At 70.6% G+C, this 57,671-nt stretch carries 37 protein-coding genes, 1 tRNA gene and 2 pseudogenes (1 of these 40 running past the window's edge); 22 read left to right on the top strand and 18 right to left on the bottom strand.

Annotated elements, in window-relative coordinates; all coding sequences use genetic code 11:
• Positions 1 to 820, bottom strand: the 5' portion of a protein-coding gene (locus tag ACWDY5_RS32600) for a M20/M25/M40 family metallo-hydrolase (protein WP_283666034.1). 512 nt of this gene lie to the left of the window's left edge; only the first 820 of its 1,332 coding nucleotides appear in the window; the start codon lies at positions 818 to 820; the stop codon falls past the left edge of the window.
• Between the two features lie 107 nt (positions 821 to 927).
• Here ACWDY5_RS32600 and ACWDY5_RS32595 point away from each other — a divergent pair.
• The 6 genes from ACWDY5_RS32595 (at position 928) to ACWDY5_RS32570 (ending at position 4,478) form a co-directional block, all read left to right on the top strand.
• A tRNA-Leu gene (locus ACWDY5_RS32595) sits at positions 928 to 1,010 on the top strand.
• A gap of 634 nt (positions 1,011 to 1,644) precedes the next feature.
• Entirely contained in the window at positions 1,645 to 1,914 is a 270-nt protein-coding gene (locus ACWDY5_RS32590) for a helix-turn-helix domain-containing protein (RefSeq protein WP_449725980.1), read from the top strand.
• 197 nt (positions 1,915 to 2,111) lie between these two features.
• On the top strand, positions 2,112 to 2,327 hold the full coding sequence (locus ACWDY5_RS32585; RefSeq protein ID WP_449725979.1) for a hypothetical protein: 216 nt from the start codon (positions 2,112 to 2,114) through the stop codon (positions 2,325 to 2,327).
• Positions 2,328 to 2,354: 27 nt separating this feature from the next.
• Entirely contained in the window at positions 2,355 to 2,948 is a 594-nt protein-coding gene (locus ACWDY5_RS32580) for a hypothetical protein (RefSeq protein WP_449725978.1), read from the top strand.
• Positions 2,948 to 3,607, top strand: coding sequence for a tetratricopeptide repeat protein (locus ACWDY5_RS32575; RefSeq protein ID WP_449725977.1), 660 nt, complete (start codon positions 2,948 to 2,950; stop codon positions 3,605 to 3,607). Before ACWDY5_RS32580 ends, ACWDY5_RS32575 begins: the two co-directional genes overlap by 1 nt.
• 385 nt (positions 3,608 to 3,992) lie before the next feature.
• Positions 3,993 to 4,478: a hypothetical protein gene (locus ACWDY5_RS32570; RefSeq protein ID WP_449725976.1), complete on the top strand. Its 486-nt coding sequence runs from the start codon at positions 3,993 to 3,995 to the stop codon at positions 4,476 to 4,478.
• A gap of 153 nt (positions 4,479 to 4,631) precedes the next feature.
• On the opposite strand, the gene ACWDY5_RS32565 is transcribed toward ACWDY5_RS32570, so the two are convergent.
• The 6 genes from ACWDY5_RS32565 to ACWDY5_RS32540 all read right to left on the bottom strand — a co-directional run bounded on the left by ACWDY5_RS32565 (position 4,632) and on the right by ACWDY5_RS32540 (position 11,669).
• On the bottom strand, positions 4,632 to 5,816 hold the full coding sequence (locus ACWDY5_RS32565; RefSeq protein WP_449725975.1) for a cytochrome P450: 1,185 nt from the start codon (positions 5,814 to 5,816) through the stop codon (positions 4,632 to 4,634).
• Positions 5,813 to 5,992, bottom strand: a complete 180-nt coding sequence (locus ACWDY5_RS32560) for a hypothetical protein (RefSeq protein ID WP_449725974.1) — start codon at positions 5,990 to 5,992, stop codon at positions 5,813 to 5,815. Before ACWDY5_RS32560 ends, ACWDY5_RS32565 begins: the two co-directional genes overlap by 4 nt.
• 417 nt (positions 5,993 to 6,409) lie before the next feature.
• Entirely contained in the window at positions 6,410 to 9,481 is a 3,072-nt protein-coding gene (locus tag ACWDY5_RS32555; protein ID WP_449725973.1) for an amino acid adenylation domain-containing protein, read from the bottom strand.
• Between the two features lie 16 nt (positions 9,482 to 9,497).
• Entirely contained in the window at positions 9,498 to 9,938 is a 441-nt protein-coding gene (locus tag ACWDY5_RS32550) for a pyridoxamine 5'-phosphate oxidase family protein (protein ID WP_449725972.1), read from the bottom strand.
• 424 nt (positions 9,939 to 10,362) lie between these two features.
• Positions 10,363 to 10,701 carry an SH3 domain-containing protein gene (locus tag ACWDY5_RS32545; RefSeq protein WP_449725971.1) on the bottom strand — a complete coding sequence of 113 codons (339 nt, stop codon included), beginning with the start codon at positions 10,699 to 10,701 and terminating at the stop codon, positions 10,363 to 10,365.
• Positions 10,702 to 10,997: 296 nt separating this feature from the next.
• Complete coding sequence (locus tag ACWDY5_RS32540; protein WP_449725970.1) at positions 10,998 to 11,669, bottom strand: hypothetical protein; 672 nt, start codon at positions 11,667 to 11,669, stop codon at positions 10,998 to 11,000.
• Between the two features lie 523 nt (positions 11,670 to 12,192).
• Here ACWDY5_RS32540 and ACWDY5_RS32535 point away from each other — a divergent pair.
• The 3 genes from ACWDY5_RS32535 to ACWDY5_RS32525 all read left to right on the top strand — a co-directional run bounded on the left by ACWDY5_RS32535 (position 12,193) and on the right by ACWDY5_RS32525 (position 14,207).
• Positions 12,193 to 12,864, top strand: coding sequence for a hypothetical protein (locus tag ACWDY5_RS32535; RefSeq protein WP_449725969.1), 672 nt, complete (start codon positions 12,193 to 12,195; stop codon positions 12,862 to 12,864).
• Positions 12,865 to 12,989: 125 nt separating this feature from the next.
• Positions 12,990 to 13,799 carry a hypothetical protein gene (locus ACWDY5_RS32530; protein ID WP_449725968.1) on the top strand — a complete coding sequence of 270 codons (810 nt, stop codon included), beginning with the start codon at positions 12,990 to 12,992 and terminating at the stop codon, positions 13,797 to 13,799.
• 72 nt (positions 13,800 to 13,871) lie between these two features.
• Positions 13,872 to 14,207 (top strand): ArsR/SmtB family transcription factor, encoded by a 336-nt coding sequence (locus ACWDY5_RS32525; RefSeq protein WP_449725998.1) that lies wholly within the window; start codon positions 13,872 to 13,874, stop codon positions 14,205 to 14,207.
• Between the two features lie 45 nt (positions 14,208 to 14,252).
• Here the strand turns inward: ACWDY5_RS32525 and ACWDY5_RS32520 are convergent.
• Together ACWDY5_RS32520 and ACWDY5_RS32515 are read right to left on the bottom strand one after the other, a co-directional pair.
• Positions 14,253 to 14,489 (bottom strand): annotated as a pseudogene (locus ACWDY5_RS32520) (GmrSD restriction endonuclease domain-containing protein); the annotation flags it as partial.
• Positions 14,490 to 14,707: 218 nt separating this feature from the next.
• A complete protein-coding gene (locus ACWDY5_RS32515) occupies positions 14,708 to 16,123 on the bottom strand; it encodes a saccharopine dehydrogenase NADP-binding domain-containing protein (protein WP_449725967.1) in 1,416 nt (471 codons plus the stop codon).
• A 201-nt stretch (positions 16,124 to 16,324) separates the two neighbouring features.
• On the opposite strand from ACWDY5_RS32515, the gene ACWDY5_RS32510 reads away from it, so the two are divergent.
• A complete protein-coding gene (locus ACWDY5_RS32510) occupies positions 16,325 to 18,064 on the top strand; it encodes an ABC transporter ATP-binding protein (protein WP_449725966.1) in 1,740 nt (579 codons plus the stop codon).
• Between the two features lie 776 nt (positions 18,065 to 18,840).
• On the opposite strand, the gene ACWDY5_RS32505 is transcribed toward ACWDY5_RS32510, so the two are convergent.
• Positions 18,841 to 19,779 (bottom strand): tetratricopeptide repeat protein, encoded by a 939-nt coding sequence (locus ACWDY5_RS32505; protein ID WP_449725965.1) that lies wholly within the window; start codon positions 19,777 to 19,779, stop codon positions 18,841 to 18,843.
• Positions 19,780 to 20,197: 418 nt separating this feature from the next.
• Between ACWDY5_RS32505 and ACWDY5_RS32500 the strand changes: the two genes are divergently transcribed.
• Entirely contained in the window at positions 20,198 to 22,438 is a 2,241-nt protein-coding gene (locus ACWDY5_RS32500) for an RICIN domain-containing protein (RefSeq protein WP_449725964.1), read from the top strand.
• A 45-nt stretch (positions 22,439 to 22,483) separates the two neighbouring features.
• Here ACWDY5_RS32500 and ACWDY5_RS32495 read toward each other — a convergent pair whose 3' ends face one another.
• On the bottom strand, positions 22,484 to 23,701 hold the full coding sequence (locus ACWDY5_RS32495) for a helix-turn-helix domain-containing protein (RefSeq protein ID WP_449725963.1): 1,218 nt from the start codon (positions 23,699 to 23,701) through the stop codon (positions 22,484 to 22,486).
• On the opposite strand from ACWDY5_RS32495, the gene ACWDY5_RS32490 reads away from it, so the two are divergent.
• Together ACWDY5_RS32490 and ACWDY5_RS32485 are read left to right on the top strand one after the other, a co-directional pair.
• The gene (locus tag ACWDY5_RS32490) at positions 23,637 to 24,911 is read left to right on the top strand and encodes a helix-turn-helix domain-containing protein (RefSeq protein WP_449725962.1); all 1,275 of its coding nucleotides are present in this window, start codon (positions 23,637 to 23,639) and stop codon (positions 24,909 to 24,911) included. The two genes, ACWDY5_RS32495 and ACWDY5_RS32490, sit on opposite strands and share 65 nt — an antisense overlap.
• 372 nt (positions 24,912 to 25,283) lie before the next feature.
• Positions 25,284 to 25,406, top strand: coding sequence for a hypothetical protein (locus tag ACWDY5_RS32485; protein WP_449725961.1), 123 nt, complete (start codon positions 25,284 to 25,286; stop codon positions 25,404 to 25,406).
• Positions 25,407 to 25,464: 58 nt separating this feature from the next.
• On the opposite strand, the gene ACWDY5_RS32480 is transcribed toward ACWDY5_RS32485, so the two are convergent.
• Positions 25,465 to 25,974, bottom strand: a complete 510-nt coding sequence (locus ACWDY5_RS32480) for an IS3 family transposase (protein ID WP_449725997.1) — start codon at positions 25,972 to 25,974, stop codon at positions 25,465 to 25,467.
• 301 nt (positions 25,975 to 26,275) lie between these two features.
• Here ACWDY5_RS32480 and ACWDY5_RS32475 point away from each other — a divergent pair, with 301 nt between their 5' ends.
• The 7 genes and pseudogenes from ACWDY5_RS32475 (at position 26,276) to ACWDY5_RS32445 (ending at position 31,283) form a co-directional block, all read left to right on the top strand.
• Positions 26,276 to 26,854, top strand: a complete 579-nt coding sequence (locus ACWDY5_RS32475; protein WP_449725960.1) for a PadR family transcriptional regulator — start codon at positions 26,276 to 26,278, stop codon at positions 26,852 to 26,854.
• Positions 26,841 to 27,203, top strand: a pseudogene (locus ACWDY5_RS32470) (FAD-dependent monooxygenase); the annotation flags it as partial. The gene ACWDY5_RS32475 and the pseudogene ACWDY5_RS32470, both read left to right, overlap by 14 nt.
• Complete coding sequence (locus tag ACWDY5_RS32465) at positions 27,163 to 28,335, top strand: FAD-dependent monooxygenase (RefSeq protein ID WP_449725996.1); 1,173 nt, start codon at positions 27,163 to 27,165, stop codon at positions 28,333 to 28,335. The pseudogene ACWDY5_RS32470 and the gene ACWDY5_RS32465, both read left to right, overlap by 41 nt.
• Positions 28,336 to 28,702: 367 nt before the next feature.
• Positions 28,703 to 29,398 carry a hypothetical protein gene (locus tag ACWDY5_RS32460; protein WP_449725959.1) on the top strand — a complete coding sequence of 232 codons (696 nt, stop codon included), beginning with the start codon at positions 28,703 to 28,705 and terminating at the stop codon, positions 29,396 to 29,398.
• Positions 29,399 to 29,559: 161 nt separating this feature from the next.
• Entirely contained in the window at positions 29,560 to 30,009 is a 450-nt protein-coding gene (locus ACWDY5_RS32455; protein ID WP_449725958.1) for a hypothetical protein, read from the top strand.
• Complete coding sequence (locus ACWDY5_RS32450) at positions 30,000 to 30,323, top strand: hypothetical protein (protein WP_449725957.1); 324 nt, start codon at positions 30,000 to 30,002, stop codon at positions 30,321 to 30,323. The genes ACWDY5_RS32455 and ACWDY5_RS32450 overlap by 10 nt, the downstream gene beginning before the upstream one ends.
• Positions 30,324 to 31,091: 768 nt before the next feature.
• A complete protein-coding gene (locus ACWDY5_RS32445) occupies positions 31,092 to 31,283 on the top strand; it encodes a hypothetical protein (RefSeq protein WP_449725956.1) in 192 nt (63 codons plus the stop codon).
• A 13-nt stretch (positions 31,284 to 31,296) separates the two neighbouring features.
• Here the strand turns inward: ACWDY5_RS32445 and ACWDY5_RS32440 are convergent, their stop codons facing one another.
• Positions 31,297 to 34,188 carry a BTAD domain-containing putative transcriptional regulator gene (locus ACWDY5_RS32440; RefSeq protein WP_449725955.1) on the bottom strand — a complete coding sequence of 964 codons (2,892 nt, stop codon included), beginning with the start codon at positions 34,186 to 34,188 and terminating at the stop codon, positions 31,297 to 31,299.
• A 336-nt stretch (positions 34,189 to 34,524) separates the two neighbouring features.
• Here ACWDY5_RS32440 and ACWDY5_RS32435 point away from each other — a divergent pair, with 336 nt between their 5' ends.
• On the top strand, positions 34,525 to 35,460 hold the full coding sequence (locus tag ACWDY5_RS32435) for a ParB and winged helix-turn-helix domain-containing protein (protein WP_449725954.1): 936 nt from the start codon (positions 34,525 to 34,527) through the stop codon (positions 35,458 to 35,460).
• A 528-nt stretch (positions 35,461 to 35,988) separates the two neighbouring features.
• Here the strand turns inward: ACWDY5_RS32435 and ACWDY5_RS32430 are convergent.
• Positions 35,989 to 37,275: a helix-turn-helix domain-containing protein gene (locus tag ACWDY5_RS32430; RefSeq protein ID WP_449725953.1), complete on the bottom strand. Its 1,287-nt coding sequence runs from the start codon at positions 37,273 to 37,275 to the stop codon at positions 35,989 to 35,991.
• A 375-nt stretch (positions 37,276 to 37,650) separates the two neighbouring features.
• On the opposite strand from ACWDY5_RS32430, the gene ACWDY5_RS32425 reads away from it, so the two are divergent.
• Complete coding sequence (locus ACWDY5_RS32425) at positions 37,651 to 38,403, top strand: thioesterase II family protein (RefSeq protein WP_449725952.1); 753 nt, start codon at positions 37,651 to 37,653, stop codon at positions 38,401 to 38,403.
• 41 nt (positions 38,404 to 38,444) lie between these two features.
• On the opposite strand, the gene ACWDY5_RS32420 is transcribed toward ACWDY5_RS32425, so the two are convergent.
• From ACWDY5_RS32420 to ACWDY5_RS32405, 4 genes are all read right to left on the bottom strand, one after another.
• Complete coding sequence (locus tag ACWDY5_RS32420; RefSeq protein WP_449725951.1) at positions 38,445 to 38,915, bottom strand: pyridoxamine 5'-phosphate oxidase family protein; 471 nt, start codon at positions 38,913 to 38,915, stop codon at positions 38,445 to 38,447.
• Positions 38,916 to 38,953: 38 nt separating this feature from the next.
• A complete protein-coding gene (locus ACWDY5_RS32415; protein WP_449725950.1) occupies positions 38,954 to 40,231 on the bottom strand; it encodes an FAD-dependent oxidoreductase in 1,278 nt (425 codons plus the stop codon).
• Positions 40,231 to 46,155 (bottom strand): SDR family NAD(P)-dependent oxidoreductase, encoded by a 5,925-nt coding sequence (locus tag ACWDY5_RS32410; protein WP_449725949.1) that lies wholly within the window; start codon positions 46,153 to 46,155, stop codon positions 40,231 to 40,233. The genes ACWDY5_RS32415 and ACWDY5_RS32410 overlap by 1 nt, the downstream gene beginning before the upstream one ends.
• On the bottom strand, positions 46,152 to 57,671 hold an 11,520-nt coding region (locus ACWDY5_RS32405), incomplete at its 5' end, for an SDR family NAD(P)-dependent oxidoreductase (protein WP_449725948.1). The genes ACWDY5_RS32405 and ACWDY5_RS32410, both read right to left, overlap by 4 nt.

Genomic DNA, 57,671 nt, shown 5'->3' with positions numbered 1-57,671 from the left:
GGTCGTCCTCCGGGAACTCCAGTCCGGTCAGCTCGCTGATCCCGGCCAGGAACTCCCGCACCGAGTCGGTCATGACCAACGGGAACCGGTGCCGTCCCAGCCGCGCGACCGCCTCGGCCAGCTTCGTCACCGCGTTGTCCTCGTGCACCATCGACCCGTGCCCGGCCCGCGCCCGGACCCGCAACCGCATCCAGGCAATGCCCTTCTCCGCGGTCTCGATCAGATAGGCCCGGACCCCGTCCTTCACCGTGATCGAGAACCCGCCCACCTCCCCGATCGCCTCGGTGACCCCCTCGAACAAGTCAGGCTTGTGATCAACCAGCCACTGCGCCCCCTGGAGCCCACCGGCCTCCTCATCAGCGAGGAACGCGAACACGATGTCCCGCGGCGGCACCACCCCGTCCCGCTTCAACCGCCGAGCGGTGGCCAGGGTCATGGCGACCATGTCCTTCATGTCAACGGCCCCGCGCCCCCACACGTACCCGTCCTGCACCGCCCCCGAGAACGGGTGCACGGACCACTCGGAAGCATCGGCGGGCACCACATCCAGATGCCCGTGCACCAGCAACGCCCCCCGGCTGGAGTCCGCCCCCGCCAGCCGCGCGACCACATTCCCGCGCCCCCGCGCACCCGACTCGACGTAGGTGGTCTCGAACCCCACCTCGGCCAACTGCTCCGCCACGTACTCAGCGGCCGCCCGCTCCCCCACCAGCGTGTCCGGATCCCCGGTGTTGGTGCTGTCGATCCGGATCAACTCACTGGCGAGGCGCACCACCTCGTCCTCGGCGACCCGCTGACTCCCTACCCGCTGCTCGCTCACCAGGCCTTTCTATCACCGGAACGGCCACTTGACCCGCCCCAGCCATCCGATTTGGAACCGGCCCAGTTGATCAGCTAACCTTCACCTGCCTGGCGGGAGACCGCCAAGTCCGGGTGGCGGAATGGCAGACGCGCTAGCTTGAGGTGCTAGTCCCCGAAAGGGGGTGGGGGTTCAAGTCCCCCCTCGGACACAAAAATGTCGCATGCCTGCACAAGGCAGGTGTTCATGCGAGCCATGATACTGACCTGACCTGCGGAAAGTCCACCTAGTCATCTCGCTGACTACTTGGCACCATAATCGGCGTCTACGAGCCTGGCTTTAGTGCCCCTGACCATGCCGAGAAGCTGCGCGCTGTCGTCCACCTCACCCGGCTAGCCGCGGTGCAGCTTCTTCTCGCATTTCGGTGTGACTCCGGCCAGCCCCCTCTGCAGCGGGCTGCCGACCGGGGCCTGCCGAATCGCCTGCGGGCTCTCTACCGCGAGCCCGCTGCGATCACTTCCCGTGCTGTCGGTTCTGCTCCGGGTCGCCGGTGTGCACGTGTCCGGTGTTAGAACAAGTCCCGCACACCGGCCTGTTGGTCTTGGCGACGTCCTTGCCGTGCTCGTAAGCCTCGCTGGTGTGGTTGCGGCAGTCCGGGCAACGGCCCGTGGCTTCGTGTTTTCCCATGCCCCGAAGCCTCACCAGGCCCCAGCCGCGACGTCGGTGATCGGCGGCGGCCGGCGGGCGGCCGCGCTGGTCGAGGCCGGGTTACCGGATGACCGGTCCGGTAGGCTCCGGTGCTTGCACCGATGAGCCAAACCGGTCGGCGCCAAGGGGGGCAGTAGGTGGGCACGGGGAACCGGACCAGCGAGCTGGCCGCCGCGCTCCGCGAGCTCCACACCCTCTCCGGTCTCACCCGCGCCCAGCTCGCCCGGGGCATCGGCAGCAACGTGCGCCGGATCGAGGATTGGTTGCGCGGCGACCACGTCCCCAGCCACGAGGCCCTCAGCAAGCTGCTGGCCGTGCTGATCCCAGCCGCGGCGCATCGTGACCTGAGCGAGCGCGGCCCGCTGAGGCGACCGGAGTTGCTGGACAGCAGCACAACGGGCCCGTAGTGGCGGATGCGGGAAGCCGCCTCAGCCCACTCCGCCAGTCCCGCTGTCCCTGACACAGCGGCTCAGCCGTCTGGTCAGCCCGCCGGGAACTCGGTCGACGGGAGCGTGACCGGCAATCTGGTCCAGGCCCGAAGCACCGGACCGATCACCTTTCAACACCACGTACATCATCCCCCGGCCACGGCGATGCAGCAGCGGTGGATGTTCGGCACCGTGCCCCGCGCGCGGCTGCTTTCCAGCACCGCGCCATCGCCACGACCCTCGCCGAGATCACTGAACGGCACGGCACCGCGATCCTGACCGGCATCAGGTCGACGCTGTTGTGCGGGATGGGCGGGGTCGGCAAGACTCAGCTGGCCGCCGATCACGCCCATCAGCTCTGGGATGCCGGCGAGCTGGATGTGCTGATGTAGGTCAACGCCGCTTCCCGGGATGCGATCGTGGCCGCCTACGCCCGCACCGCCGAGCACCTCAACGCCACCGGCTGGCACACCGACGCTCACGACGACGAAGACGCCGCGCGCCGGTGGCTGGAATGGCTGGCCACCACCCCGAAACGCTGGCTGATCGTCCTCGACAACCTTCAGACCCCCTCAGACCTAGCTGACCTGTGGCCGCCGCACACCCGCACCAGCAGGATCGTCGTCACCACCCAGCACCGCGGCTCCGCCCTCGATGGCACCGGACGCCACCGCATCGAAGTCGACCTGTTCACCCCCGCGGAATCCCTGGCTCTAATCACCGAACGCCTCGCGCGGCGACCGCGGCAAGCAGACGGCGCCGCCGAGCTGGCCGAGGCACTCGGGCATCTGCCGGTAGCCATCGCCCAAGCCGCCGCCTACCTCACCGACCGGCCCGACCTGACCTGCACCACCTACCTCCAGCTGTGGAATGACCGCCACACCACCCTGGCTGATGTCCTGCCCGAGGCCGCTGAGTTGCCCGACGGCTACCACGCCACCGTGGCCTCCACCTGGTCGCTGTCGATCGAGCTGGCCAACCAGCAGTCACCGGCCGGGTGGCACGACCGCTGATGGAGATCGCCGCCCTGCTCGACCCCAACGGCATCCCCGCCGAGCTGTTCACCCAGCCCGCAGTGCTGGCCCACCTCACCGAGCGCACCGGGCGCGAAGTCACCGGGGCGCAGGTCGCGCGGGCATTGTCCCGATTGGACCGGCTGAGCCTGCTCACCTACGAACCCGAGGCTCCCGCCACTGCCGTCCGTGTGCACGCCCTGGTGCAACGCGCCACGCAGGAGGGCATTGGAACCAAGCGGCGAGAGGACATCGCGCGCACCGCGGCTGACGCACTGGTCGAGGCCTGGCCGGAGATCGAGCGGGATGGCGGTCTTGTGGGCGTGCTGCGGGGCAACGCGCTCGCGTTGCAGGCTGGAGCCGATGCGGCGCTGTGGCGGCCGAATGCACACATAGTGCTGTTTCGGACCGGCAGGAGCCTGGGCGAAGCTGGGCAGGTAGGTGCGGCGCTCGGCTATTTCGACCAGATTCTCCAAACCTCTCAGCAACAGATGGGCCCCGACCACCCCGATACCCTCGCAGCCCGTGGCAACCTCGCCTACTGGCGCGGCGAAGCCGGAGACACCGCCGGGGTAGAACCGGATGGCCCCGCCCTCACCCGGGGCCGGGACAGCGGGTACGAGGCCGACGTGGACCTGCGGGAAACACGACCGCACTAAGGGCATCGCACTCGTCGAACCATCGAGCTCGGCGTTGCCGGTCATAACTCCCCGAGCCACCACGAGGGTGGCACGCGGGTACGTCACCGACGGCGACGGGATGCCCGGTCTGATGACGGTGCTGGCCCAACCGGGTGTTTCCACGGTCACCCAGGTCGATGTCGCACGTGGCCGCGAGTAGGTCTGGAGCCTTCGAGCCGGCACTACTCGGCGACGAAAGGCGGGGTGGAGAGATGTGGTCGTGGATACGAGCTGGGGTCACGGCGGCGGCTGCGGTGCTGGCGGGCGCCGCGCTGCCGGTCGCTGCGCACGGCGCCGAGCGGGACGGGGTGCCGTTGCGGGAGGCGGCAACATCAACGCCTACCGGCACTATTGGGAGCTGTGCGTGCTGCTCGCGCTGCGCGACGGGCTGCGCAGCGGCGACGTGTTCGTGCCCGGCTCGCGCCGCTACTCCGACCCGGCCGCCTACCTGCTCACCCCGGCGAAATGGGCCGACCATCGTGTGGAGTTCTGCCGGCTGGTCGGCAAACCCGTCGATGCGGCGCGGGCGTTGGCCGACGCGGCCGACGAGCTGGCCGAGGCGCTGGACGGGCTGGAGCGGGTCCTGGCGGCCGGGAACGGCCCGGTGCGGCTGGACGGCGACGGCGATCTGGTGATCTCGCCGTTGTCGGCGGAGGACGTCCCGGCGGAGGCGACGGCGTTGAAGGCGGAGTTGACGGAGATGCTGCCGTTCGCGCCGATCGTGTCGCTGCTGATCGAGCCATGTCCGAAGGCCGCGGCCTCGACACCTTCTACGACCGCGCCGGCTTCACCGTCCACGACCCCGGCACCCCGCTGGACCTGTTCGTCATGTTCGGCCGCGACACCATGATCTGGCCCGGGCCCGGCGAACGTCTCTTCTCCCGACAACGCCCCCACTGAACCTCGAGCCGCCCATCAGCGCAGGTCAGGCATATCCACCCGATTTCGGCGGATACTACGGCGACCCCGGGTGTAGCCACCGGCACGGCGGCTACACCCGGCGTCACCAGTGGACGGGCAGGATCAGGGGGGACCGGGCCGGGGATTCCTCTTCCCAGTTCAGGTCCGTCTCGGGCACGGCGAGGCGCAACCGGGGGAACCGGTCCAGCAGTGCCTCCAGCGCGATCTGGAGTTCGGCGCGCGCCAAGTGGCCCCCGGCGCAGGAGTGCGCCCCGCGGCCGAGCCCGAGGTGCGGGTTCGGGTTCCGACGGGGGTCGAACCGGTCCGGGTCGGGGAACACGCTCTCGTCCAGGTTGGCCGAGGCGATCACCGGCAGCACCGTCTCCCCGCTGCGGATGGGGCAGCCTGCCAGCTCCAAGTCCTCGACGGCCTTCAGCACCACGACCCCGTTCATCACCGGGATGAACCGGAGCAGCTCCTCCACCGCGCCCGGCAACAACCCGCGGTCGGCGTTCAGCGCCCGGTACTGGTCATGGGTGAGCAGCACCACGATCGAGTTCGCCAAGTACATCGTGGTGGTCCGGTAGCCGGCCACCAGCATGGACAGCCCGAACGCGAGCACCTGCTCGCGGTCGAGCAGGCCCGCCGCCCAGTGCCGGACCATCTCGGACAGCACGTCGTCGGCGGGTTCGCGGCGCTTCCGGTCGACCAGGTCGCCCATGTAGTCCAGCAGTGCCGGGGTGCTGCTGCGCCCATCCTCCAGGGTGACCACCGCCCCGAGGGCCGAGTCCGCCAACGGCAGGAAGTAGTCCCGGTCCGCGTAGGGAATGCCGACCAGCTCGCAGACCAGTCGCAGCGGGAACGGCTCGGCATAGCCGGTTACCAGGTCGCCCGGCTGCCCTGCGGCCTCGACCTGGTCCAGCAGCTCGTCGGCCACCGCCCGGATTCGCGGCAGCAGCCTGCGGACGGCCCGGATGCCGAACGCCTCCCGGACGCACCGGCTCAGCGCCAGGTGCCGGGGGCCGTCCAGCTCCATCATCGTGACCAGGTGCGGCCCCGCAGGAGCCTCGGCGTCGTCCAGGACGACGTCCTGGATGGTCGGCCGGACCAGCCGCGGGTCGGCGAGCACGGTCCGCACGTCCTGGTACCGGGTAACGAACCACGCCTCGACCGGCGGCATCGCGACCCGGACCACCGGGCACTCGCGGCGCAGTCGCGGGAACTCGACAGGCGGCCCCATCGTGTTCGGTGGCCCCAGCGGCAGACGCGGGAGCGGGTCGACGTTCATGCCACCGACCTCGGCCGGACCGGGAGCGTCGTCAGCAGTTCGGTCTCGTGCGCCTGGCCGTCGAACGCCAACCGGTGGCCGGTCGGGGCCGGGACGGCCACCTCGCGGATCTCCCGGACAGCCCACCGGGAGCCCACGCCGAGCAGGCGCTGGGCGCCGGGCTTCCTCTCGGTCATTTCGCCCCACTCATTCCAGTTGGTCACTTCGCACCGCAGCGGACGGCCATGACGGTCCGCAGGCCCAGTCGGCTCAGAAGTGCCCACCGCCGCGGGTCGTCCGGGCACGCCCCTGGCGGCACGAACGGCACGGTTCCGGCCTCCCCACGACCCGCGCAGTGCAGGCGACGGCCTGTGCCGCACGCCGGACCAGCAGGGCGCGGTCCAGCGTCGGTCCACCGCCTCGCGGGACAGCGGTGCCCAGCCGCCCTGGTCCCACCGACAGGTCCGGCACCCCGCCTGCCCCGGGCGCCCACCTCGCGGTGTCGTTCTGGTGGAGCACGTGCACCACGCCTGCAGCTCGGCGCCTCGGCCGGCGTGGCCGGGCCCGTCGGTGATCGACGTCGTGGGCTCGTCCGTGGTGGTCCCGGGCACGTGTCAACCCCTTTCCGGTGTGGGGCGGGGCAGGTAGCCGCTGTCGAACAGGTGGCCCAGGTACTTGTCCAGCAGGGCGGTGTCGACCGGCGGGCACTCCAGGCCGCTGCCTGCCAGGGCGCGCTCCGCGTTGTCCCGGCCCAGCTCCGGGAAGGTGCCCTCGAAGTACATCTCCTTCACCGAGATGTCCGCGCTGTGGCAGCGGTCCACGCACAGCGACACGAACGGCGCGGTCGGGCTGGTGGGGTGCGCGGCGACGTGCCGGACCAGTTCGCCGACCCACTCCGGGTACGGCAGGGTGCGGATGCGGCAGCCTGCGGCGCGCATCCGGTCGAGTACGTCGGCGAACGTGGCCGGGTTCGGGTTGGTCAGGTGGTAGGTCCGGTCGGTGGTGGGGTGCCGGGTGGCGATGTGCACCACCGCGTCCGCGAGGTGGTCGACCGGCACGAAGTCCATGGGCAGCGGGATGTCCGGGGCCAGCCCGGTCTCGGCCACCATCCGGAACAGCGAGCAGATCGCGGTGTCGGTGTTGCAGACACCGTGCCGCTGGTCGCCGGTGACCTCGTAGGGCCGGTGGACCGCCACCGGCAGGCCCTGCGCGGCCGCGTCCCGCAGCGCCTGCTCGGCGACCCACTTGCTCTCCGCGTAGCCCATGCTGAGCCGCTCGGCGTGGGCCAGCGGCAGGTCCTCGGGCACGTGCCGCACACCGGCGGTGCCGGTGCCTGCCAGCACCGCGACGGTGGACAGGAAGTGCACCGGGACCCGGCGGCTGGCGGCAAGCCGCACCACCTCCCGCGTTCCGTCCACGTTGGACTCGCGCAGGGCGGGGTACGGGTACAGGAAGTTCACCTGGGCACCGGCGTGGACGACCAGGTCGAGCTGGTCGGCGAGCCGGGCGGCGTGCTCCCGCGCCAGCCCCAGGCTGGGGGCGCACAGGTCGCCGGGGAAGCACTCGATCCGGTCGGCATCCGGCGACAGGCCGTAGTGGGCCAGGTTCGCCAGCACCCGTCGGCGGGCGTGGCCTGCGTCCCGTGCCCGCACCGGGCAGTGCACCACGGCCCCGGTCCGCCGCACCAGGCTGTCCAGCAGGAACGCCCCGACGAACCCGCTGGCGCCGGTCAGCAGCACGTGCTCGGGCCGCTGCCAGCACGGCAGGCGGCCCGGCCGCGGCGGCGGCAGCGGGAACCCGAGCCGCCCCTCGGCCGCGAAGTCCACTGCGGACCCACCGGTCACGTCGTGCCCCCGGCGCAGCGCGTGCACCGCGGTGGCGAACCCGTCCAGGGTGGAGTCCTGGAGCAGGCACCGGACCAGCCTGCTGCCGTGCGCGGCGTCCAGGCCAAGCACCGTCACCGTGCGGGTGACCACCTCGGCGGCCAGCAGCGAGTCGCCGCCCAGCGCGAACAGGTCGTCGGTGGGCTGCGGCCGCACCCGCAGCACCGTCTGCCAGACCTCGGCCAGGGCGTCCCGCAGCGCCCACCGGTCAGGGGCCGCAGGCCGGGCCGGGGCCGTTGCGGCCGGGGTCCGCGCCTGCGCCACCAGCGCCTTGCGGTCCACCTTGCCGCCGGTGGCCACCGGGAGCACCGGCAGCTCCACCAGCCGACCGGGCACCGCGGCGGCAGGCAGCCACGCGGCCAGGTCCCGGCGCAGCCGGTCCAGCGGCACCGACAGGCCCGGCTCGGCCGGGGTGACGTACCCGGTCAGCTCGGCACCGGCCTGCCCGGTCAGCTCCACCACGGCCTCGCCGACCGCCGGGTCGGCGCGCAGCCGGGCCTCGACCTCGTCCAGCTCGATCCGGTGGCCGCGCACCTTGACCTGCCGGTCGCGCCTGCCGCGGTACTCCAACGCGCCGTCGGCCCGCCACTCCGCGCGGTCCCCGGTGCGGTAGATCCGCACGCCCGGCCGGGTGGGGTGCGTGCCGAACCGGCGGGCGGTCAGCTCCGGGTCGCCCAGGTAGCCCAGGGCCAGGCCGTCGCCGCCCACGGCCAGCTCGCCCTCCTCCCCCACCGCGGCCTCGCTGCCGTCCTCCCGCAGCACGTAGCAGTGCGAGTGCGCCAGCGGCCTGCCGATCGGCACGCTGGTGGCGCCTGCTGGCACATCCCGGACCACCTGCGCGGTCGACACCACGGTGTTCTCCGTGGGGCCGTAGAAGTTGACCACGGTGGTGTCCTGGCAGGCGGTCAGCACCGCGCGGGCCAGGTCGGGATCCATGGCCTCGCCGCCTGCCGATGCGAACCGCAGCGGGCGCAGCGCGGCAGGGTCTGTGCGGGCCAGGTGGTGGAACACGCTGGTGGTCAGGTAGGCGACCGTGACCCGCTCGGTGCGCAGCAGCTCGGCCAGCACGGCAGGCGCCAGCAGCTCGTCCCGGTCGACCAGCACCAGGCAGGCCCCGTTCAGCAGTGCCGACCAGATCTCGATCGTGGAGGCGTCCGACGACAGCGCGTAGCCGTGCAGAATCCGGTCCGCCGCTCCCGGCGCGAACTCGGAGCGGGCCAGCCGGACCACGCCCCGGTGCGCCACCGCCACCGCCTTGGGCCGCCCGGACGACCCGGAGGTCCCCATCACGTACGCGCACGCGGTGGCTGGCGTGGGCTCCGCCTCGGGTTCCGGCATCGGCCCCGGGTCGGTGTCGTCGAGCTGCACCCAGGCGCGCAGTCGCCGGACCCGGCTGACGCCGCCCGGCAGCAGCACCGCCGTGCGCACGTCGGCGTCCTCGGCCAGCGCGGCCAGCCGGGCAGGCGGGTCGGTGTCGTCCAGCGGCACGTAGGCCGCGCCTGCGCGCAGCACGCCCAGGAACGCCACCAGCGCGGGCAGGGACCGCCTGCCGCACACGCCGACCCGGTCACCGGGCCGGACCTGGGCCGCGCGCAGCCGGGCGGCCAGCGCCACCGACCGGTTCCGGAGGTCGCGGAAGTTCAGCCGCTGGCCGTGGTGGATCGCGGCGATCGCGTCCGGGTGGGCCGCGGCGACCGCGTCGAACAGCTCGGTGAGGCAGCTGTCCCGCGGGTACGGGGCTCCGGTGCCGTTGTCCGGGGATTGTGTCGGGACTTCGGCACGATCGAGCCGCGTGGACAGCATGGGAATCCCTCGCTGATTAGCTGAACTGCTGGGCAAAGGCCGCGAAGTCGGCGGTGCGCCAGCGCTGCGGGCGCATCCGGAAGGTGATGTCGTCGGTCAGCTGGCCGCGGTTCGCGGCCAGGTACTCCCGCGCGGTGGCCGGGTCGAGGTAGCGGTGCGCCATGGCCGACAGCTCGGCCGGGTCGACCCGGTCCTCCACCGCCGCGGGGCCCTCGACGCTGACGTACCGGTACGGTGGGTTCTCGTCCTGCACGCACAGCCCGAACCGGCCTGCGGCCCGGATCAGCGCGGCCTTCCTGGATGCGCGCGCGGTCAGCACCACCACCGGCCCGCCGGGCTCGTAGGCGTACCACACCGGCACCTGGAGCACGGCAGGCGGCTCGGGCACCGCCAGCACCCCGACCCGCGCCTCGGCCAGGAACTTCTCCCGGACGTCCCGGGACATCGCCAGCTCCATCAGCTCTCCTTGGGTGTACCGAACGAATTTCCTATTCCCTGCCTAGCACCACGAATTCCGGGTGTCAGCTCCTGCCCCACTTTCGAGCGAACCAAAACTCTGGTGAATACCATGATCATCGAAAAAAGGAATCGCCGACGCCAAAACACCCCACTTCGGTGGTGAACTTCCGCCGATCGCAACGGTTAAGACCGGGTACCGGTGTTCCGTTCGTGCCGAGTCGCGACGTGGACTTGGCTACGGTCTCGGCGGCCTTGACCGTCTGGGAGCCGATGATCACAGTCACGGCGTGGGCGCTGCGCACGTATTTACGCCCGCCTGCTGGTGTGGTCGAGCATCTGTCCGACCACACCAGGCCGCCTAGAGCAACACCTGGGGCAAGCCTGGTCGAAGTCGACCACAGCGCTGCGGTGATGTCACCGGTTCAGCACTTGACCAGGTATGCGGCTCCCGTCCACCTGATCCGGTTGTTCCACAACATGCGGAATCCAGCGGTGACCTGCACCGAGGCTTGCACCTTCTCCCCCGGCGCCAGCCGCCCGACGATCGGGGCGCTGTTGTTCGGTGCGGTACGCACGTGCAGCCAGGTTAGTGCCTTGAAGCAGGCGGTGGGCCTGGAGCCGTCCGGGGCGGGGGCACGGTCGCCGACGGTCTGGACGGCCTCAGTCGGCGCCGCGGGTGCGGCGGAGGCCTGGGCGACACCGGTCAGGGCTAGAGCGGTAATCATGCCCAGCACGGTGGTAGCGGCGGTGGTGTGTTTCATGGTCCCTCCGGTCTGCGCGAACACGGTCACCGCTCGAAGTACCGCCGTAACTGGCGTCCACGCCGCCCACATGCACCGTTCACCCCGTGGTCTGCACGAACCACCTGCCCGAGCGACGGGCATTCAGGCCGGGACACGGCGGGTCAACGGCACGGCGCGGTGTCGGAACGCAACTCAAAGTCCCGCGCGGCCGCCAGGACCTCGGCGGGCAGCGAGTACGGCCGACCGACCGGCTGGACCGGGGGCAGCGCTTCGGGGCCGGATTTCGGATTCAAGTCCGGTGGTGCACGACGGTGTCACCAGCACAGCGGCTCGACTGCGCCGGCCAGGAACTCCGAGTCGACAGGCTCGGGCCGGACGAACTCCAAGCGGCTCAGCGAGCCGAAGTCGTTGAAGCGCCCCGGCTCTGTTTGGCAGTAGGTGACCTCCGTGGTGTGGGCCAGCGCGTCGGCGAAGACCTCCATGGGTGGCATCCAGGCCCGGAACACCACCGGGCTGAGCGCGCGATGGTGCAGGACCACCGTCCCGCGCAGCCGTTCTTGATCCAGCGCGCGAGCGATCGCGGTTTCGGTGACCTCTCGGCCGGTGTCCTGCTCGGCCTGCTCGGCCTGCTTGGCCAGGCGGCGGGCATGGCGACTGGTGTCGGCAGCGCTACGGTCGGCTGCTCTGGCCAGTTGGACCGCTCTTGGGGTGCCATCCGCATGGAGGGTCCTCACCGACCAGACCGTCCACGGCTTCGCGGAGCAGATCGGCGTGTCCGGAATCATCCCGCAGCGGGGCGAGCAGTTGTTTGTCCGAGGGCGCCCCGCGGCCGTGGGTAGGCCCGGCGCGGCCACCGCCGCGAGCGTAACCCACCACCGCCGGATGCTGCTGGTTAACGTGTGGATCGGCGAGACGACACCCTCCTTTGAGGGCAGCGCTTCTTTGTGTGCCAAGAATGCCACCGCGCCGGGCCGCTGCCCGTGCACGCCAGCATGTGACCTGGATCCAGATGTTCCGGGAACCCGCACGAGCCGATCGCCGAATGAACTCCTGAGCTTGGGTGGCAGCAGTCTGTGGCAGGCTCTGCACCACAGACGGACACTGCCGATTGTACCCCTTCCTTTGCCGCTTTCCGGTAAACCGCTCGATCGAGTGGGCCTGCGGCACGTGAGGTAACTATTTGCTCTTCCTCGTGCCCGTGTGATGGTTCACCGGTATGACCGGGAAAACTTGATCCCCCATCAGCGGCAGGCAAAAGGCGCTTTGAATTCTCTAGATATCGTCCACCGCATCGTGTGATGGACTGATTCTGAGACATGTGCTGAGATTAAGTGAATGCTACAGCCGCAGCTTTCCGGGCTCGTAACCGAGATCGCTTCGGAGCCGCCCATGTGGAGCCAGGAAAACACCCGGCATTTACCTGCGGCAATAACTATGATGTCAGCGTGACGCAGCACATTAACCAATCACCACCACTGGCCGTGTTAATACGAGCGGCCAGCAGAAAGCGTGAGGAAAATGTTCAACACTTTCGACTCGTTCGCAGGGGACGCAATGCAAGCACTTTCACGATACGAGGAGGCGGGGCTACGCTATTACCAAGGTCGAGACTTGTTCTCGGATAACGAATTGCGTCGAGCCTGGATGGTCTACATGGCCGCACGACAGGCATCCGAGCCGCCGGAACCGTTGGGTCTGGTCGTGGGGGGCATCCGGGACATGGAGAATGCCCCATCGAATGACCCGGGGATCGATGGCGCCTTGAAAAAGAACTTCATGACCATGGACCGGGCGACCGCAGGAGCCAACAAGGGCAGTGGAGTGCTCAGCATGAGGAAATGGTCGGTCATGGTCAACGACTCTTGGGTACTCGGTGGAGTGCACTCCAACACGTACTTCTATCTAGCCTCGCGTCGAACGAGAGAAAATCTGTACGACACTAAACACGCAAGGATTAGAGTATTCTGCCGCGAGCTGATCGGAATAGCGTCATGCGGCTACCAATTTGAAAGTCCATATGAAAACCTCGGTGAAGTTCTAAACAAACGACACGGCACGCGCTCGTTGCTACGATTCTCGCAGTATCAGGAAATCGTGACACAGCGTGCACCCGACTGGGAGGAGCTCGCTGTCCATGAAAGCGTCGCAGCTTCTACGGGAGAATCGCCGGCAGACGATTAATCGAAGCCACTGTCAAGTACACCATACTGTCAAGATCAGCTACACGTCACCGACGTGATAGGGCCACATAGACCTGACTTATTTGGGTATTCAGCCTGGCTGAATTATCAACAGAGGAGCATGACGTGGGAATCGTATCCGCAATCAGGGATCAGATCGAAAAGATGGGCCCCGACAAGGAGCAATTGAACGAGCAGCTGACATTCCTCGTCGACATAGCGAAGACCCAGGGAAGTCTTCAAAAGTCCGAGATTGAACTGGATCTCGCTGACCAAAAGGACGTCATCGGAAGCCGTCACAGCTTCAGGAGCTCAATGCGTGTCGATGTCCACAAAGGTGCCGATGACGGCATCAATCAAGCTGTCGACACGTTCTTTGGAGGCGCCGATGGAGCCGCAAAGAAGGGAATTCACCATTTGGTGAGCACGGCCGTGAGTACTATTCTCGGCAACGCGACACTCGGACAGGTGGAGGAAAAGGGCTTTATGATAGCCCTGGAGCACAATGCCATTGTTCGCGTAAACTACGCTCTTTGGCGGTACAACTTTAGCAGTAAAAGCATCATTGCCAATTGTGAAAACGCATTTGTGTTCACCTTCTGCAAGAATATCTATGATCATACTAAGGTGAGCGTCGACGAGCTTGTGTACGACGTCAGTGAGCAGATGGGCGATGCTGGTGACGTGGTAAAAGGCTACATTAAGGAGTTGCGCGGAATTTACGACATGGTCGCTGGCAGCAACGTGCCGGCTCACGCTGTACAGCATGCCTTTTACTCCGCCGACCTGGATAGCTCAGTCAGCAAAGGGGTACTCAGCCAACCTCAAGCAGAGGCGGTCAGGGAGGCCGTTGACGCTGACTTGAAGCAGGGGAACGCGCGTGACAAGCTTTCGCGCTCATCACATCATATCGAGCCTGATTTTGAGATGATCTGAATTGTTTTCTAGGGTGGCACAAGGCACCCGAAATGATGCAGGCAGCTTATCGAAAGGCCGTCACTTCGACCGATGCGGATGTATCACGTCCAAGGTTGGGGCTCGTGCGGCAAGTTCTCAAGGGCGAGCATCGAGCGGGAGTCGCGGGCCAGCCGCCCCGGGTTGCGGCTGGCCCGGCCCTCGCAGCAGCTGACCATGTTGCGCGAGGCCGGGATGCTGACCTCGCGCCGGGACGGCAAGACGGTCTACTACCGCGCGAACCCGGCGGGCATCGGGACGGCACTGACCGAGTTGCAGGCCTACCTCACGATGAGCTGCCCGTCCGAGCAGGTTGCCGGTCGCAGCCAACCTACGGCACGGCTGCGGCGTTCGATCAGGACCGTGTCCCGCCAGCGGCCGTCCAACTGAGCGATCCGCCCGGCGGCAACCACTGTCCCGGTCCTGATCAGCTTTGGATCTGTTGACGGAGGCGGTGACCGCGATCAGCGCGCTGGAGTCGCCGACGTCGTTGGCGAAGGCCTCGCGCCTGCGTGGCGTCCACGCCGAGGCACCGGAATCCCCGGCTTCGGCAAGCGGCACCATGTGGTCGATGTCCAGCTTCGACGGTCCCTGGACGTAGAGTTCGTCGTAAGCGGAGTACCACTTCCTGCCGGTGAGTGCGCACCGCGGACCCCGCTTCGGGGCGAGCACCGCTTCCTCCAGCAGCACCTCATTGCGGATGCTGCATCCGTCTCGGTCGAGGTCGGTCCAGTTTGACCGGACAGGACAGGCGGGGTGGACCGACCCCTCGTGGACAACCGCAGCACCGGCGCACGCTAGCTGTTCCCAGCGTCAACTGCCTCGCGTCGGAAAGATTTGCGTCGGCCTGCCACTTTCGCCGGCCGAGCGGTAGGGCTCTGGCCCTGTCCTCAAGAGGCGAGGAAGTCGCCGAAATGGCAACTGCCGGTGCCCACTGTCCAGTCGGTCCGGAGGGAGGGGCAAGGGCCCAGATAGGGGTCTGCGATGGTGAGGATCTCGCGGTGGTCGAGGTCGTCGGGGACGAGCAGGCCTTGGTCGGGGTGGCGCACCAGGTGGACGATGGCGGCCAGCAGTGATGCCGCGACCTGGAGCGTGGTGGCGTTGTGCGATCCCACCAGGTCCCTGGTCTGCTCGATGCTCAGCTGGGAGCCGGTCCACCAGCCGCCCAGGTCATGAGCCAGCAGCAGGACGCCGAGCTCGTCCATTCCGCTGGTGATCTCGTCGGTGAGGACCCGCCGCCGGGGTTGCAGCGCGGACCCGGCCATGCGGCACTCGTGCAGCGAGGCGAGGGCGGCATCGCAGGGCAGGTAGGTGAAGTTCACGGTTGGCCGGTATCGCACGTGTCCGCCCTCGCGGATGGTGAGGTGTTCGCCGATGGTGACGACTTCGCTGTGTCGCAGGAGCATGCCGAGGATCGGGCCGCCGGAGGGCACCCAGGACCTGAGCCAGGTGGTCATGCCGGCTTGCGCCAGCCGAAGGTGGCCGTCCTCAAGCACGGCACCGGGTGGAACGGCCGGTTCATGGGTGCCCCAGCACAGCTCGGCGGGCGCGGTACCTTCTTCGTGCAGGCCTTCGACCGACCAGGTGTTGACGAACTCGCCGACCTGCTTGGGGTGGTGGGTGATCTGGGTGTCGCGTTCGCTGATGTGGATGGTTTTGGTGCCGGTGAGCATGGCCAGGCGGGCGTGGTCGCGGTCGGCCAGCGCCTGTTCCAGCCCCGCCCGCCGCGACGGCGTCAGCGGTGCCGGCAGCAGCTGCGGTGAGGTGGTCATGGCGGTGGCGAGGTCTTCCAGCGCGGCCTTGGTCCAGTGGCTGACCAGTCCGGGGTTGGCGCCGTGGTCGAGGATGGCGGTGGGCCCCCGGTCGGTCCACCGAGACGCGGCGGTGCGCAGCGCGCGGTGCATCGAGTACAGGGTCGGCTCCGCGTCCCGGTTCACGTTGTCGTCGGGATGATCCCAGGCGTCGGTCGAGGTGTCGACGTAGCAGACTCCGTGGTCGTGGCACCAGGTGACGATGTCGGTGGTGCCGGAACCCCACAACAGGTTGATCAGGATGTCACCCGCGCCGAGGTACGTGCTCAGGGTGGCGGCGAGGTTGTCAGGCGTGATGTGGTGCCGCACGTAACGGGCGCCGGCGGCCATGACCTGCTTGCACTGGTCGCGCTTGTCCTCGGTGTCCAGCACGGTCAACCGGTCGAACGACATGTCCAGGTGCCGCAGCAGCAGTGGTTGCAGGCACTGCGACACCGAACCGGCGCCCAGCAGCAGGACACGTCCGCTGAACCGGGCTCGACTGGAACCGGGCATTTGGTATCTCCACTCCGTCGACGAGTCCGGGCTCGTGTCTTTCCGGATAGCCCGGCCGCCATGCGGCACACCACACGACGGGGTGGCGCTGGTGCGCTATCGGGCGGTGACGAGACCCGGCCGGTTGCGCTTGTGCACGGAGGGCATCCGGGTGTCTTGGTCCAGAGGCCGCCAGGTCCGCGCGGGAACGTCGGAGGGTGCATGCAGCTGCCGAAGGCACGGTGGTCGTGGTCGACGCTGCTCGGCGGGCTCACACCGGTTCGGGGTGCGCTGGTCGTGGTCCTGGTGCTGCAGACAGGCGCGCGGGCCGCGGGGTTGGTCCAGCCCCTGATAGCTCGCGAGGTGGTCGACGGCGTCGAGGCCGGTAACGGTCTCGTCGGGCCGGTGATCGGGTTGGGCGTTGTCGCGTTGATCGGCTTGGTGCTGAACTACCTCGCCTTCTACCAGCGCGGCAAGGTGAGCGAGCGGTTCGTGTGCGACCTGCGCGAAGCCGTCACCCGGCGGCTGGTCGGCGCCCCGGTGCCGGTGATCGAGCAGTGCCCGCCCGGCGACGTGCTGTCCAGGGTCGGGGCCGACACCACATTGGTGCAGCAGACGACGGTCAAGGCGTTGGTGGACGTGGTCGTCGTGCCGCTGACGGTGATCGCCGGGGTCCTGCTGATGCTGTACGTGGATGTGTTCCTCGCGCTGCTGGTGATCGGCCTGCTCAGCACGGCAGCGCTGGTGGAGGCGCGGGTGCTGCGCCGGGTCGTCACGCGCACGGAACGCGCACAGGAGCACCTGGGGAACATGACCGGGTCGATCCAGCGCGTTCTGCGCGCGTTCCGCACGGTCAAGGCCTGCCGCGCCGAGCAGCGCGAAGTGGAGTCCTTCAGCCGTCACGCGCGGTCGGCGCGCAAGGCGGGCGTGCGGGTCGCGCGGTCCGGAGCCCTGGCCGACACGGTGGCCTACGCTTCGGTCGAACTGACGTTCCTGGTCGTCCTGGCCGTGGGCATCTTCCAGGTGGGTTCCGGTCGCCTCGGCGTCGGCGACCTGGTGGCGATCCTGCTCTACGTCGAGTACATCCAGGACCCGCTGGAGTCCCTGACCGGCTCGGCCAGCCGGCTCTCGGAAGGAATGGCGGCCCTGCGCCGGACCACCGGGTTGCTCGACCTGCCGCAGGAGCCCTCCAGCGAGACCCCCGCCAACCCGGTGCCCGTGGTGCCGGGAGCCGACCGGTCGTTGCGTCTGGAGCACGTGTGGTTCCGCTACGGCGAGCGCGACGTCTTGCGCGACGTCACCATCGAGGCACGGCCGGGCCTGACCGTGCTGGTCGGCCCGTCGGGCACCGGCAAGACCACCGTGCTCAGCCTCGCCGAGCGGTTCGTCGAACCCGACCGGGGCCGCATCCTGCTCAACGGCACCGACATCCGCACACTCCCGTTGGCAGATCTGCGCCGCCACATTGCCTACGTGGAGCAGGAAGCACCGCTGCTCGGTGACACGATCCGGCAATCCCTCACCTACGGCCTCACAGACGTCAACGAACATCGTCTGTGGCACACGCTGAGTTCCGTCGGCCTGCACGAGTGGGTCGTAGGCCTCCCGGAGGGTCTGGACACCACGACGGGAGAAGGCGGCGCCACCGTGTCCGGTGGTCAGCGCCAGCGGCTGGCTGTCGCGCGAGCACTGCTTCAGGACGCCGACGTCCTGCTGCTGGACGAGGCCACCTCCCAACTGGACCCCGCTAACGAACACACGCTGGTGCGCACACTGGTGCGCCACCACGGCGACCGCATCGTCATCGCCGTGACCCACCGCATGCCACTGGCCCAACAGGCCGATCAGGTGATCATGCTGTGTGACGGCACCGTGCACGCGGGCGGGCCGCACACCACACTGCTGCACGACCCCGCTTACCAGAGGCTCGTCGCCTCCACCACGAACACCCGCCAACGCTGACGCGAAGTCCTTACGCCGCGGGCACCCCGCACATGGCGGTCAACCTCTCGGCCGACACCCGCGTGCTGGCCGTGGAGACCGGCACCGACCCGGATTTCAGACGGCGACGTGGTGCTCATGCCGGAGCTGGACGAACTGGTCTCCGGCCGTGCTCACCGGAAGAACCTATCGGCGAGACCGAAGACCCGTGGCCCTGTGGGCATCTGAAGCTCACCGTCCGCGAGGTTGACGTGCCGGCGAACTGGTTCCCCTGCGGGTCCAAGGGGATGGTGGCCCACAGGCTCGGGATCACCCCGCGGACCGGGAATAGCTACATCGGCCATGCGACGCCACGCAGGGGTGCTTCGACGATTTTCTCGATCGGCACCAGCCGACGGCTCGGCGACTGCACGCGTTCCGCTCAAGCGATCACGTGGGCGCAGCGGTGCACGGAGACGAATGGGCCGATGCGGCGACACCAGCGCCCGTGACTTGATGATCATCGACGGCGAAAGTCGTTAGCTGCGGCGCTGGCATCAAGGAAGCTGCAGGTCAGTGAAGTACACCAGGTTGGGGATATGGTTCAACTCGCCTCGGACACTCCTTTACCCCACGGATTGTGTCGTCCCCGCGCACGCCGTGGATGACGCAGCCGGAGCCAACCAGCTTGACCTTCCGTGTGGAACAGCCAGACGCTGGTGAGGGGTCCTCAATTCGAGAGCCCCTCGCCGACAGTGCCGAGTTCGTCATGTTGGCCTGCTGCAAACCAGCCCGGTCCGATATTGACCTGCCCGGCCTCACCCGGCCAGCGAATCCCGCAACGCCTTCGCCTCCGCGAGCCGCTGGCCGTACTGGTCCGGATCCACCAGTACCAGCTGCTCGTAGAGCGCGACCGCCTGCTGTGCCACGGTGAACGCCTCCACACGCTGGCCCACCGTGGCCAGGGTGCCGGCGAGCAGCAGCGTGGTCTCCGCGAACGCGGACCGGTAGCCGGCGTCCTGCTCGGTCAGCAGCGCGTAGAGGTCGCGGGCCTCCAGCAGCGGAGCCACCGCTTCGGGATGACGGCCCACCTGACCGAGCCGGTAGGCGAGGTTCTTCAGCGCCCAGGCGAGCGCGGACTGGTCGCCCAGCTCGCGGAAGAGATCGGCGCCTTCCCGGGTGACGGTGATGGCTTCCTCGTGCGCCCCGGCCGCGGCGAGGAAAGCGCCGAGGTCGACCGAGCTGCGGGCGAGCGCGTCTCGGTAGTGGGGCTGGGTCTGGGCGAGTTGCCGGTGGATGTCGCAGGCTTCTCGTTGTGGCGCAGGGGCTTCGGCGTGCCGCCCGGCGGAGAAGAACCGGTGGGCCAGGTTGTGCAGTGCCCAGGCCAGCTGGTGCTGGTTGCCGAGTTCACGGAAGATCGCCACGGCCTCCTCGGTGACCGCGATGGCCTCCCCGTGTGTGCCCACCGGGGTCAGGAAAGCGCCCAGCAACACCGAACTGGTGCCCAGCGGTTCCCGGAACTGGGGCTGGTTCCGGGACAGGTGCCGGTAGATGTCACGGGCTTCGCGTTGCGGTCCTGGCGACTCAGCGGGCAGCCCGGCGCTGAAGTACCGGTGCGCCAGGTTGCTCAGCGCCCAGGCGAGCTGCGGCTGGTCGTCGAGTTCGCGGAAGAGCCGGATGCACTCCTTGGTGCTGTCGATGCTCTCCTCGTGCAGTTCGGCCAGCGAGTAGTACACGCCGAGCACAACCGCGCTCACCGCCCAAAGCGCCCTACCGCGATCTCCGGCAGCGGCTCGGTTGCGGCTGAACCCGCGGTGCTGAGCTCATCCGTGCTGTCGGCCAGGTGTCGGCGAGCCCGGCCGAGCTGCTTCAGGGCGGAGACCAGCTGGCGATGACCTTCCCCCGAGGCACCAGGGAACCGTGGCCCGAACCGGGCTGCCGCGGAACACTGGCACGCCGCACCGATGCCGCTGCGCACCGGGCAGCTGCCGCGCCGTACTCAGGCAGGTTGACCAGCCTTGACGATGAGGGGGATGTAGGGGCAGGCGGCGGCCATCTCGGTCGAGGCCCTCCGGAGAATGCCGGCTTGGTTTACGGCCGTGAACGCCGTGGCGCGAAACGCCCCTAGCTTCGGGTCGTTCCAGTCCTCCTCGCACGAAATCCCGAGGTGCTGCGATGATCCGAAGACCAGCCTCCGTCCGACTACTGCTCGCGCTGCTGGCGGCCTGCGTTGGCCTGCTTGCCGCGCCCGTGCCTGCCGGGGCGAGCCCACAACCGGCGCCCGATCCCGACTTCACGCTGTCGTGGGACCCGGAATGGGGCACGTTCCGAGCCGAGAACTACACCACCTTTATCCAGGACATCCGCGAGCGGCTAGGCCGCGGTGGCGCGCCGGTGGTGGTGCAGGCCGCAGGCGGTGAGCCCACGCGGATTCTGAGCATCCCAGAACCGGCGCAGGCGCCCGGTTTCCTGCGTCTGCGCATCGAGGACGAGGGCTACGCGGTGACGTTGTTCATGCGCCTGCAGAACGCCTACATCCTCGGCTACACCGCATTCGACGCCCGCACCCGCCGAACCACCTACTACCGCCTGCAGGAGGGTGAGCCGATGCCGGCGGTGCCCGAGGCGGACGAGACGGTGAGCCTCGGGTTCAACGGCAACTACGGCTCGCTGGAACGCGCGGCCGAGCGCGGCCGCCAGGACATCGCCCTCGGGCCCAACCGCCTGCACCACATCCTGCACAACCCCCGCCCGGTGCGCGAGGACGGGACGGTCAACCAGAACGAGATCGCCGGCTACTTGCTCACGCTGATCCAGATGTTCGCTGAAGCCGCTCGCTTCCGGGAGATCGAAAGCTTCATCACCACCGGCCTGGACCAGTACCTGGATGTGCACCCCTCAGGGGCGGTGGTGGACCTGGAGAACTCCTGGGACCCGCTGTCGAGCCGGGTGCGCGGCGCGGTGGACGGCAGGCTCGATCCGCCGGTGCTCATCGACGGCGTCCAGTACGGGCAGGTGGCCAATGTGGCGGCGTTGCTGGGGATCCTGGCCTATGCCTGCCACCCCTCCGGCGCGGCCAGGGCGGCCGAGCCGGAGTGCCCGGCGCCACGGTGGGCGGGCGCCGTGGTGTCCTGGGTCAACCGGGCCAGCGGGCAGTTCATGGACAACGGCGGCAGCGCCGATGACCGGGCCCCGATCGGGCAGCGGGCCGGCACAGGTAACGCCCAGCAGCAGTGGCGGTTGGAGGACGCCGGTGGCGGACTGGTCAACCTGGTCAACGCGGCCAGCGGCAAGGCCGTGGAGAACGGCAACGACTCCGGCGAGGACGTGGTGCTGTTCCAGTGGTCCAGGAACAGCGAGAACTGGCAGAAGTGGCGGGTGGAGGACGCAGGCGACGGCGCCTACCTCCTGGTCAACGATGCCAGCGGCAAGGTAGCCGACAGCCTGGGCGGAACGGGGGAAGACCCCCTGGTGCAGCGGAGCAAGTCGGGGAAGGACTCGCAGAAGTGGCTGCCCCAGTTCATCGACACCGTGCCGACCTACGCCGGTGCGGTGGCCAACCTGCTCAACATCGGCACCACGATGGCCGCCTCCACCGACGGCAGCGACCAGGACGGTGACCACCTGACCATGGACAGCTTCCAGTGGTCCTCCCGCTCGGCCTGGCGGCTGGAGAATGCCGGTGACAACTCCTACTACCTGGTCAACGCGCTCACCGGCAAGGTCGTGGAGAACGCCAAGAGCTCGGGCGAGCGCACCCGGCTGATCCAGTGGTCCAAGAACGGCAAGCCCTGGCAGAAGTGGCGGTTGCGGCAGGTCCCGAAGAAGCAGGGGTACTCGCTGGTCAACGTGGACAGCGGGAAAGTGGTGCAGGGCGTCTACGACAGCATGCACGAGGGCGCTTACCTGGTGCAGGCCAGTGCCACCGGTGAGGCCTCCCAGCTGTGGCTGCTCAGCCTGCTCTCCGGGCACCGGGCCCTGGCCGGGCGTCCGCTGACCTTCACCAACGTCGACACCGGCAAGGTCATCGACAACAACGGCGATCCGGCGGACAAGGCGCTGATCTACCAGCGGACAGCGGAACCGGGGACGAACAGGCAGCAGTGGCGGCTGGAGTACCGCGACGTGTCCCAGGCCTGGATCACCAACGTGGCCAGCGGCAAGGCGCTGGAGAACGGTAACGACTCCGATTCCGGCGCTCCGCTGATCCAGTGGAGCCGGAACGAGCAGCCGTGGCAGCAGTGGCGGCTCACCAGCTCCGGTGACCACGTGGTGTTGCAGCACGTCACCAGCAGACTGGTGGCCGCCACCTCGGAGATGGGCATGAACGCCGCGCTGACCCTGCGGGAGAGCGCCACCGGGCAGACCGGTCAGCGGTGGACGGTGGCCGTGCAGGACGACCTGCCGGTCCCGTGAGCCAACTGAGGGGGTGCGGGCCACCGCACCCCCTCAGCGCGGCGCTCACAACTGGACACCCAGGCGCAGGGCGAACTCGTGCACTGTCCCCGGTGGCAGTGCGCCCAGGGCTTCGACGGCCTTGGCGGTGGTGCCCGGCAGAGCCCCGCGCAGCAGGTGGCGCACGGCGCGGGGGGCCCGCCCCTGCGCCACCAGCGCGGCCAGTAGCACCACCTGCAGGGTGTGCTGCCACGGCGGTAGCAGCCGCACCTGGCCGAGCAGGGGCGCCGCGGCCGCGATCGCCTCGTCGTAGCGGCCCATCTCGTAGCGCAGCTTGACCTGGTCGACGGCCAGCGCGCCCGCGTCCATCCCCCGGGGCGGCCCACCCAGAGCGGTGCGGTCGGCGCACCGCTGTGCGGCCTGCTGGGCCTCCTGGAAGTGCGCGATGGCCGCCGCCTCGGCGCCGAGGTGGGCGTGGGCGTAGGCGAGCCGCTTGTGCAGACGGGCGTAGGTCAGCAGCTCCCGGCTGGTCCGCAGCCGCAACCCCTCGGCCGCGGCCGTGGTCGGTGCCAGCATCAGCGGTTCGCCACCGCAGCCGCGCAGCGCCCACGCCCGCCAGAACACCAGCTCCGCGGCGTGCACCGGGTCATCGAACTCGGCAACGGCCTGCTCGGCCCGGTGCAGTGCCAGCCCGGCCAGGTCGGGACAGCCCGCGCCAACCAGCAGCGGTACGCAGGCGGTGCGGTAGAGGTGGGCCAGCAGTCTTCGGCTGAGCCGGTCCCGCCCTGCCTGGTGGTGCAACCCGGTCAGCGCGGCCGGGAGCAGTGCCGCCGCCCGCTCGTGCGCACCGGCATCGACCAGTCCGACGATCACCGCCACCCGGCTGGCGGCCACCGGCGGGGGCGGGGCACCCGGCTGCGGGGCCGCGCCGTGCTCGATGGCCGCGCGCAGGAACGGCAGCACCGCGCGCAATTCCGGAGCCACCTCCGGCACCCGCGGCCCCGGTAGCAGATCCGCCGCGGGAGTTCCCAGCACCCGGGCGATGGCGGCCAGGTGGGTCCAGCGGTCGAGCGCGCGTTCCCCGGTTTCCACCATGGACACGAAGCCCGGGGACAGCCCGGCCAGACCGGCGAGCGCGCGCACGCTCAGACCTCGCCTCAGCCGATGCCACCGGATCCGCTTGCCCAGGTCCACACCGCACCCTAGGAGACCGCGGGTCGTGGTCGACGCTGATCGGAAAAGTGAAAAGCTGGGGCTGGACAACCGGGGCGCCGCCGCCACCATGGTGATCGTGCCCTCGATGCAGGGAACCGAACCGGTTCTGGTGGGCGGCCGGGTGCGGTCCTGCCGCCGGATGCGCGGGCTGAGCCTGCGCGAGACCGCCCTGCGCACCGGGTTGTCGGTGGCCTTCCTGTCCATGGTGGAGAACGGGCAGCGGCTGCTCGACCGCCGGGCGCACATCCTGAGCCTGGCCGCGGCGCTGGCGGTGTCCCCGGCCGAGCTGACCGGGTGGCCGGGCTGGCCGCCGGCCAGCGTGCCCATCCCGGCGCTGCTGGGTGCGCTGCGGGTGTTCCTGGTGGCCGGGCCGACCGAACCAGCGCCGCACGCCGACCGCGTGGCGCCGGCCCCAGCGGTGCGCGCGGCCGCCGCGCTGGCCGACCGCTGCGACTACGAGGCGGTGCTCGACCTCCTGCCCGGCCTGCTCACCCGGCTGCACGACCACCTCGCGGCCGAGCCGGACCGGGCACGCACCCGGCGGATGCTGGCGCAGGCCTACCTCGCGGCCGCGGTGCCGGTGCTGCTCGAACTCGGGCTGACCGATCTCGCCCGGCTCGCGCTCGAGCGCGCCTGCCCGCACCTCGACGCGCTGGACGACCCGCTGCTGCTGGCCCAGTGCGGCTACTGGCGCGCCCGGATCGAGCTGCGCTCCGGACGGACCGCGGCCGGGCACCGGGAGCTGGCGGCCGTGCACGACCTGCTTGGCGACCGCCGGATCACCGGCGCCCAGGCCCACCAACTGGCCGGCGCCGCGCACCTGCTCACCGCGTTCACCCTGGCCGGCGCCGGGGACGCCACCGGCGCGCGGCAGGGTCTGGCCACGGCCGCCCGGCACGCCACCGCGATGGGGAGGGCCACCGCGGGACTGCCCTTCGGCCCCACCCACCTGGGCACCAACCAGCTCGAGGTGCTGGCACTGCTCGGCCGCGCCGACGAGGTGTGCGCCCGGGGCCCGGCCGTGCTCGCCGCAGCCGATCCCGGACCGATGTGCCGGGCGGTGACGCACAACGTGATCGGCGTGTGCCTAAGCGCGGTGCGCGGCCGCGAACAGGAAGCCCTGCGCCACCTCCTACTCGCCGAATCCTCTGCGCCACAACGGATCCAGTGCAACGCGCACACCCGGTCGGCGGTCGCCGCGCTGCTGGCCCGCCCACCCGGCGGCCGCGGCGCGGGCCGGAGCCTGCGCGGTCTCGCCTTCCGCCTGGCGATGCCGTAGACCAGGGTCAGGCGAGCAGTGAGGTCACCCATGACTGGGAAACTCGTGTCCGCCAATGGGGAGATCCACAATCCGCGACTAGGGACCTCCTCATAACCGTTGACAACTCACTGTCTGCGTCGCGGTCAGCGAGCTTGATCGGTGTTCAATAGCCATCGATACCAGGACCTGAACAGCTTGATCACAACGTCTGCGAGTTCTCTCCTCTTAGAAGATCCCCGGGTGCGCCTCATCGTCACGAAGAAAGATCAACAGCGAACACCGATGCAGGACCCTCCATTGAGGGAATCTGCCACATTCGAAACTACGAAGGCTGCTCCAGCTCGGTGACCTCGGCTGTGCGATCTCCCGGTACGGGCCCGCCAGCGGCGCATGGCGGTGATCAGCTTCGTGCGGCGAGTTCAGGGCATGAACCTGCGCGACGACCTGTGTCAGCTCATCCACGACCACGGCACGCAGTCGGTCACGGCGCTCGAACTGAGCTTCCCCCGATAACCCGAGGCGGTTATTACCCGGCTGCGGTCGGTGCTGCCGGGATGGTAGTCGGTTCCGTCTAGGCGGTGTGCCAGGCGGTTTCGTACTCGTCAGGGCTGAGCCAGCCGAGGTCCTTCTGGATGCGCTCGGTGTTGTAGAACCCGTCGATATAGCGGAATAGCTCGTTCTCGGCCTCGTCGTGGGTGCGCCAGGACCGTCGGTAGACCAGTTCGATCTTCAGTGTGGAGAAGAAGTTCTCCATCAGGGCGTTGTCATACGAGTCGCCGACCGACCCCATCGAAGGAAGGATTCCGTTGTCCGCCAACCGTTCTGCGAATCGGAAGGCCGTGTAGGTCGACCCGCGGTCGCTGTGGTGGATCAGCTGCCCGTCGCGTACGTCGCGGGACCAGATCGCGTATTCCAGGGCGCCGAGCACGAGGTCGGTGTCGCAGCGGTCGGAGGTTTTCCAGCCCACGATCCGGTTGGAGAACGCGTCGCGCACGGCCGCGAGCCAGGCAGACCTCCAGGCTGTCTCAGTCCGCGAACCAGGGCTGGAACACCGGGGGGGATCGCGGACACCAGGAGCCAGCAGGTCGACGCCACCATCGGCCGGTCCCAGGGCGTCACCCCGGTCAAAGTCTGTCTACATCGGACTCAACCTCGGCAGGGCAGCTGCGCTCCGCGAATTCCAACAGCGCCGCGTCAACCAGCGCCTCCCTGGCCGCGGACTGCCTCGTCCGCCGCCCGCCTCACGGCAGTCATCCATGCATGTCCGTGTGCAAGCTGCCGATTGACTTAGTCATGGAACGACTAGTAAGTTTATGACTATTAGCCCTGCTGTCATGAGCAGAGAGAACCGCCGCTCGGCGCTGGGGCTGACCGTCCTCAGCGTGCTCGCCGAGGAGCCCATGCACGCCTATCGCATCCAGGAGGTGATCAGGGAGCGCGGAAAGGACCGGGTGGTCAACATCCGCCAGCGGGCCAGCATCTACCAGGCCATCGACCGACTGCTGCGGCTCGGCCTGATCGCCGTGCACAGCACCGGCCGGGTGGCGGGCTGGCCTGAACGCACCGTCTACGAACTCGCCCCGGCCGGGCGGGAAACCGCACGCACCTGGGTCAAGGAAATGCTGTCCAGTACCGGAAACGAGCTTCCGGAGTTTCCGGTCGGACTGTCTTTTGTCATGGCGCTTGCCCCGGAAGAAGCTCTCGAGCAGCTCCAGCTCCGGGTGGACGCGATCGCCGCGGACCTGGCCGACATCGAGGCCGCCCGCCCGGCGGCCGAGGTGCCCCGGCTTTTCCTGCTGGAGGAGGAATACCGGCAGGTCATCAGGAAAGCCGAGCTGGACTGGCTGCGCTCGGTGCTCACTGACCTGCGCACCGGCCGGCTGGCCTGGACCGAGGAGTGGATCCGGCGGCTGGCCGTCGAATACAACCAGAGACAGAGAGAATTTCGTGACCGAAACTGAAGAGCGCTTTTCCGTCCTGATCTGCGGCGGCGGGCTGGTTGGCCTGGCCGGCGCGGTTTTCCTGGCCCGGCAGGGCGTACGCTCGCTGCTGGTCGACCGCCACCCCGGCGTCTCCATCCACGGCCGGGCCCGCGGGATCAACCAGCGGACGATGGAAATCTATCGCGCGTACGGGATGGACCAGCAGGTGCACGCGGCTGGCAAGCTCTTTGACGCGGAGGCTGGGGTCGCCAGCTGTGAAACGCTGGCAAGTGAATGGCACTGGCTCTACGACGCCGAAGAACCACGGGAATGGCCGAAGCTGACCGCTGGCGCCTTTTGCATGGCCGACCAGAACACCATCGAACCGATCCTGGTCGACGCCGCCCGCCGCGACGGCGCCGTTACACCGTTTCAACACCGAGCTGACTTCCTTCGAGGCCACCGAAAACGGCGTCATCGCGGCGACGACCGATCGTCTGACCGGAGAAAAGCGCACCATCCGCGCCGACTACCTGATCGCCGCCGACGGACACCGCAGCCCGATCCGGCGAAAGCTCGGCATCAACCGGACCGGCGAGACCACCTTCATGCACTCCATGAACATCGTCTTCCGCGCCGACCTCAGTGCCTTCCTGCCCAGAAGTGCGCTGTTCTGGATCATCACCGGCGTCGGCGGTGGCCTCGTCAGCACCGCCGATCCGCACCGCTGGCAGCTGACCGTCTCGTACGACCCGGCCGCCGAAGGCGTCAAAGACTTCACCGACAGCCGGTGTGTTTCGCTGGTGCGCGGCGCGGTCGGCAAGCCTGACCTCGACGTCACTATCGAGGATGTGGCTGCTTGGGAGCAGGGCGTCGGCGTCGCCGAACGCTACCGGGACGGCTACGTCTTCCTGGCCGGCGACAGCGCCCACACCTGGCCGCCGGCCGGCGCGCTGGGCGCGAACACCGGTGTGCAGGACATCCACAACCTGGCCTGGAAAATCGCCGCTGTCGTCAAGGGCTGGTCCGAGCCGGCCCTGCTCGACACGTATGAAAAGGAGCGGCTGCCGATCGCCCGCGAACTGGCTCCGATGATCGTCCGCCACCAGCAGGCCCGGATGGGCGGTGAAGCCGCCGAGGAAATGGATCCCCAGCGGCAGACCCTCGGCCAGCTCTACGGCCACGAAAAGGTCTTCACCCACGACCTGAACGCGCCGGCGACCGAAGGAGCAAGGGCGCCACACCTGTGGCTGACAGTCGACGGCAAACGAACCGCCGTCCACGACCTGTTCGTCGACAAGTACGTCCTCCTCTGCGACAGCCCGGAGTGGGAACAGGCAGCCGCCAGGCAGCCATTCCCGATCAAAGCCGTGCGCGCCGAACACGCCGACGGCTGGAGTGCCCGCTACGGCGGCGGTGCCACCTTGGTCCGCCCAGACGGCTACGTAGCCCAGCAGTACGCGGCATTGCCCGCCGACCCTGTCCAAGCCCTTCGGCGAGCTGCTTACTCAACATCCTGACGGAATGCTGACCGCGACCACGTTGCGGTGCTTGTCAAGCTCGGCATCCAAGACCGGTGGACGCCCACCGCGTGACCCTGTGGCCACGCGGTGGGCGATCTGGTCGTCCCGCGACCGCGGACGTCGCGGCCCGTCACGACGAACGCGGATACCGTCCAGCAGCACCCGCATCGGCAGGCCACGCCTCTCGGCCACCAGACGGATCTTTATGCTCAGCGGCTGTTTGCATTCCTGGACCACCGCGAACCACCGATGGCTGAGGCGGCTCCCACGAAGGCCACACCCAGCGCTGCGCCATTGGGGGTGAGTTCGAGGCTCGAACGGCGCGGCACGCCCGACCGTGATGATGCTCGTCTAGAACTGCGCGATGCCCGATGACACCACCGACACCCGGCCTCGTTTCACACCCGACTGGCCCACCTGCACCGAGGACGCGGGACGGTGCACAGGCCGGCGGATTGAGGACTTCGACCAGTGCCTTGCGCACCTGACTGCCGACGACCTCGACACCGCACTCACCCGGTTCACCCCGGGAGCCGATGTGGACCTTCGCGGCACGACCCTGACCCCGGAGCTTCTCCACCGGCTGCTAGCAGGCATGTCCGAGGGGGAAGACCCCGCACCCCGCACCCCTCGCCTTGGCCATGCAGACTTCCGACACTGCTTCTTCTCCGGTGCTGCCCCACAGCACACCGACCAAGCCACTTCCAACGACCACACCACCGCAATCTTCAAGTTCAACGGCGTGAAGGTCGGCGGGGACGCCTGGTTCAACCGCGTGAAGTTCGGCGGACGCACCATGATCGGGCCGCTGGTGGCGAGCACGCTCTCGATGGATGGCTCGTCGTTCGCGAAGCGAGTCATGGTTGAGGTGGAGACGGGCACGCTTTCGGCCACGGACACGCGGTTTGAAGGCGGGGTCGAGCTTCGTGTGCGGTACGCAAGGATCGATGTGCGGCGCACGTTCTTCGGCGCGCCCTCCTCGCTAGCGGCGCACCAACACCGTTCAGTTCTCGATACAAGGCTGTGGTGGCCGGGCAGGAGCAGATCAACGCGTGGGTGACTGAGCGGGACGGTGCTGGCTCCGCGACCCGATCCCGCCGTCGCGGTGCTGGTCTTGAGGAGTGGGTTCCGCAGTTGCTGTCGGTGCGGGAGAGCGATGTGTCGCAGCTGACACTGTCTGATGTGGATCTGCGGTGGTGCCGCTTCGCTGGAGCCCACCAGTTGGACAAGCTGCGCCTGGAAGGGCGTAGCCCGTTCAATCGGCCACCCGGCGGCTGGCAGACCGACTGGGCTTGGCCACCGGTGTGGCGGTGGACCTCCCGGCGCGTGCTGGCCGAAGAGCACCCCTGGCGCGCCGAGCGCGGCAAGCCCGGCGGCTGGATGAGCGACCTCCCCGCACTCGAGGGTGGCGTTGAGGAGCCGCCGGTGGGCCCGGAGCGGCGGGCGGTGGTGTACCGGTCGCTGCGCAAAGCCGCCGAGGACGCCAAGAACGAGGCCGGTGCCGGGGACTTCTACTACGGCGAGATGGAGGCCCGCCGCCACGCCCCCTCCACCAGCCTCCCGGAGCGCATCCTGCTCACCGTGTACTGGCTGGTCTCCGGCTACGGGCAGCGGGCCAGCCGCGGGCTGAGCGTGCTGGCCGCGCCGTTGGTGTCCTGTTCGTGCTGCTGACCACCTGCGGGCTGCCGCAGGAGGCCGCGGTGCAGCAGGTGACCGGCACGATCCCGGCGGCGGTGGCTGAGCGGCCGCAGCCGATCACCCTGGAGGTCAAGCCTGTGCCCGCGGTGCTGGCGCCGCCGGATCAGCGGTGGACGGCGGAGCGGGCCGGGAAGGCGATCCGCATCGTTCTCGGCTCGGTGATCTTCCGCGACACCGATCAGCGCCTCACCGCGGCCGGGACGTGGACGGTCATGGCCGGCCGCGCCCTCGGTCCGTTGCTGCTTGCCTTGGCGGCGTTAGCGATTCGTGCCCGGGTGAAGCGGTAGAGACACCACCCTGCGGGGGACGGCATCACCGGTGACCAGCCTGTTCAGCGCCGCCATCCGTGATGGCGATTGGGTGCCGGCCCAGGGCATCCGAGGCTCACCGTCCGCGAGGTTGACGTGCCGGTGAGCTGGTTCCGTGCGAGGCCAAGGGGATAGTGGCGCACAGGCTCGGGATCACCGGGCGGACCGGGAATAGCTACTTCGACCGTGCGACGCCGCGCAGGAGTGCTCGACGATCTTCTCGATCGGCACCAGCCGACGGCTCGGCGACTGCACGCGTTCCACTCAAGCGATCACGTGGGCGCAGCGGTGCACGGAGACGAATGCGCCGATGTGCCGACATCAGCGCCCGCGACTCGATGATCATCGACGGCGAAAGCCGGTAGCTGCGGCACTGGCATCAAGGAAGCTGCAGGTCAGTGGCGTACACCAGGTTGGGGATGTGGTTCAACTCCCTCGGACACTCTGTTTAACCCACGGATTCTTAGTCGTCTCCGCGCAGGCGGGATGGTCCGCAGCCCACGCGGCACGGCCGACGCACCAGCGTCGGCGCAGTTCTGCAGCGGGTGGATCGCGCTGTCGGTGGTGATCGCGGTTGAGCTTCGCGGTTGTGCGACCCGACGGGACCGGTACCCAATACCGTTAGCGGGTGCAGCACAACGAGGTCTCCGGCACCGTGCACGGCACCGTGATCCAGGCGCGCGACATCCACCTCCACCTAGATGCCGGACAGCTGTCGTCTTCGTCACCCACGACCCGCTGGAGGCGGTGCTGCTGGCCGACCGGGTGGTGGTCTTCGCGCTGACCGGCCACCTGGCCGCCGACCACCAGGTCGACCTGCCGCACCCGCGCACTTTCGACGACCTGCTGGTCTCGCCGCTGGCCGATGTGGTGCACGCGGTCCGCCGCTCGCTCACCGGCCAGGACAGCACAACCGCCGGTCACCCCGAGGCGCGCTGAGCCCCGGCCGCGGCTACGGACGTCGCTGTTCCCGCGAGGCCGTGGCTGCCGTGGCCAGCCGCTCGGCCATCCGGCGCGCCGCGGCCGTCCGGCGCTGGGACCGATACAGCTCCAGCGCCTGCTGCCAAGCGCTGTTCGCATCTCGCTGCCGGCCGCGGGCGTGTTCGGTGTCGCCGAGCTGCGCCAGCAGACTGGCCTCGGTGTAGGGGTGATCCAGCCTGCGGCACAGGGTCAGCGCCTCGGTGTAGTGCCGCGCGGCGTCGGCCAGTCTGCCGGTGCGGACCGCGAGGTAGCCCAGGCTCTTCAGCGAGTGCACTGCGCCGTCGGTGTGCTGGTGCCGCTGCGATATGGCCAGTGCGGCCGAGCAGTGCTCCTGGGCCAGCTCGTAGTTGCCCAGTTTGATGTGGCACCAGCCGACGCAGTTGAGCATGTCGGCCTGCCACTGCGCCCCGGCCACCTCGCGGTAGAGGTCCAGGGCCCTGCAGGCGTGGTCCAGGGCCCGCCGGTGATCGTTGTGCTGGTCGTACTGCCAGGCCAGCGAGCTGTGCGCGTGCGCCTCCTCCATTCGGTTGCCCAGCCTGCGGGCCAGTACCACGGCCCGGTCCAGGTGGTGCTGGGCGGCGGTGAAGTCGGCCACGCTGGCGTAGCTGTCGCCGAGGGAGCGGTGCGCGCTCATCGTCTCGGTCGGATCGGCCAGCCGCACCGCCTCCGCCAGCGCGGACCGCCACACCTCGACCGTGTCGTGGATCCGGCCCCGGCGCCACAGGTACACCCGCATTGCCTTGGCCAGCTGCCAGCTGGTGGCGCCCTCCAGTCGCTGCGCGGCGATCAGGCAGTCGTACTCGGCGCTGAACCAGGCCATCGCCGCGGCCGCGTCCGCGTGGGTCTGCGGCACACAGCCGGGCGGCAGCTCGGGCAGGGCGAACGGCGGGCGGTGCGGGAAGAGCACCCGGTCGGTGGCCAGCGCGCTGCGCAGGTAGAACTGCACCACCCGGTGGCCGGCCGCTTGCTTCTCCCCGGCGGCGGCCAGTTCCGCGGCGTACAGCTTGGTCAGGTCGTGCATGCGGAAACGCCCCGGCAGGTGCTGCCGCGCCAGGTTGGCCGTCTCCAGGGCGGCCAGCAGTGCGGCGGCATCGGCGGGCGGCACCCCGGCCAGGCTGGCCGCCGCGGTCACGCCGATGTCCGGGCCAGGCGCCACGCCCAGCAATCGGAACAGCCGGGCCACTGGTGGCGGCAGCGCCTGGTATGACACCTTGAACACCACTCGGAGGTCCACCGACATCTCACCGGCGTCCAGCGCGTCCAGGCGGGCCGCGGCGGTGCGCAGCGAGTGCGCGATCTCCGCGGGCGAGCAGTCCGGTTCGGTGGCCACCCGCGCGGCCACGATGCTCAGCGCCAGCGGCAGTCCGGCGCACCAGCGCAGCACGTCCAGCACGTCCTGCGGCTGGCCGGTCAGCTGGGCCGCGGTGAAGTGTTGCCCGAGCAGCTCGCACGATTCCTGCTCGCCGAGCACATCTAGGGCGACCACGGTGGCGTCGTGCGCGGAGACCAGCCCCGGCAGCTGCCTGCGGCTGGTGACCAGCACCGTGCACCCGTCGTTGGCCGGTAGCAGCGGGGCCACTTGCGCGGTGTCCCTGGCATTGTCCAGCAGGACCAGCATCTTCTTGCGCGCCAACAGACTCCGGTACAGCGCCAGCTGCGCCTGCGCGGTGGTGGGCATCTCGGCCGACGTCACCCCCAGCGACTCCAGGAAGCCCCGCACCGCCGTCTCCGGCGCCAGCGGTGGTTCCACCGGGTCGAACCCACGCAGGTTGACGTGCAGTTGGCCGTCCGGGAAGCGGTGCAGGTTGTCGTGCGCCCAGCGCAGCGCCAGCCAGGTCTTGCCGACACCGCCCGCGCCGCAGATGGCCGACACCCGGCCCCGGCCCAGCCTGGCCAGCTGGTCGCGCCTGCCGATGAACGACCCCGGCGCGGCGGGCAACTGGTGCGGCGCGGAGTCCTCGGCGGCGGCGTGCACCTCCTGCCGCAGCACGCGTAGGTGCGCGGCGCCCAGTTCCGGCCCCGGTTCCACCCCGAGCTCCTCGGCCAGCCTGGCCCGGATCTCCGTGTGCAGGGTCAGCGCGTCGCCCTGCTGCCCGGCGATGGCCAGGGCCAGCATCAGCCGGGCGTGCAGCCCCTCGTGCAGCGGCTCGGCCGCGGCCAGTTCGCGCAACGGACCGATCGCGGCGGCGGTCTTCCCCGCGGCGATAGCCTCATCGGCCAGTGCTAGCGCCACGGTGAGCCTGCGCTGGGTCACTGCCATGGCGGTGGCGGTGGCGCGGACCGTCTCCGGCAGGTCCGCCAGCACCGGGCCACGCCAGCAGACCAGCGCCTCCTCCCAGCGGGACAGCCGGGCGAGTTCCTCGAACCGCAGCAGGTCGAGCTGGCCGGGGTCCAGCCGCAGCGTGTACCCCGAGCCCGCGACGGTCTCGATCCGGTGCCCGGTCACCCGGCGCAGGCGGGAGATGTAGGTGTGCAGCAGCTGCCGGTGGGTGGGCGGCGGGTTGTCCGGCCACAGCACGTCGGTGATCACCGACTTTGGCACGATCCGGTTGGGGTGCAAGGCGAGCAGGCCGAGCAGGGTGCGCAGCTTGAGCGGTCCGAGCTCCACCGGCCGCCCGGCCTGGCGGACGGTGAGCGGCCCGAGCACGCCGATGACCGAGCCGGTGCGGACCGGGGCGCCATCGACCACCCGCGCCAGCTGCCGAAGCGAGGCCTGGCGCGGATTGCGCACGTGTCCCTGTTCAATCGCGCGTACGGTGCGGACACTGACCCCGGCCAGCGTGCCGAGCTCGCTCTGGGTGAGCCCGGCCCGGATCCGGTAGGCGCGCAGGTCCGTGACCAGGAGCTGCAGATCGATGCCCATGCGGTACTCCCCCCATATGCTCCGGTATAGCCACCGGCAGTTCTGCCCCTCTCGATTCTGCCCCCCGGACTCCGGAAACGACCAGCGCTGGACGTGTTCGCTGTTCAACCGGACGGTGTCCGGGCCGGCGACGGCCGGTCCGGCGGAAGAGCTTTTCTCCAGCCCGGCTCCGTAATGTCAGTGATCGATCATGTGCGGCGGACAACCCACGCAACACGACACTGGGGGTCGGTGAGTTTGCACTTCAACGTCGAGGCCGCGAAGACGGCACGACAGCAACGATGGGCGGACGGGCGACGTTCGGTCGCTTTTGCGGATCAGGTGGTATCGGAGGTGGTGCTGGTTCCGCTGGGCGACTTGCGGATCGGCACGGATGTGCGCCAGGGCGGCGCGGATTCCGCGCACGTGCGGCTGCTCGCGGAATCGACTGAGCCGTTCCCACCCATCGTGGTGCGCCGGGCGAGCATGCGGGTGGTGGACGGGGTGCACCGGTTGCAGGCGGCACGACTGCGCGGCACCACCGACATCGCGGTCCGGTTCTTCGACGGCGACGAGCACGAGTCGTTCGTGCTCGCGGTGCGGCTCAACGTCCGGCACGGCCTGCCGCTGTCCCTGGCCGACCGGATCGCAGCGGCCACCCGGATCATGGCGCTGTACCCGCACTGGTCCGACCGCGCCATCGGGGTCGCGACCGGCCTGTCCGGCAAGACGGTCGGCAAGATCCGGCACCGATCAACCGCGGAAGTTCCGCAGTCGGCCACCAGGATCGGCCAGGACGGGCGGGCCCGGCCGGTGAACGCCGTGCAGGGCAGGCTTCAGGCCAGCCGGTTGCTCACCGAGAACCCGGACACCTCCCTGCGCGCGGTGGCCAAGGCCGCCGGGATCTCCCCCTCCACCGTGCTGGACGTGCGCAACCGACTGCGCCGCGGCGAGGACCCGGTGCCCGCACCACGCGAGCGCCCGAACGGCAAGCGGCCGGCCGCGGACCGCGAACCGGGCGCGGGGCACCCGCGGTTCCGCCATCCGCGTAGCGCGCGCTCCGCGGGAATCCGGCAGAGCCTGCGCCAGGACCCGGCGTTGCGGTTCACCGAGTCGGGCCGGAATCTGCTCCGCTGGCTGGACACCCAGGCGGTGGACCCGCAGCGGTGGGCAGGTATCGCCGACAGCGTGCCCACGCACTGCGCGCCGGTGGTGGCCGAACTCGCCCGGCAGACCGCCGACGCCTGGCTGAAGCTGGCCCAGCACCTGGACCAATCGAGGCCGGGCGCCTGAGGTCGCCCAGCCCACCGCGTTCCGGATGAGTCGACGGGTCGCCGACCACCGGACTTCGACCCCGAGGTCTACCGCCGGCGCCACGCCGTGGAGCGCGGCGTCAACCGGCTCAAGCGCCACCGCGCTGTGGCCACCGCCTGTGGACTCCGACGGCGTCAACCTCATGCTCCGCCCCCTGCCCGGGACACGGTCGCCCGCGACAGCCTGCTCGTTCACGCGGTGCGGAAGCCGTGCCTGATCGAGCTGGTGGACCTGCGGCGGTGGGCGGATCGGCTGGATGTGCGCGATGCCGTCGAGCCGTTGCGCAACTCCTCCGCCTCCCGCCTGCTACCCGATCACCGGCGGCGCGATCGACCTCTCGATCCACTCGCACGAGCTGATCGCCGCGACCACGAACCGGCCAGGCCAACGGCGGTGCCGGACCACATCGAGCTGTCCGCGCCGCGCGCCTGCTGGATTTCGCCACGGGCTGTGAGCCGGCTCGCCGGTTCCCTGGCCCGCCGACCGGAATCGGCGGGCCAGGGCTCCTCAGTCCTCCGCGAGACCGCGGGCCTGATCCCGCAGCAGCTCGTGGAAGGTGTAGCGGCCAGGCGCCGGTTGCAACAGCAGGTGGTTGTCCACCAATGCTTCCAGCATCTCCTCGGCCCGCACCAGGGTGAGGCCGGCCAGTGTGGCTGCCTCGACGGGGTCGAAGACCTCCCCACCGTGCCTGCCGAGCAGGCGGAACAATCGGAGCTGGTGCTGGTCCAGCAATCGGTAGGACAGAGTGAACGTCGTTGCCACGCCGGGCATCCCGGCCACGGCGAGCTCACTCAGCCTGCGGTTGTCGTCCCGGAGCCGGTCCGCGAGATGACCGGTGGTCCAGCTGGGCCGGTTGGCCAGCCGGACCGCGGCGATGCGCACCGCCATCGGCAGGAAACCGCACAGTTTGACGATCTCGGCCGCGCTGGCCTCCTCGTCTCGCAGCCGGTCCCGGCCGGCCACGCGGGTGAACAGTCGCAGGGCATCCCCGGGCGGAAGAACGTCCAACGACAACGGAATCGCACCGGCCAGGGCGGGTAGCCGGCGACGGGAAGTGACCAGGACCAGACTGCCCGCAGTGCCCGGCAGCAGCGGGCGGACCTGATCGGTGTCCAAGACGTTGTCCAGCACCACCAGAACCCGTTGTCCGGCAACGCTGGCCCGCCACCGGGCAGCTCGTTCGTCCACTGTGGACGGAATCTGCCAGGACGGCACGTTCACCATCCGCAGCAACGCCTCCAGGGCTTCGGCCGGGTCCAATGGCTGGTGGCCCTGGCTGAAACCCCTGAGATCGCAGTAGAACTGGCCATCCGGGTACAGCGCGGTGAGCGCGTGCCCGGCGTGCACGACCAGTGCCGATTTGCCGATGCCCGCCATGCCGTCGACCACGGCGATCACCGTGCTCGCCGACAGACTGGCCAAGTGCCGCAACCGGTTCAGCTCCGGGTCGCGACCGACGAAGTCGGGCACGCCATAGGGCAGGAACCCGTGCGACCCCACCCGGACCGCTGTCTCGGTCCCGGTGGTGCGCTCGCCTGTCTGCTGCGTGGGCAGCAGGCCGGTCACCTCACCGCGGGTCGCCGCGAACAGCGCCCCGCGTTCCTCCACCGGCAGGGACAGTGCCTCGGCCAGCAACCTCGCCGAGGCCAGCCGAGGCGCCTCACGCCTCCCGGTCTCCAGCAAGCTGATCGTCCGGGCCGACACGCCCGAACCCTCGGCTAGCTCCTCCTGCGTCATTCCGGCGCGCAGGCGAAACTCACGTAACAAGAACCCGAATAAACTTGAGTGATCCACTCCGTGAACGCCCCCCAGCGGCGAACTGGCCCTTCAACAGGAGCCAAACGTGGATATAATGCAACTATTTTCTGAAGCGACAGACGCTTCACACATAGCTTAACAACTGGCGGCACCTCCATTGGTTGTGGTAGTGGCCTGCAGCGGTCCGCTCGTGACAGAACCACAGGTGAGTGTGCCAGCGCAGGCTGAGGCAAGGCAAGAACAGGCCACATAGAGAAATCTGGACAGGTAAGCACCCGCTTTCCTGGTGGTAACTTGAGCACAGAACAGGCACAAGACAGGAACAAGAGCTAGAATTTCGTCCCGTCGCGCGCGCATATGCCTATTGCGACTCATTGTCCGGACCGCTGAAGTTAGGACTTCGGGACAACCATGACTGACGATCTCTGGGTGCGTCGTTTTCACCCAGCGCCACAGGCGCCCGCCCGGCTGCTCTGCCTTCCGCACGCGGGCGGGTCGGCCAGCTACTTCTTCCCGGTCTCCCGCTCGCTCGCGCCGGGGGTCGAGGTGCTCGCCGTGCAGTACCCAGGCCGGCAGGACCGCAGGCTGGAACCGGGCATCGACTCCATCGAGGCGCTGGCCGATGAGGTGACCAAGGCGGTGCGGCCCTGGCTGGACCGCCCGGTCACCCTGTTCGGCCACAGCATGGGCGCCTCGCTGGCCTTCGAGGTCGCGCGCAGGCTGGAGGCCGACGGGATCCGGCCGGCCGGGCTGTTCGCCTCCGGCCGCCGCGCGCCCTCACAGCACCGCGACGAGCGCACGCACCTGCTCGACGACGACCGGCTGATCGCCGACGTCCGGAAGCTGGCGGGCACCGACGCCGCGCTGCTCGGGGACGAGGACGTGCTGCGCATGGTGCTGCCGGCGATCCGCACCGACTACAAGGCCGCCGAGACCTACCGCTACCGGCCGGGGCCACCGTTGTCCTGCCCGGTGATCGCGCTGACCGGGGACGCCGATCCGAAGGCCACCGTGGAAGAGGTGCGCTCCTGGGGTGAGCACACCTCTGGCTCCTTCGAGCTGCGGGTCTTCCCCGGCGGGCACTTCTTCCTCAACGACGTGGTGCCGGAAATCCTGCGGATGATCTCCGCGCACATCGACGGCCACCTGGCCACCACGGGCTGAGGCGGGACCGGCCGGCGCCCACGCGGGCGCCGGCCCGGCGCTCACAGCTTGGCCATCCTCGGGATGAAGGTGAAGTCCTTCGGGAAGTCGGTGTTGACCTGCACCCGGGACGGGTCCAGCCGCAGCACCTCGAAGGCCGGGTTCTCCGGGCTGTCGATGCCGAACAGCCGCAGGTCGTACCCGTCACCGCGGCCGTTGATCAGCTCGTACACATGCTTCTTGGTCTCCGGATCCTCCACCCAGCTAGCCACGCACTCGGCGAGCACGACCTCGCCGATCGCGCTTAGGTAGGACACCGCGACGTTCGGGTTCCCGGCCAGGTGCTTGGTCTTCACCGGGGATCGGGAGGTGAAGACCCAGCCGACCGGGCGACCGTCCACGACCTCCCACACCGGGTGCAACACCCGGGAACGCGGGGCCCCGTTACCGTCCACGGTGGTCACCGTGGCCAGCACGACCTGGCTGGTGACCTTCAAGAAGTCCTCCTCAAGCGCGGAGAACGGTTCTGACATGGTGGTACTCCTTCTCATCTGCCGGACTGAGCCGGTGGTCACGGGTTGAGGAACTTCTGTTGCAGGGACGGGAAGGCGGTCAGCAGCCGGGATGCGACGCCGAAGGCCAGTCGGGCGAAGGCGTTGTCGGCCAGGAACATCCGGGAGGCGCGGCGGGAGTCGGCGACCGCGGCGAAGCCGTAGTCGAGCATCTCCCGCTCGTACTCCCCCACCGCTTCCAGCAGATCCCGGCCACCCCGGGCCACCTCGATGATCCGGTCGGTGAGCAGCCGGGCGTCGCGCAGCGCGGTGCCCGCGCCGAGGCCCAGGAACGGAGTCATGCTGTGGATGGCGTCGCCGAGCAGGGTGACGGTGGTGGTGGGCCAGGGCCGCACCGGGTCGGCGGTGTGCACGGGCAGCAGCGAGATGGTGTCCGGGTGGGTGTCGGCGACCATCCGGCGCAGTCCGGGGTGCCAGTCGGCGATGAGGGAGCCGACGAGTTCGCGCAGGGCGTGCGGGTCAGCGCCCCTGGCCAGTCCGGGGTGGTGGCTGGGGCCGGCGTTGTAGGACCAGAGCAGGTAGTCGACAGTGTTGTCGAAGAGCACCGGGTTGTGCTGGTAGGTCTCGTCGTTGACGCCGCCGTTCTTGTTCTGCCGGATGGGCATGGACATCAGGCTGCAGCCGCGCATCTCCAGCGCGCCGGTGATGCCGGTGCGCAGCTGGGCGGGCAGGTTCTGCGCCCGTTCCTCGGTGAGCAGGTACTTCCCGGCGACGATGAACATCCCGGTGTCGACCCGCTTCGCCGCGGGCAGCAGCTGGGCGCGGACCCGGGAGCGGCCGCCGTCGGCGCCGACCACCAGGTCCGCGGTGGTGCTGCTGCCGTCGGCGAAGTGGCAGCGCACCCGGCCGTCGGCGAGTCGTTCGTAGCGCACGAAGTCCTGGTCGTAGCGGACGATGTCCTCCAGTCCGCTGGCGAGCAGGGTTTGCAGGGTGCTGCGCTGGATGTCGTTGGTGGCCTCGGCCCGGTCGGCGACCACCTTCCTGGGCGCGGCGCGCAGCCGCAACCGTTCCCTCAACTGGGTGTCGGTGAGCACTTGGTCGCCGTAGTCGGCCTCCACGCAGTGGTCCAGGAACTTCTGCCAGAGCCGGGCGGAGAGGCACTGGCTGAGCGCGCGGGAGCCTGCCGGGTTGAGGCTGACCCGGTAGCCCTGCAAGCGTTCGGTGCGCACCCGGTGCCGCTCGTGCACGCTGACGCTGATCCCGGCGTTGTGCAGGGCGTGCGCCAGGCCGAGGCCGCCGGTGCCGCCGCCGATGACCGCGATGTGCGGGGAGGACATCAGAAACTCCGATCCGGGACGCGCTGCTGCCCCAAGGTGGTGAGCCAGTCCAGGATGTGCGCGGCGGTGCTCGCCGCGTGTTCCTCCATCAGGGAGAAGTGGTCGCCGGGCAGGTCGCTGGTGGTGTGCGCGCCCGGCCAGGAGGTCTGCCACTGGGCCGGGTCCAGCGCCGTGCCCTCGGGCCCGGTGGCGAAGGAGGATTCGGGGCGCAGGAACAGGATCGGCGCGCTGATCTGCTCCGCGCCGAGCCAGTCCTCCAGCAGCCGGGCGTAGCGGGCCATCGCGGAGAGCCGGGCGCTGGTGAACGGGCCGATCCACTCCTCCCTGGTGAGCAGGCCGTCCAGCATCAACGCGATGACCTGGCCGAGGCCGGCGCCGTTGTCCCGGAAGGTGTCCAGCAGGATCACCGCGGCCGGGGCCGGGCCGTCCTGTTCCAGCCGACGCGCGACGGCCTGCGCGAGCAGGCCGCCGCTGGAGGCGCCGAGCAGGGCGAACGGCGCGTTGCCCGCGGTCTGCCGGGCCAGGGTGGCCAGCACCTCGACCGCGGCTTCGGCGGTGGCGGGCAGGGGCTCCTCGTCGGCGAATCCGGGCAGCGGCAGCACGGAGACAGCGAGCTGGCCGCGCAGCGCGGCGGCGAAGCGGGCGTACTGGCGGGCTCCGCCCATGCCCATCGGCGAGGGCAGGCAGATCAGCCGCAGCCCGTCGGCTTCGGCCAGGTGCACGGGGCTGGGCACGGGGTGCAGGTCGGCGGCGGTGTGGAAGACCGGGCGCAGTGCGGCGACGGCCTGGAGGAGGTCGAAGGCGGCGAAGTGCTGCCCGGTCTGGACCGCGGTGCGGAACAGGGTGCGCACGGTTTCGCCGTCCTCGGCGGCGGGGGTGGCGGTGGTGGTGGTCAGCGCGGTGTCGAGGTGCCGGGCCAGGCGTTGCGCGGTGGGTTCCTCGAAGGCCACGGTCATCGGCAGTCGCAGGCCGGTGGCTTCGTTGAGGCCGTTGCGCAGTTCGATCGCGGTGAGCGAGTCCAGGCCGAGTTCCAGGAAGTCCTGTTCGGGGGCGACCTCGGCGGTGTCCGGGTAGCCGAGCACGGCGGCGGCCCGGCTGCGGACCAGGTCGACCAGGGCGGTGTGCCGGGCTTCGGCGTCAAGTCCGGCCAGGCGGTTCCGCAGGGTGTCCGCGGCTTCCGGGGCGCCGGCGCCGGCACTGCGGCGGGCGGTGGGGACCAGGCCGCGCAGCAGGGCGGGGAATGCGCCCGTGGCCGCGGCGGGACCGACTCGCATGGGCAGCAGCAGTGGGCGGGTGGCGCGGCAGGTGGCGTCGAACAACGCCATTCCGTCCTCAGTGGACAGTGCTTGCACGCCGCCGCGGGTGAGCCGGGCCCGGTCGGTGTCGGCGAGTTCGCCGGTCATGCCGCCGTGCTGGGCCCACAGGCCCCAGGCCAGGGACACCGCGGGCAGGCCAAGGGTGTGCCGGTGCTGGGCAACGGCGTCCAGGACGGTGTTGGCGGTGGCGTAGCTGCCCTGGCCGGGCGCGCCGAGCACTCCGGCGGCGGAGGAGAACAGCACGAACAGCGACAGGTCGAGGTCGCGGGTCAGCTCGTGCAGGTGCCAGGCGGCATCGGCCTTGGGGCGCAGCACGGTGTCCAGGCGGTCGGGGGTGAGCGCGGTGAGCACGCCGTCGTCGAGCACGCCCGCGGTGTGCACCACGCCGGTGAGCGGGTGTTCGGCCGGGATGCCGTCGAGCAGGGCGGCCAGCTGGTCGCGGTCGGCGACGTCGCAGGCGGCGATGGTGGTTTCGGCGCCGAGTTCCGTCAGTTCGGCGAGCAGTTCCCGCGCGCCGGGGGCGGCGAGGCCGCGGCGGCTGGTGAGCAGCAGGCGGCGGTGGCCGTGGGTGCGGGCAAGGTGGCGGGCCAGTTCCGCGCCGAGCGCGCCGGTGCCGCCGGTGATCAGCACCGTGTGGTCCGGATCCGGTGGCAGGGCGGTGGTTTCGGGGTCGGCGGCGCGGGCCAGGCGGGGTGCGTACGGCTTGCCGTCGCGGACGGCGAGCTGGGGTTCGCCGTGGTCGATCGCGGTGCGCAAGGCCGAGGGGGTGGGGTCGCCGTCGAGCAAGATGATCCGGTCCGGGTGTTCGGACTGGGCTGAGCGGACCAGGCCCCAGATCGCGGCGGCGGCCGGGTCGACCTCTTCCGTGTCAACAGCGACGGCCTGCTGGGTGTGCAGGACGAGGTAGCCGGGCGCCTCGGTGGCCAGCCAGTCCTGCACGGTGGTGAGCGCGGTGTGCGCGGCGGCGTGGATCCGTTCCGGGACGGTGGTCCCGGCTGGGTCCAGGCGGATGATCGTGACCTCGGGTTCGGGGCCCGCGGACTCGGGCAGTGGCACCCAGTCGAGCTGGAACAGGGCGTCCCGGCGGGTGTTCCCGGCCAGCTGGGCCGGATTGACCTGGCGGACCAGCAGGGACTCGACGGTGGCGACCGGGCGGCCCGCGCCGTCGGCCAGGTGCAGGGTCACGCCGTCCTCGGCCGGGGTGATCCGCACCCGCAGCCGGTCGGCGCCGGTGGCGTGCAGGGTGACGCCGCGCCAGGCGAAGGGCAGGCCGGGGCCGTCGGCGGGTTGGGCGGGCAGGGCCAGTCCGGCGGCTTGCAGGGCGGCGTCGAGCAGGGCTGGGTGCAGGCCGAACCGGCCGGGTTCGGTGGGCAGCACGATTTCGGCGAGGATGTCCCGGTCCCGGCGCCAGGCCCGGTGCAGGCCCTGGAACAGCGGGCCGTAGCCGAGGCCGACCTCGCCGAACCGGTCGTACAACCCGGTCAGGTCAACGGGTTCGGCGGTGGGTGGCCAGGTTTCAGTGAATGCGGGTTCGGCGGTGGCGGGGACCAGGCGGCCGCGGGCGTGGCAGGTCCATGGGAGGCCCGCGCCGTCGGGGCGGGCGTGCACGGCGACCGGTCGGCCGCCGTCTTCCGCGGCGCCGTCGACGGTGACCTGGAGCCGGAGGCCACCGCGTTCGGGCAGCACCAGTGGTGCCTGCAGCACGAGCTCGTCGATCCGGCCACAGTCGAGCAGGCCGCCGGCGTGGGTGATCAATTCGATCATCCCGGCGCCGGGGAACAGTGGCAGGCCGTTGACGGTGTGCTCGGCCAGCCAGGGTTGGGCGGCCAGGGACAGTCGGCCGGTGAGGACGAGGCCGCCGGTGTCGGGCAGTGCGATGGGGTCGCCGAGCAGGGGGTGGCCGGTGGCACCGAAGGAGGTGGTGGGCAGTGCGCCTTCGGGCCAGTAGCGGCGGCGTTCGAATGGGTAGGTGGGCAGGTCGATGGTGTGGGCGTGCGAGCCGAACAGCGGCCGCCAGTCCACGGTGACGCCGCTGACCTGGAGCCGGGTCACGGCTTCCAGCAGCGAGCGGGCTTCGGCCCGGTCCTTGCGCAGGGCGGGGACGAGCAGGGCGGTTTCGCCTTCGGGCAGGCATTCCTGGCCGAGGGCCGTGAGCGAACCGCCGGGGCCCAGTTCCAGACAACGGGTGACGCCGTTGGCCAGGAGGGTGTGGAAGGCGTCGGCGAACCGGACCGGCGCGCGGGCCTGGCCCACCCAGTAGCCGGGGTCCGCGGGCTCGACGAGCACTTTTCCGTCCACAGTGGACACGATGGGGATGGCGGGTTTGTGGTAGGTGACGCGCTCGGCCACCGCGTGGAATTCGGCCAGCATCGGTTCGATCAGCGGAGAGTGGAAGGCGTGTGAGACCGGTAGCCGCCTGGTCTTCACGCCGCGCTCGGCCAGGGTCGCGGCGATGACCTCGACCTCCTCTTCGACGCCGGAGAGGACCACGGAGGTGGGGCCATTGACCGCAGCCAGGTCGACACCGGCGGTGAGCAGTGGGCGTACCGCGTCCTCGCCTGCCTGCACGGAGACCATCGCACCGCCGGTGGGCAGGGCCTGCATCAGGCGGGCGCGGGCGGTGACCAGGCGGCAGGCGTCGGGCAGGGTCAGCACGTCGGCGAGGTGAGCGGCGGCGAGTTCGCCGCTGGAGTGGCCGAGCAGGAAGTCCGGGCGCAGGCCCCAGGTTTCCAGGAGCCGGAACAGGGCGACCTCGATGGCGAACAGGGCGGGCTGGGTGAACTCGGTGTGATCCAGGCGTTCCGGGTCCATCCACAGCACCGTGCGCAGCTCCGGGTCCAGTTCGGCACAGACCGCCTTGAACGCTTCGGCGAACACCGGGAAGGCCTGGTGCAGCTCCCGGCCCATGCCGAGGCGCTGCGAACCCTGGCCGGTGCACAGGAAAGCGAGTCTGCCGGGTCCGGTCACATCGGTGAGTCCGCCGCCCTCGGCAAGGGTCTGCAGGCCGCGCAGCAACTCGCCCCGGTCCGCGCCGACCACGGCGGCGCGGTGCGGCAGCGCGGCGCGACCGATGGCCAACGAGAATCCCACATCCACTGTGGACAGTTCGGGTTCGGTGACGAGCCGGGCGGCCAGACGGGCGGCCTGGGTGCGCAGGGCGGTGGCGGTTCGGGCGGAGAGCAGCCAGGGCACCGGTCCGGCCTCGGCGGTGGGTTCCGCGGGCTGGTCCGGGGCTTGTTCCAGGATGATGTGCGCGTTGGTGCCGGAGATGCCGAAGGAGGACACGCCCGCCCGGCGGGGGCGGCCGGGGTCGGGCCAGTCCTGGGCTTCGGTGAGCAGCCGGACCTCGCCGGCCGACCAGTCCACGTGCGGGGTGGGCTCGTCCACGTGCAGGGTGCGGGGTAGGTGCCGGTGCCGCAACGCCTGCACCATCTTGATCACGCCCGCGACCCCGGCGGCGGCTTGGGTGTGGCCGAGGTTGGATTTGATCGATCCGAGCCACAGCGGGGTGTCCCGGCTCTGGCCGTAGGCCGCCAGCAGGGCCTGGGCCTCGATCGGGTCGCCCAGGGTGGTGCCGGTGCCGTGCGCCTCCACAACGTCCACTTCGGACGGTTTGAGCCGGGCGTCGGCCAGGGCCTGGCGGATCATGCGTTGCTGGGCAGGGCCGTTGGGGGCGGTGAGGCCGTTGCTGGCGCCATCCTGGTTGATCGCGCTGCCGCGCAGCACGGCCAGCACCGGGTAGCCGAACCGCTGCGCGTCGGCGAGCCGGGCGACGAGCAGCATGCCCACGCCCTCGGACCAGCCGGTGCCGTCGGCGGCCCCGGCGAAGGATTTGCAGCGGCCGTCCGGGGCCAGTCCGCCCTGCCGGGAGAACTCGACGAACCCGGTCGGGGTGGCCATCACGGTGACGCCACCGGCCAGTGCCAGTTCGCATTCGCCGTTGCGCAGGGCCCGGATCGCCAGATGCAGGGCCACCAGGGAGGAGGAGCACGCGGTGTCGATGGTGACCGCCGGGCCCTCCAGGCCGAGGCTGTAGGCGATCCGGCCGGTGGCCACGCTGCCCGCGTTGCCGTTGCCGGCGAAGCCGCCGACCTCGGCGGGCAGGGTGGCCGCCCAAGCGGTGTAGTCGTGGTTCATCAGCCCGGCGAAGACGCCGGTCCGGCTGCCGCGCAAGGACTCCGGGTTGATGCCGGCGCGCTCGACGACCTCCCAGGAAGTCTCCAGCAGCAGGCGTTGTTGCGGGTCCATGGCCAGGGCTTCGCGCGGGGAGATGCCGAAGAAGGCGGCGTCGAACTCGGCCGCGCCCGCCATGAACCCGCCGTGCCGGACGTAGCTGGTGCCGAGCCGGCCGCGGTCGGGGTCGTAGAGGCCGTCGGTGTCCCAGCCGCGATCGCCGGGGAACTCCGAGATGGCGTCCCGGCCCTGTTCGACCAGCCGCCACAGGTCTTCTGGCGAGCTGATCCCGCCGGGGTAGCGGCAGGCCATGGCGATCAGCGCGACCGGCTCGTGGCCGCGGCCCTCGACCTCGGTCAGCCTGGCTTTGGTCTCGTGCAGGTCCACGGTGACCCGCTTGAGGTAGTCCAGCAGGCGCGTGTCGTTCTCGCTCATCGGTTCTCCCCCGTCGACTGACCGAACTCCCGGTCGATGAAACTGAGCACGTCCTCGGCGCTGGCCGCGGCCATCTCCCCGGCCAGGTCCCCTCCGGCGGCGGGTGCGGTCCGGGCAAGCAGGGCCTGCAACCGGGCCCGCACGGTGCCGAGCAGTTGCTCGTCGGCACCGGTGAGCGCGGTGTCGAGCTGGTCGAGCCCGTCCAGCAGCAGTTCACTCGCGGTCCGGGCCGCCGGGACCAGTTGCTCGCGCAGGTAACCGGCCAGCGCGACCGGGGTCGGGTAGTCGAAGACGAGCGTGGCGGGCAGCCGCAGGCCGGTGCCCGCGGTGAGGCCGTTGCGCAGTTCGAGGGCGGTCAGCGAGTCGAAGCCGACCTCCTGGAACTTCTGGGTGGCCTCGATCGCGGATCCGGAGGCGTGTCCGAGCACCCCGGCGGCCAGGTTGCGGACCAGCGCCAGCAGCAGCTCCTGCTGGGCCTTCTCCGCCAGCCCGGCCAGCTTGTCCCGCAGGCCTGCGACCTCGGCCGGTCCGCCGGTGGCCGCGGTGCGCCGCCGGGACGGGAGAAGTCCGCGCAGCAGTGGCGGCACCGGGCCGCGGGTGGCCTGTGCCCTCGGGTCGACCCGCATCGGCACCAGCAGCGCCTGGTCGAGGGCGGCTCCGGTGTCCAGCAGCGCCATTCCCTCCACTGTGGACAGTGCGACGGCGCCGTCCCTGCGGATCCGGGAGCGGTCGGTGTCGCTGAGGGATTCGGTCAGGCCGGTGTCCTTGGCCCACAGGCCCCAGGCCAGCGAGACAGCGGGCAGGCCGAGCGCGCGGCGGTGTCCGGCCAGGGCGTCCAGGAAGGTGTTGGCCGCCGCGTAGTTGCCCTGTCCGGCCGCGCCGAGCAGTCCGGCCACCGAGGAGAACAGCACGAACGCGGACAGGTTCGCCTCGCGGGTGAGTTCGTGCAGGTGCCAGGCGGCGTCGACCTTCGGGCGGAACACCCGGTCCAGGCGTTCCGGCGTGAGTGAGCCGAGCACACCGTCGTCGAGCGCCCCGGCGGTGTGCACCACCGCGGCCAGGTCGACGCCGTGCAGGACGGCGGCCAGCGCAGTCCGGTCAGCGGCGTCGCAGGCGCGGATGGTCACCCGCGCGCCGAGATCGGTCAGTTCGTCCCGCAACTCGGCCGCGCCGGGGGCGTCCGGGCCGCGGCGGCTGAGCAGCAGCAGGTCACGGACGCCGTGGTTGGCGGTGAGGTGCCGGGCGACGTCGGCGCCGAGTGCGCCGGTGCCGCCGGTGATCAGCACCGTCCCCTGGGTCGGCCAGACCGGTCCGGTCTCGGCGCGCGGCACCCTAATGAGCCGGGGCACGGTCAGCACCCCGTCGCGCACCGCCTGCTGGGGTTCCTCGGGGGCGAGCAGGGCGGGCAGGGTCCGGCGGTCGGGTTCGGGGCTGTCCAGCAGGATGATCCGGTCCGGGTTCTCCGACTGGGCCGAGCGGACCAGTCCCCAGACCGCGGCTCCGGCGAGGTCGGCGACCTCTTCCCCGGCCATCGACACCGCGCCCTGGGTGAGCACGACCAGTCGGCTGGCGGTCAGTCGTTCATCGGCGCACCAGGCCTGCACGATGGCCAGTACTCGACCGGTGGCCGCACGGGCGGCCGCGGGCAGGTCGCCGGTGATCGGCGGGCAGGGCAGGAACACCAGTTCGGGCGCGGCCTCGGCGAGTGCGTTCAGGTCGGGTTCGGTGTCCGCGGCCAGCCAGGCGTGCGACGGGGCGGGGTGCTCCGTCGCGGGCAGCGGGGTCCAGGCCAGGCCGAACAGGCTTTCGTGGTGCCTACCGACCGTTCGGTCGGCAGTCGGAATCGCGCGCACCAGCAGACTGTCCGCGGTGGCCACCGGGTTGCCCTCAGGGTCGGCCAGGGTGACGGACAGGGTGTCCGCACCGGTGATCCGCACCCTGGCGCGCAGGGCCGCGGCCCCGACGGCATGCAGGGTGACGCCGGTCCAGGAGAACGGCAGGGCCGCGCCCGACTCGACCAGTTCGCTGAGGCCGACGGTGTGCAGGACGGCATCGAACAGCGCCGGGTGCAGGGCGAACCGGTCGGCTTCGGCGTCCGCGGACAGGGTGACCTCGGCGTACAGCTCGCTGTCCCGCCGCCACACCGTGTGCAGGCCCTGGAAGGCGGGCCCGTACTCGATGCCGCCGTTGAGGCTGTCGTAGAACCCGTCCACGTCGATGGGTTCCGCCGCCGGTGGCCACTCGGTCAACGCGGTCCCGGCGTGGCCCGCCGGGGTGAGCGCGCCATGGGCGTGGCTGGTCCAGGCATCCTCGGCGCCGGGCTGGTCCGGGCGAGAGTGCACGGTGAGCGCGCGCCGCCCGTTCTCCTCGGCCGCGCCGAGGGCGAGCTGGACGAGCACGCCGCCGCGCTCGGGCAGCACCAGCGGGGCGGCCAGGGTGAGTTCCTCGATCCGGTCGCAGCCGACGTGCCCGCCTGCGTGCAGGGCCAGTTCGAGGAATCCGGTGCCGGGGAAGACGGCCAGACCGCCGACCCGGTGGTCGGTCAGCCAGGGGTGGGTGGTCAAGGACAGCCGTCCGGTGAACACCATGCCGCCGGAGCCGGGCAGCGCGACCGCGGCGCCCAGCAGTGGGTGGCCGGTGTTCTGCTGGCCGACCGAGGTCAGGTCGCCGGTCCAGCCGGTGGCCGCCTCCAGCCAGTAGCGCTGGTGCTGAAAGGCGTACGTGGGCAGGTCCACCCGGGTGGCCCCGGGGAAGACCGGCCGCCAGTCGACTGGGACACCACGCACGTGCAGTTCGGCCAACGAGGTCAGGAACCGGGACCGGCCGCCGTCCTCCCGGCGCAGTGATCCGGTCACCACCGCCTCGGCTCCGGCGGCGTCCAGGATTTCCTGCACCGCCATGGTGAGCACCGGGTGCGGGCTGACCTCGATGAAGACCTCGTGCCCGGATTCGGCCAGGGCCTGGGTGGTCTCGGCGAAGCGCACGGTGGTGCGCAGGTTGCGGTACCAGTAGGCCGCATCCAGTTCAGCGCCGTCCAGCCAGTCACCGTCCACTGTGGACAGGAACGGGATGGTCGCGGTGCGCGGGCTGACCGGGGCGAGCAGTTCCAGGAGTTCGGTTTCGATCCGTTCGACCTGGGCGGAGTGCGAGGCGTAGTCCACCGCGATCCGCCGGGCCCGCACCTGGTCCCTGACGCATTCGTCGAGCAGTTCGTCCAGTGCGCCCACCTCGCCGGAGACCACCACGGTGGCCGGTCCGTTGACCGCGGCGACCGAGAGCGCGCCGCCCCAGCGGGTGATCCGCTCGGTGACCTGGTCGACCGGCAGGTGCACCGAGACCATGCCGCCGTGTCCTGCCAGGGCGCGGATGGCCTTGCTGCGCAGGGCGACCACGCGCGCACCGTCCGCCAGGGACAGTGCCCCGGCCACGCAGGCGGCGGCGATCTCACCCTGGGAGTGCCCGATCACCGCGGCCGGTTCGACGCCGTGTGCGCGCCACAGTTCGGCCAGCGAGACCATCACCGCCCACAGCGCGGGCTGCACCACGTCGACCCGGGTGAGCGCCTCCTCGTCGGTGAGCACCGCCAGTAGTTTCCAGTCCACGAAGGACGACAGGGCGGCCGCGCACTCGGCCATCCTGGCCGCGAACACCGGTTCCTCGGCGAGCAGCGCGGCGGCCATACCGGTCCACTGCGCGCCCTGCCCGGGGAAGACGAACACGGTCTTGCCAGTGGCGCGGGCGGCGCCGACGGGGAGGTCTGCGGCGAACTCGCCACGGGCCAGGGCGTCCAGCTTGGCGAGGAGCTCGGTGCGGTCGGCGCCGATCACCGCGGCCCGGTGGGTGAACCGGGTGCGACCGGTGGCCAGGGAGAAGCCGATGTCGGCCGGGTCGATCTCGTTCTCGGCGAAGGTCCGCAGCCGGGCGGCCTGGTCCCGCAGCGCTGCCTCGGTGCGGCCGGAGAACAGCCAGGGCACCGGGAGCGTGCTGGGTGCGCTGGGTCGCGGGGCGGGGGTGTCCGGGAGTTCCAGGATCACGTGGGCGTTGGTGCCGCTGATCCCGAAAGAGGACACCGCACTGCGGCGGGGTCGTCCGGTTTCCGGCCACTCGATCGGTTCGGTAAGCAGCCGTACCTCACCGGCGGACCAGTCGATGTGCGGGGACGGTTCGTCCACGTGCAGGGTGCGCGGCAGTGTGCCGTGCCGCATGGCCTGCACCATCTTGATGATCCCGGCGACGCCCGCGGCGGCCTGGGTGTGGCCCATGTTGGACTTGATCGAGCCCAGCCACAGCGGGATCTCCCGGTCCTGCCCGTAGGTCGCGATGAGCGCCTGGGCCTCGATCGGGTCGCCGAGGGTGGTGCCGGTGCCGTGCGCCTCCACCGCGTCCACATCGGATGGTCGCAAGCCGGCGGTGGCCAGGGCCTGGCGGATGACGCGTTGCTGGGACGGGCCGTTGGGCGCGGTGAGCCCGTTGCTCGCGCCGTCCTGGTTGACCGCGCTACCGCGCACCACGGCGAGGACCTGGTGGCCGTTGCGCCGGGCGTCGGAGAGGCGTTCCACCAGCAGCAGGCCGACGCCCTCGGACCAGCCGGTGCCGTCGGCAGCGGCGGCGAAGGACTTGCACCGGCCGTTGCGGGCCAGTCCGCCCTGCAAGGAGAACTCCACGAACGGTCCGGGCAGCGCCATCACGGTGACGCCACCGGCCAGCGCCAGATCGCACTCCCCCGACCGCAGGGCCTGCACGGCCAGGTGCAGGGCGACCAGCGAGGAGGAGCAGGCGGTGTCCACGGTGACCGCGGGGCCCTCCAGACCGAGGGTGTAGGCGAGGCGGCCGGAGAGGATGGAGCCGGAGTTCCCGTTGCCCAGGAAGCCGAGCAGGTCCTCGGGGATGGCGTGCATGACCCGGCTGCCGTAGTCATGGTACATCAGCCCGGCGAACACCCCGGTCCGGCTGCCGCGCAACGTGCTGGGGTCGATGCCGGCCCGTTCCACGGTCTCCCAGGCGGTTTCCAGCAGCAGGCGCTGCTGCGGGTCCATCGCGATGGCCTCGCGCGGGGAGATACCGAAGAAGGCCGGGTCGAAATCGGCGGCCTCGTGCAGGAATCCGCCCTCGCGCACGTAGGAGCCGTTGCGGTCGGAGTCGGGGTCGTAGAGCAGTTCCAGGTCCCATCCCCGGTTGTCTGGGAAGCCGCTGATGGCGTCGCCGTCCCTGGCCACCAGCTGCCACAGGTCCTCGGGTGTGCTGATCCCGCCGGGATAGCGGCAGGCCATGCCGACGATGACGATCGGGTCCTCGCCGACACGGGCCCGGGGCGCGGTGGTGACAACCTGGTCGGCGCCGAAGAGTTCGCCGTGCAGGTACCCGGCGAGCGCGGTGGCGGTCGGATAGTCGAAGACCAGGGTGGCGGGCAGTCGCAGGCCGCTGACCGCGGTGAGGCCGTTGCGCAGTTCGACCGCGGTCAGCGAGTCGAAGCCGAGGTCGGCAAAGGACTTCCCGGCCTCGATCTCGGCCACGCCGCGGTAGCCGAGCACGGCCGCGACCTGTTCCCGCACCAGGGCGAGCAACGCCGCCAGCCGAGCGCTCTCCTCCATTGTGGACAGTCGCTCGCGGAGTTCCCCGGCCCCGGCCTGGTTGCGGGCGGCAGCACTGCGCCGACCCTGCGGCACCAGGCCGCGGAGCAGGGCGGGCACCGCGACCGGGTTGGCCGGGGCGGCGACCCGCATGGGTAGCAGCACCGCGTCGGGCAGGGCGCGGGCGGTGTCCAGCAGGGCCAGACCCTCCTCGACCGCCAGGGCCGCACCGCCGCCGCGGGCAATGCGGTTCCGGTCGGCCTCGCTGAGCCGACCGGCCATGCCGTCTCCTGCCCACATACCCCAGGCCAGGGACTGGGCGGGCAGACCGAGGCCGTGCCGGTGCCGGGCCAGGCCGTCCAGGTAGGCGTTGGCGGCGGCGTAGTTGGCCTGACCTGCTCCGCCGATGGTGGCCGCGGTGGAGGAGAACAGCACGAACGCGGATAGGTCGAGGTCGCGGGTGAGTTCATGCAGGTGCCAGGCGGCCTCGGCCTTGGCGTGCGACACGGTGTCCAGCCGCTCGGGGGTGAGCGAGCCGAGCACACCGTCATCGAGCACGCCCGCGGTGTGCACCACGGCGGTGAGCGGGTGCTCGGCCGGGATCCGGTCCAGCAGGGCGGCCAGGGCCACCCGGTTCCCGGCGTCGCAGGCGACCACCCAGGCGTGCGCGCCGAACTCGGCCAGCTCGGCCTGGAGTTCCGCCGCGCCTGGGGCATCGGGTCCGCGGCGGCTGGTGAGCAGCAGTCGCCGCACCCCGTGCACGGTGACCAGGTGTCGGGCCACGGCCGCGCCAAGCTGGCCGGTGCCGCCGGTGATCAGCGTGGTGCCCTCGGCGGACCAACCGCCGTGCTCCTCGACCCGCGGCATCCTGGCCAGCCGGGGTGCGCGGATCTCGTTCTCGTGCACGGAGATCTCGGGTTCACCGGCGGCGACGGCGGCGGTGACGATGGCGGGCAGAGTGTCGCTGGGGTCGGCGGTGAGGTCAACCAGGGTGATGCGGCCGGGGTTTTCGGACTGGGCGGAGCGGACGAGTCCGGCCACCGCGGCGGCCACCGGGTCGGCGGCGGGTGGGGCGGCGTGCCGGGTGAGCACGGCCAGGTGGGCGTTGCCGAAGTGCTCGTCGGCCAGCCAGGTCTGGAGGGTGGCCAGGACCTGGTGGGTGGCGGTGCGCAGCCGGGCGGGCTCGTCGCCGTCGGGGATGTTGCCGGACAGGAGGACCAGGTCGGGAGCGGACCCGGTGGCGCGCAGCTCGGACAGGGCGGCGTGGTTGCTGTCGAGCCAGGCCACCGATCCCGGGTCGGCCTGGCCGAGGTCGGGCAACTCTGTCCAGTCCAGGCGGAACAGCGAGTCGTGGTGCGCGGCGGCCTGCGGCGCGGCGGTGGTCATCGGGCGGGAGACCAGTGATTCCAGGGTCGCCACCGGGGCGCCGGTGTGGTCGGCGACGGTCAGCGACACCGAGCCCTCGCCGGTGCTGCGGGCGTGCACCCGGAGCAGGGCCGCGCCGCCGGCGTGCAGCCGGTAGCCGGTCCAGGCGAACGGCAGGCTGACCTGGTCCAGGGATTCGGCGAGCACGCCCGCGCTTTGCAGGGCGGCGTCGAGCAGGGCCGGGTGCAGGCCGTAGCGGGCGGCCTCGGTGTCGGCCTGCTCGGGCAGGCTCACCTCGGCGAAGACCTCGTCACCCCGGCGCCAGGCGGTTTTGAGGCCCTGGAACATCGGGCCGTAGGCCAGGCCCGCCCGCTCGCACACCGGGTAGTACTCGGTGAGGTCGACCGGTTCGGCGTCCGCCGGTGGCCACCGCGGGTGGTCGAAGACGCCCTGCCGGGTCTGGTCGCTGAGCAGGCCGGTGGCGTGCAGGGTCCACGGGGTCTGCTCGTCGGGGCGGGCGTGCACGGTCACCGGGTGCAGGCCGGTGGCGTCGGGGGCGGCCACCGCGACCTGGATCCGCACCGAGCCGTCGGCGGGCAGCACCAGCGGCACGGGCAGGGTCAGCTCTTCCAGGACCGGTACCCCGGCCTGGTCCCCGGCCCTGGTGGCCAGTTCGACAAAACCGGTGCCGGGGAACAGGATCGCGCCGCCGATCACGTGATCGGCCAGCCAAGGGCAGGTGCGGGTGGAGAGCCTGCCGGTGAGCACCACGCCACCGGCGGCGGGCAGTTCGACCGCGGCGGCCAGCAGCGGGTGGTCGGTGGCCTGCTGACCGGCCGCGGCCAGATCGCCGGGCCGCTGCAAGGGAGCATCCGGCCAGAAGCGTTCGCGCTGGAACGGGTAGGTGGGCAGGTCGATCCGGCGTGCGCCCAGACCGGTGACCAGCATTCGCCAGTCCACCGGCACGCCGTGCGCGGACAGTCCGGCCAGCGCCTCGGCGAAGGCGGACGGCTCGGCGCGGTCCTTGCGCAGGGCGGCGAAGGCGGGGGTGTCCGCGGGCAGGGACTGGCGGGCCATCGCGGTGAGCACGCCGTCCGGGCCCAGTTCCAGCAGCCGGTTGACCTTCTCCCCGGCCAGCCAGCCGATGCCGTCGGCGAAACGCACGGTGTCCCGCACGTTGCGCACCCAGTGCTCCGCCGACCCCAGTTCCGCCGGGGTGGCCGGGCGTCCGTACACAGTGGACACTACTGGAATGCGCGGCGGCTGGTAGCGCACGGATTCGGCCACCGCGCGGAACTCGGCCAGCATGGGTTCCAGCAGCGGCGAGTGGAAGGCGTGCGAGACCCGCAGTCCGGTGGTCTTGCGGCCCTGCCCGGCGAACGCCGCGGCGATCTCCGCCACGGCGTCCGCCTCGCCGGAGAGCACCACCGAGTCCGGGCCGTTGACCGCGGCCAGGCTCACCAGGTCCGTGAGCAGCGGCCGGACTTCCTCCTCGGTGGCGCGCACCGAGATCATCGCCCCACCCGTGGGCAGGGCCTGCATGAGCCGGGCGCGGGCGGTGACCAGCCGGCAGGCGTCGGCCAGGTCGAACACCCCGGCCACGTGCGCGGCGGCCAGTTCGCCGATGGAGTGGCCGAGCAGGTACGCCGGGCTCAGGCCGAAGGACTCGGCCAGCCGGAACAACGCGACCTCGATCGCGAACAACGCGGGCTGGGCGAATTCGGTGTGGTCCAGGCGATCCGGATCCGACCGCAACACCTCGGGCAGGGCCGGGTCCAGTCCGGCGCACACCTCGTCGAAGGCAGCGGCGAACACCGGGAAGGCCGCGTGCAGTTCCCGGCCCATGCCGAGTCGTTGCGAGCCCTGGCCGGAGAACAGCACGGCCAGGCGGCCGCGGGTGGCGATGCCGGTGGCGAGTCCGGCGGCCGGGCGGCCCTCGGCGAGTGCGGCCAGTGCGGCGCGCAGGTCCCCGGCGCCGGAACCGGTGAGCACGGCGCGGTGTTCCAGAGTGGTCCTGGTGGTCACCAGCGAGTAGGCCAGGTCGGCCGGATCAACATCCCCAGTCGAGAGAAGTTGGCTCGCCTGATCACGCAGGGCGTTCTCGGTGCGCCCGGACAGCGGCCAGACCAGCACGGCGGGTTCGGTTCGCTCTTCGGTGACCGGGGTCCGAGCCGGGGCCGCCTCGATGATCACGTGCGCGTTGGTGCCGCTGATCCCGAAGGAGGAGACTCCCGCGCGGCGCGGCCGACCGGCCTCCGGCCAGGCGACGGGTTCGGTGAGCAGGTCGACCTTGCCCGCGGTCCAGTCCACGTGCGGCGAGGGCTCGTCCACGTGCAGCGTGCGCGGCAAGTGGTTGTGGCGCAACGCCAGCACCATCTTGATCACGCCGGCGACCCCGGAGGCGGCCTGGGTGTGGCCCAGGTTGGACTTGACCGAACCCAGCCGCAGCGGCACCTCCCGGTCCTGCCCGTAGGTGGCCAGCAACGCCTGCGCCTCAATGGGATCGCCCAGCGAGGTACCGGTGCCGTGTGCCTCGACGACGTCCACATCGGACGATCGCAGGCCGGAGTTGGCCAGGGCCTGGCGGATCACCCGTTGCTGGGACGGCCCGTTGGGCGCGGTGAGGCCGTTGGACGCGCCGTCCTGGTTGACCGCACTCCCCCGCACCACCGCGAGCACCGGGTAACCCAGGCGATGGGCCTCGGAGAGCCGGGCCAGCATCAGCATGCCCACGCCCTCGGCCATGCCGATGCCGTCCGCGGCGGCGGAGAAGGCCTTGCACCGGCCGTCCTGGGCCAGACCGCGCTGCCGGGAGAAGTCGATCAGGCCGAACGGGTTGGACAGCACGGTGACGCCACCGGCCAGCGCGGTGGTGCACTCCCCCGCCCGCAGTGCCTGGCAGGCCAGGTGCAGTGCGACCAGCGAGGACGAGCACGCGGTGTCCACGGTGAGGGTCGGGCCCTCCAGGCCGAAGGTGTAGGCCAGGCGGCCGGAGGCGACGCTGGCCGCGCCGCCGGTGAGGCCGTCGCCGAGCGCGCCGTAGCCCTGGAACCCGGCGCCGATGAACACACCGGTGTGGCTGCCGCGCAGGGTGGCCGGGTCGATCCCGGCGCGCTCGAAGGCCTCCCAGCTGGTTTCCAGCAACAGTCGTTGCTGCGGGTCCATGCCCAGTGCTTCGCGCGGGGAGATGCCGAAGAAGGTGGGGTCGAAGCCGTCCACACCGCGGACGAAGCCCCCTTCGCGGGCGTAGCAGGTGCCGAGGTTGTCCGGGTCGGGGTGGTAGAGGGCGTCCAGGTCCCAGCCGCGGTCGGTGGGGAACGGGGCGATCGCGTCGCCGTCGGTGGTGAGCAGGGTCCACAGGTCCTCGGGGGAGGTGACCCCGCCGGGCAGGCGGCAGCTCATGCCGAGGATGGCGATCGGTTCGTCGTTGGTCGCGGTGACGGTCGGCGCGGTCACCGGCGCGGCGGCCGCGCCGAGCAGTTCGGCGCGCAGAAACGCGGCCAGTTCGCGCGGGGTTGGGTAGTCGAAGGCGAGGGTGGCGGGCAGCCGCAGGCCGGTGACCGTCTTCAGATCGTTGCGCAGGTCGACCGCGCTGAGCGAGTCGAAGCCGAGGTCCCGGAAGGCCCGGTCCTCCTCGACCGCGTCCGCGCCGGCGTGGCCGAGCACGGTGGCGGCGCGGGCCCGCACCAGGTCGAGCAGTTCGCGTTCCTGGTCGGCCTCGGGCAGGGCGGTGATCCGGGTGGCCAGTTCGCCGGCGCCCGCGGTGTCACCGGGGCCCTCCACCCGCTGGGCGTCGGGGACCTCGGTGAACAGGAAGCTGGGCCGCTTCAGGGTGAACACCGGCAGGAACCGGTCCCAGTCGATCTCGCAGATGGCCAGTGCGGCGTCGTCGTGATCGAGTGCCGCGCGCAGGCCCTGGAAGCCCAGCTGCGGGTCGAAGGAGGGCAGCCCCTGCCGCCGCAACCGTTCCCCGGCCTGGACCGCGCTCTCCGCGGTGGCCCCGTGGCGCGGGTTGGCGGCGTGCCAGACACCCCAGGCGACGGACATGGCCGGGATGCCGCGGGCGCGCTGGCGCTGGGCGAGCGCGTCCAGGTAGGCGTTGGCCGCGCCGTAGGCGGCGTGGTCGGAGCTGCCCCAGAGTCCGGCCAGCGAGGAGAACAGCACCACCGAGTCCAGTTCGGCGGGGTCGAGCAGTTCGTCCAGATGGCGGGCGCCGAGCACCTTCGCGGCCAGGATCTCGGCGACCTCGGGCAGGTCGGTGCCCGCGATCGGGGCAAGCCCGATCAGGGCGGCGGCGTGCACCACCGAGCGCACGGTGTGGCCCTGTTCGCGCAGGCCGGTCAACAAGTCGGCGACCTGCTCGCGCTGGGTGATGTCGCAGGAAGCCATGAGCACGTCCGCGCCTGACTCGGTCAGTTCGGCACGCAGTTCGGCCGCGCCAGGGGAGTCCTGGCCACCGCGACTGACCAGGACCAGGTGCTGGGCACCCTGTTCGACCAGCCAGCGGGCCAGCAGCGGGCCGAGCGCGCCGGTGGCGCCGGTGACCAGCACGGTGCCGCGCGGCCGCCAGTGCCGGACCGG

It is taken from the genome of Crossiella sp. NPDC003009, assembly GCF_053591555.1.
This window is presented reverse-complemented; position numbering and strand designations above follow the sequence as displayed.

Coding starts and splice junctions, on each gene's coding strand:
- ACWDY5_RS32485 (WP_449725961.1), top strand. CDS start 25,284: ATGGCGGTGATCAGCTTCGTGCGGCGAGTTCAGGGCATGAACCTGCGC.
- ACWDY5_RS32565 (WP_449725975.1), bottom strand. CDS start 5,816: ATGAACGTCGACCCGCTCCCGCGTCTGCCGCTGGGGCCACCGAACACG.
- ACWDY5_RS32460 (WP_449725959.1), top strand. CDS start 28,703: ATGCCCGATGACACCACCGACACCCGGCCTCGTTTCACACCCGACTGG.
- ACWDY5_RS32575 (WP_449725977.1), top strand. CDS start 2,948: ATGGAGATCGCCGCCCTGCTCGACCCCAACGGCATCCCCGCCGAGCTG.
- ACWDY5_RS32440 (WP_449725955.1), bottom strand. CDS start 34,188: ATGGGCATCGATCTGCAGCTCCTGGTCACGGACCTGCGCGCCTACCGG.
- ACWDY5_RS32555 (WP_449725973.1), bottom strand. CDS start 9,481: ATGCTGTCCACGCGGCTCGATCGTGCCGAAGTCCCGACACAATCCCCG.
- ACWDY5_RS32525 (WP_449725998.1), top strand. CDS start 13,872: ATGCGGATGTATCACGTCCAAGGTTGGGGCTCGTGCGGCAAGTTCTCA.
- ACWDY5_RS32550 (WP_449725972.1), bottom strand. CDS start 9,938: ATGGAGCTGGCGATGTCCCGGGACGTCCGGGAGAAGTTCCTGGCCGAG.
- ACWDY5_RS32560 (WP_449725974.1), bottom strand. CDS start 5,992: ATGACCGAGAGGAAGCCCGGCGCCCAGCGCCTGCTCGGCGTGGGCTCC.
- ACWDY5_RS32420 (WP_449725951.1), bottom strand. CDS start 38,915: ATGTCAGAACCGTTCTCCGCGCTTGAGGAGGACTTCTTGAAGGTCACC.
- ACWDY5_RS32425 (WP_449725952.1), top strand. CDS start 37,651: ATGACTGACGATCTCTGGGTGCGTCGTTTTCACCCAGCGCCACAGGCG.
- ACWDY5_RS32515 (WP_449725967.1), bottom strand. CDS start 16,123: ATGCCCGGTTCCAGTCGAGCCCGGTTCAGCGGACGTGTCCTGCTGCTG.
- ACWDY5_RS32495 (WP_449725963.1), bottom strand. CDS start 23,701: ATGGTGGCGGCGGCGCCCCGGTTGTCCAGCCCCAGCTTTTCACTTTTC.
- ACWDY5_RS32500 (WP_449725964.1), top strand. CDS start 20,198: ATGATCCGAAGACCAGCCTCCGTCCGACTACTGCTCGCGCTGCTGGCG.
- ACWDY5_RS32410 (WP_449725949.1), bottom strand. CDS start 46,155: ATGAGCGAGAACGACACGCGCCTGCTGGACTACCTCAAGCGGGTCACC.
- ACWDY5_RS32510 (WP_449725966.1), top strand. CDS start 16,325: ATGCAGCTGCCGAAGGCACGGTGGTCGTGGTCGACGCTGCTCGGCGGG.
- ACWDY5_RS32545 (WP_449725971.1), bottom strand. CDS start 10,701: ATGAAACACACCACCGCCGCTACCACCGTGCTGGGCATGATTACCGCT.
- ACWDY5_RS32415 (WP_449725950.1), bottom strand. CDS start 40,231: ATGTCCTCCCCGCACATCGCGGTCATCGGCGGCGGCACCGGCGGCCTC.